Below are 56,243 nucleotides of genomic sequence, written 5' to 3'. Positions count from 1 at the left end.
TCCCCCCGGCGCGGTGAAGCGCATGGCATTGCTGAGCAGGTTGTCCAGGATTTGCCGGAAGCGCGTCCGGTCCACCCGGATCCACCAGACCTCCTCCGGCAGGTCGCAACTCACCTCGACCTCACGCTCGGCGGCGGTGCCGGCCGTGGCGCCGGTCACCTCCTTCAGCAGCTCGTTCAGCGGCAGCCAGCGCCGGCCCAGCGTCGTGCGCCCGCGCGCCAGGCTGGAATAGTCCAGGATCTCGTTGATCAGCGCCAGCAGGTGCTTGGCCGAGTTCAGGATGTGCCGGTTGTACTCGCCCCGCTCATGCGCCGTGGGTTCGTAGCCGGACCCCGTCGCCATCATCTCGGAAAAGCCGATGATCGCGTTCAGCGGCGTGCGCAGCTCGTGCGTCAGCGTCGCCAGGAAGCGCGACCGCGTGGAGCTCGCCTCCTCCGCCTGCGCCTTGGCCAGCCGCAGCTCCGCCTCGGACCGCTTGCGCAGCAGCACGTCGATATAGACCGACAGCGCGCCCTCGATCAGCTCCTGGTCGGCCTCCTCGAAGGGGCGGCTGACATTGCTTTCCGACTGGTTGCCGATGATCAGCGCCATCCCCGTCGCCGCGTCATAGGCCCAGAGCACGTAGGGCAGGCGCAGGATGCCGGTCAGCTCATAGGCCGGCGTTTCCAGCCGGGTGCGGGAGGTGGTGAAGAAGAAGGACGGCGGCGCCGGCACGAAGATTTCCCCCGCCACCAGGGAATGCCCGGCCTGGCCCGCCGGGGAAGCCTCACCGCCCCCCACGGCGGGGTGTCCGGGAGGACCGCCGGGCGGCAGGCCCAGCGAGTGCGTGACGCGGAAGCGCTGGCTGCCGCGCGGGGTTTCCTGCAACAGCGCCGCGCGGTCGCAGATCGTGTTGTCCACCACGATCTCCAGCATCGGCTCGCCGATATCCTCGGGCGCGTTGCCGTGATCGGCCAGGCGATAGGCCTCGCGGATCAGCTTCGCCACGGTGCGGGACCGCCGCGCCTCCCGGAAGGCCTGGCTCTGCTCCTCCTGCAGCCGCAGCAGCCGCGCCCCCAGCGCGTTGCACTCACGCCGGTAATAGGCGAGTTCGCGCTCCAGCTGCCCATCCGCGGCCGCCGTGCTGGCGCTCTGGGGCGGGAAGATCCCGTTCACGCCGCCCGCCGCCGCAGCACGACCAGCACGCCGGTCCAGTCCAGCGGCCGGCTGTATTCGCCGAAGGGCGCCACCTCCACGCCGGAATAGAAGCCTCCAAAGGGCACGCCCGGCGGCAGGCCCCGCAGCACCATCTCCGCTTCCTCGACCGGCGCGCCGGAACGCGCGCTGCCGCGGCCCGCGCAGTCGATGTAGAAGCCGAGCAGCGCCTCCGGTGCCGCCAGCGAAGCCCGCAGCGCCGCCATGCCTTGCTCCACCGAATCGAGCATCAGCATGTTGTCACGGCCCATGATCTGCACCCGGGCGCCGCGCGCGAAATCCGGCTCGAACAGCGTCACCGAGCCGGTTTCCGGATTGGCCCGCAGGATCAGCCGGTTGACGTAGTCGTTCTCGTCATAGGGGCCGAAGGGGTCGCCCTGCTTCTGGCCCAGCGTCGCCATCAGCGACAGCTCCTGCCCCCGCGCCGCGCCGAGCGAGAGGCCCAGCATCCGCTCGATCACCCCCAGCGCCGGCTGCCCGTCCAGCTCATAGACCTCGGCACCGTCGATGCGGGTGATCTCCATGAAGGTGCTGACCGGACGGCAGCCGTGCAGGATCGCCGTTTCCATCGTCACCTCCGGCGGGAAGACCAGCGCCAGCGCGATGTGCTTGCGCACCGCCCCTCCGTCGAAGACCCAGGCATCGGTCAGGTTCATGTCCGTCAGCAGCCCGCCGCCAACCAGCTGGATGCGGTGCCCGCCCAGCCCCTCGTGCAGCCCCCGCACGATCAGGCTGGCCGGATGCAGCCGCAGCGGCGCCCGGCTGGCCACGCTGTCGAAGAGCAGCAGCACGCTCGCATCCTCGGCTGCCACGGCACGGATGCGCTCCCCCAGCACCAGGCCGCCCTGGTGCTCGTCGGGCTGCAACTCCGCCGAAACCACCGCCGGGACCGGCGCTCCCGCGCCGAAGGCGACCACCAGCAGTTCCAGCCCGCTATAGCCGAAGGCATTGCGCGAGATGGCCCCCGCCGCCGCGCCGCCCACCACCGGCACGGCGCCATAGGCCGCCTGCAGCGCCGCCAGCACCACCTCGCCATCCAGCTTGCCGCCGCAGAAGACCAGGAGGAAGGCGGGCAACATCGCGCCGAGGTCGGCGATGCAGCGTTCCGCGGCCACGGCGGCATCGCCATGCCGCCGGTAGGCAACGCGGATCAAGGGCAGGTCTCCGCCAGGGGAAAAAGGCTCATCGGAAACATCCAGATGCGGCATGGGGACATGGCACACGACACCATAGCCTGAATCGGCATCGGCCAGGACCACCTGCCGCCACGCGCGCCCGGCGCATGGCGCCGCAAGGAACACATGGGCTTCCTCTCATGGAGCCGCGGTTGTCACAACCCCAGGTGCTGGAGGAGCGCAACGACCGGTAACACCAGGCCGTGAGTTCCGACTATGCCGTATTGCAATGCAGAAGAAACACTTCCTTAAGGTTGTAATTAACGTTTATGATGCACTCAAAGGGTGATGGCCGGTCGGTGCATGCCCCGGAACCGACAGGAGTGCCAAGATGGATGCCACGCCATCGGTTCTCGACCGTCAATGGTCCCTGCTTCAGCCCTTGCGCCTGGAGAGCGGCGCAAGCCCCGATACCGGCCCCGGCGTGGTGCTGGACATCTCGCGCCTGCTCGCGCGGGGGCGCAAGGTAGCGCCCTCGGGGATCGACCGGGTCGAACTCGCCTATGCCCGCCGCTGGGCCGCCTTGCCGGAGGACCGCTGCGTCTTCGTGGCCGGCGCCCTGTCCGGCGCCTGGTCCGTGCTGCCCCGCCGCGCGGTGGAAGATCTGGTGGCGGCCCTTTCCATCTCCTGGTGCGGCACGCCCGCCGCCCCTCCGTTTCCCTGTCCGCCATCAGCGGAACCATCCCCGGGGCCGGCCGGCGAGGAGCGGCAGGAGAACCCATGGGATACGCAATGGGAAGCCCGGGGCGAGATGCAGCGGGAGGCGCAGCGCGATGCCGAGAGGATCGCCGGCCGCCTCCGCCTTCTCGCCGGCCTGGGCCTCGGCGCCGGGCAGCTGGCGCCGAACGTCGGCCGCCTGGGCGCGCGCCGCGCCTTCCTGCTGGTCTCGCACCGGGCGTTGGAGCGGCCCGGCCCGATCCAGGCGATGCGGGCCCGCGGCTGCGCCTTCGTGCCGTTGATCCATGACTTGATCCCCGCGACCCATCCGGAATATGCCCGCCCGGGGCAGTCGGCACGGCATCTGCGGCGGATCGACACCACCGCCCGCCTCGCCGACGGGGTGATCGTGAATTCCGCCGACACCGCCGAGGCGCTCGCCCCTCATCTGCGCATCCGCCCGGTGCCCCCGCCGGTGATCGTTGCCCCTCTCGGGATCGAGACCCTGGGCACCAGGGCCCTGGAGGACGAGGCCCCAGGTGCCGGGACCCGAGGCACCGGAGCGGGGACCATGCGGCACGCCACCGCCGAACGGCCCGGCGGCCCGGCTCCCTACTTCGTCGCCCTCGGCACCATCGAGCCCCGCAAGAACCACCTGCTGCTGCTGCATCTCTGGCGCGACTTCGTTCGCGCCGGCACCGCCGGCCTCGGCGGCCCGGTGCCACGACTGCTGATCATCGGCCGCCGCGGCTGGGAGAACGAGAACATCGTCGACATCCTGGAGCGCAGCGCCGTCCTGCGCGGCACGGTCGAGGAACTCGGCCAGGTGCCCGATGCCCGGATGGCCGCGCTGCTGCGCGGCGCCCGGGCGTTGCTTTTCCCCTCCTTCGTGGAAGGCTACGGCCTGCCGCTGGCCGAGGCCCTGGCCCTTGGCGTGCCGGCGATCTGCTCCGACCTGCCCGCGCTGCGCGAGGTCGGCGGCCCGGTGCCGCACTACCTCGATCCGCTCGACGGCGCCGGCTGGCGTGCCGCGATCCTGGACTATGCCCGGCCCGGCAGTGCCGCCCGCGCCGCCCAGGCCACCCGGCTGCAGAACTGGCGGCCGCCGGGCTGGGACTCCCACTTCCGCCAGGTGGACGCCATGCTGGACCATGTGACCCGCCCCCGCCCTGGAAGCGAGGCCGTCGCCCCGCCGGCCGTCCCGGCCCTCCGCCGCTGGTCCGGCTGGCGTCGTGCCGCGGCCCTGGAAAACTCTTCCGAAATCGGAATATTTTCCCGGGTTCCTCTCGCAATCTACGGAAATGCAACGTAAGATTGCGGAATGCCGGTGCTAAAAAACCCTCGAAAGAATCGCGCACCGAAAGCGCAACAAAAGGTTGTCCCGGTTGCCATCGTCGGGGCGGCCTGCCGCTTCCCCGGGGCCGCGGACCTGGATGCCTTCTGGCGCCTGATGGCGGAAGGCCGTGACGCCGTCTCCACCCTGCCGGAAGACCGGTTCTCCCAGGCCCGGTTCCATCACCCGCGCAAGGGCGAGCCCGGCCGCGCCTATACCTTCGCCGCCGGGCATCTGGGCGACATCGCCGGCTTCGACGCCCGGGCCTTCGGCCTGTCCCCGCGCGAGGCCGCGGAGGCCGACCCGCAGCAGCGCCTGCTGCTGGAGGTCGCGGCCGAGGCCATCGAGGATTCCGGCCTGCCCGCCAGCACCCTGGCCGGGCGCCCGGTCGGCGTCTGGATCGGCGGCTCCTCCACCGACTATGCCGAGCTGCGGCTTTCCGACCCTTCGGGGGCGGACCGCTATTTCATGACCGGCAACGCCCTGTCGATCCTGGCCAACCGGCTCACCAACGTCTTCGACCTGCGCGGCCCGGCCCAGACGGTGGACACGGCCTGCTCCTCCGCCCTGGTGGCGCTGCACCACGCGCTGCGCGCCCTGGCGCATGGCGATGCCGAGATGGCCCTGGTGGGCGGCGTGCAGCTGCTGCTTTCGCCCTATGCCTTCATGGGCTTCTCCCGGGCCTCGATGCTCTCGCCCACCGGCCGGTGCCGCGCCTTCGACGCCGCCGCCGACGGCTATGTCCGGGCCGAGGGCGCGGGCATGGTGCTGCTGAAGCCGCTGGACCGGGCCCTGGCGGAGGGGGACCGGGTGCGCGCCGTGCTGCTCGCCTCCGGCGTCAACAGCGCTGGCCGGACCATCGGCCTGTCCCTGCCCAATGGCGAGGCCCAGGCCGCGCTGATGGAGCGCGTGATGCGCGAGGCCGGGGTGGAGCCGGAGCAGTTCGGCTATTTCGAGGCCCATGGCACCGGCACCCAGGCCGGCGACCCGATCGAGACCTGGGCGATTGGCGAGGCCATCGCGAAGCGCCGCCGCGCACCGCTGCCGGTGGGTTCGGTGAAGACCAATATCGGCCATACCGAGCCCGCCTCCGGCATGGCCGGGCTGCTCAAGGCGATGCTGGTGCTGGAACGCCGCAGCATCCCGCCCAGCCTGCACTTCTCCACGCCCAACCCGAACATCGCCTTCGACGGCCTGAACCTGCGTGTGCCGGTGGCGGAGGAGCCGCTGCGCCTCGGCAGCCGTCCGGCCCGCCGGCGCGGCGACCCGGCGCCGGTGGTGGGGGTGAACTCCTTCGGCTTCGGCGGCACCAACGCCTCGGTGGTCCTCGCCACCGCACCCGTGACGGCCGCCTTGGAGGAACCCGCCTCCGGGGAGGTTCCCGCCCTCCCGGCCACGCCGCTGCCGCCCCTGCTGCTTTCCGCCCGTTCCCCCGCCGCGCTGCGCCTCCTGGCCGGGCGCTGGCAGGCGCGGCTGGCGGAAACGCCGGACGGGGACCTGCCTGCCCTGCTGCGCGGCGCCGCCCGCCACCGCGACCTGCAGCCGCAGCGACTCGCCCTGCGCGGCCGCACCGCCGTCGAACTCGCCGCCGCGCTGGCCGACTGGTCGGAAGGCCGCGACAACCCCGCCGCCACCGAGGGCCAGGCCCCCGCCGCATCCGATATCCCAGCGGGCGGCCTCGCCTTCGTCTTTTCCGGCAACGGCTCGCAGTTTCCCGGCATGGCGCGCGAGGCCCTGGCCGCCAGTCCCGCCCTGCGCGCCGGGCTGGAGGAAGCCGACGCGGCCCTGGCGCCGCTGCTCGGCTGGTCGCCCGCCGCCCGCCTCGCCGCGGGCGTCTCCGAGGCGGAGGTCGCCGGCACCGACATCGCCCAGCCGCTGCTCTTCGCCATCCAGGCCGCCCTGCTCCGCGCCCTGGCGGGGGAGGGGCTGCGCCCCGCCCTGGTCATCGGCCATTCGGTCGGCGAGGCCGCCGCCGCGCTCGCCGCCGGCATCCTGGACATGGACCAGGCCGCCCGCCTCGTGGTGGCCCGTTCCGCCGCGCAGCACCGCACCCGCGGCCAGGGCCGCATGGCCGCCCTGGCCCTGCCGCCCGAGGAAGCCGCGCCGCTGCTGGCGGAAGCCGGTCCCGGGCTGGAGATCGCCGCCCGCAACGCCCCCCGCGCCGTCACCGTGGCGGGCCCCGCCGGGGCCATCGCCCGCCTGGCCGATCTGGCGAAGGCCCACCGTGCGAGCTGCGTGCCACTCGACCTCGACTACGCCTTCCATTCCGCCGCCATGGAGCCGGTGCGGGAAGCCCTGCTCGGCGCCCTCGGCACCATGGCGCCGCGCCCCGGCCAGATCCCCTTCGTCTCCACCGTCACCGGCGCCCCGTTGCCCGGCGAGGCGGCGGACGCGGAATACTGGTGGCGCAACCTGCGCGCCCCGGTGCGCTTCGCCGAGGCCATGGCGGCGGCGCTGGGGCAGGGGGCCCGGCTCTTCCTGGAGATCGGCCCCAACCCGGTCCTGCAATCCTATCTGCGCGAAGGCGCCCGCGCCGCCGGCCTCACCGCCGGGACGCTCTTCAGCCTGTCCCGCCGCGACCGCCCGGAGGCCTTTCCCGGCGGCGACCCCGTGCCCGCCATCGCCGACCGCGCCACCACGCGCGGCGCCGACCCGCGCGGCGGCGCGCTGTTCCGGGGCCCGGCCCGCCGCGACCTGCCGCTGACCCCCTTCGCGCGGGAGCGCCATTGGCTGGGCGCGACGGCGGAAAGCCACCGCCTGCACGACGCGCCGCGCGACCACCGCCTGCTGGGCGAGCGCCAGGACCCGGAACCCCGCCTCTGGGGCCGCGAGTTCGACACGCTGCTGGAACCCTGGCTGGACGACCACCGCCTGGGCGGTGAGCCGGTGCTGCCCGGCGCCGCCATGCTGGAAATGGCGCTCGCCGCCGCCGCCCTGCGCTTCCCCGAGGCCCCGGCGCTGGAGGTCGCGACCTTCCAGATCCTCCGCCCCCTGCCGCTTTCCGATGGCGAGACGCGGCAGGTGCGTCTGCGCCTCGCCGATGATGGCGTCGTCACCCTGGAAAGCCGCCTGCGCCTGGCCGAGACCGCCTGGACGCTGCATGCCCGCGGCCGCCTGGGCGAGGCCAACGAGGCCGCGCTTCCCGCCACCGCCGCCCTGGCCCTGGCCGCGCCGGACGAGATGACGGGACCGGAGATCACCGCGCTCGCCGCCCGCCTCGGCCTGGATTACGGCCCGGCCTTCCGCCCGCTGGTTTCCGTCGCCACCGAGGGCGGGCAGGCGCTGCTCCGCCTCGCCCTGCCCGGGGCCGCCCCGCCGGACGAGGGCTTCCACCTCCACCCCGTCCGCCTCGACGGCGCGCTGCAGGGGCTGATCGGGTTGCTGGCGCCGCAGTTCCCGGCCCGCGCCGACGCGCTGCCGGAGGGCGAGGCCCTGGTCCCCGTCCGCTTCGAGCGCCTGGTCTTCCGCCGTGGCGCCGCCCCGGCGGACAGCGCGGAGCTCCGCCTCGCCAGCCTGGGGGAGCGTTCCGCCGAGGCCAGCCTCCTGCTGCGCGACGCCGCCGGCCAGGTGGTGGCCTTCGCCCAGGGCGTGACCCTCCAGCGCCTGCGCCTGGCGCGCGGCGAGGAAGCGCCGCTGCGTGCCTTCCGGCTGGAGGACGTGCCGGTCGCCGACCCCTCGCTGCCGGCTCCCGAACCCGCCCTCGACGACGCCCTCGCCGCCGCGATGCGGGCCGACGAGCGGCTGGACCTCAGCGAATCCGCCCTGCTGCTGGAGGGCTGGGCCGGTGTCCTGGCGCAGCGCGCCCTGTCCGCCCTGCCCACCATCCGTTCCGCCCCGGCCACGCCGCCCGCCACCCTGGCCGGCGGGCTGTGGCAGGCCCTGGCGGAGGACGGCCTCGCCCACCATGACGGCACCGCCTGGCGCCTGCTGCCGCAGGAGGAACTGCCGGCGCCCGAGGAGATCTGGCAGTCCGTCCTGGCTGACCAGCCCGCCCTGGCGCACGACCTCGCCTGGCTCGCCCTGGCGGCGGAACGCCTGCCGGACAGCCTCGCCGGCCATGTCCCCGCCCTGCCGCTCGCCCCGCCCGACCTTGCCGGCGGCCAGGACCGTTTGGCCGAGACCGCCGCCGCCGCCGCCGCCGCCCTGGCCGCCGCATGGCCCGCCGACCGGCCGCTGCGCGTGCTCGACCTCGGCGGCGCCGCGCTGACCCGCCACCTGCTCGCCGCCCTGGCCGAGACCGGCCGCGCCGTCACCCTGCTGGTGGCAGGGGAGGGCCGTCCCCTGCCGGAAGCGCGCGGCCATGTGGCGCCGGAAGCCCTGGCCTGGGACCCGCTTTCGGAACAGCCCGCCCCCGTGGCGGCGGATCTGGTGGTGGGCATCGGCGCCGCGCTTCGCGCCCGCTGCGGCACCGCCCTCCTGTCCCGCCTCGCCCCCGCATTGGCCGAAGGCGGCACCCTTCTCCTGGCCGAGCCGCTGCCGGGCCGCCTGCTCGACCTCGCCCTGGGGCAGGAGCCCGGCTGGTGGTCGGGCCGCCCCCTGCCGGACGCTGCGGAATGGCGCGCCGCCCTGGCGCGGGAGGCCGGCTGGCACCACGTGCGGGCCGAACCGCTGCGCGCCGCGCCCTGGCCCGCCCTGCTGCTCCTCGCCACCCGTCCGGCGCCGGTGCGCCACCCCGCGACGGGCAGCGTATCGGCTCGGCCCGCTTCCGCCCGCCTCCTGCTCCTGGCCGATGCCGGCGCCGCCGCGCTGCGCGACGCCCTGGCCGGGGAACTTGCCGCCGCCCTGCCGGATGCCCTCCGCGACGGCGGGTGGCTGGAGGATGCCGCCGCACTGCCGGCCCGCGACCTGCGCGGCGCCGACCTGCTGGTCCTGGCCGCCCCCGGCGAGGCCGACCCGGCCACCAGCCTCGCCGCCACCCTGGCTGCCCTGGCCCGGCTGGCCGAGGCGGCCCAGGGCACCGTCCGGCGCTTCACCCTGGTCATCGCCGGCACTCCCGCCCAGCCTGTCGCCGAGGCCCTGCGCGCCTTCGCCCGCGGCCTGGCCAACGAGATGCCGGACCTCGCCCCGCGCCGAATCCTGCTGGACACCGCCCTGGCGCCCCGGGCCGCGGCGGCCCGCCTGCTGCCGGAACTCCTCGCCCCGGGCGCGGAACCCGAGCTGCTGATCGGGGCCGCCGCCCGCCGCGCCCCGCGCCTGCGCCCGGGCGGCGCCGAACCGCGCCCGCCGGCCGCCCCCGCGCGCCTCGCCGTGCGCCAGCCGGGACAGCTCGGCAGCCTGGGCTGGGAACCCTCGCCGGTCCAGCATGCCCCGCTGGCCCAGGGCGAGATCGCCGTGCGCATCGAGGCCGCCGGGCTGAACTTCCGCGACCTGATGTGGGCCCAGGGCCTGCTGCCGGAGGAAACCCTGCGCGACGGCTTCGCCGGGCCCGGCCTGGGCATGGAATTCGCGGGCGTGGTCGAGGCCGCCGGTCCCGGCACCGCGTTGAGCCCCGGGGCTCGCGTCTTCGGCTTCGCCCCGCGCGCGCTCGCCTCCCATGCCGTGACCCGGGCCGAGGCCGTGGCGCCGATGCCGGAGGGCATGGGCTTCGCCGCCGCCGCCACCGCCCCCGTGGCCTTCCTCACCGCCATCTGGTCGCTGGAAGCCTGCGCCCGCCTCCAGCCGGGCGAGCGCGTGCTGGTCCATGGCGGCGCCGGGGCGGTCGGCCTCGCCGCCCTGCAGGTCGCCCGCGCCGCCGGGGCCGAGGTGGCGATGACCGCCGGCACCGAGGCCAAGCGCGCCTTCCTGCGCGCCGCCGGGGCCGACCTGGTGCTGGACAGCCGCGACGCCGGCTTCGCCGACCATCTCCGCCGCCACTGGCCGGACGGGGTGGACGTGGTGCTCAACAGCCTGGCCGGGGAGGCGATGGAACGCTCCATCGCCCTGCTGCGCCCCTGGGGCCGCTTCGTCGAACTGGGCAAGCGCGACTATGCCGAGGACCGCCGCATCGCGCTTCGCCCCTTCCGCCGCAACATCAGCTATTTCGGCGTGGACGTGGACCAGCTTCCGGCCGCCCGCCCGGGCGAGGCGCAGCGGCTGATCGAGAGCCTGCGCGACCGCCTGTCGCGCGGCGAGCTGATCCCGCTGCCCCGCCTGACCCGCCGGGCGGAGGAGGTGGAGGACGCCTTCCGCCTGCTCCAGGCAAGCGCGCAGATCGGCAAGATCGTGATCCTGCCGCCGCGCCTCCAGGCGGAGGAGAAGCCGGGCTGGACCCCGCCGGAGGGCCTCGTCCTCGTCACCGGCGGCACCGGCGGCTTCGGCCTGGAATGCGCCAAGTGGCTCGCCGCCAGCGGCGCCAGGCGCCTCGCCCTCGTTTCCCGCCGCGGCCCCGCCACGCCGGGCATCGAGGCCGCGCTGGTGGCCCTGGGTGCCCTGGGCGCCCGCGCCTCGGCCCATGCCTGCGACGCCGCCGATCCCCAGGCCCTGGCCACGCTGCTGGACACGCTGCGGCGCGAGGGGCCCGTGGCCGGGGTGGTCCATGCCGCCGCGGTCTTCGACGACGGCGCGCTGGCCTCGCTCGACGCGCCGCGCTTCGCCGCCGTGCTGGGCCCCAAGCTGCGGGCGGCCCTGAACCTCGACCGCCTGACGCGGCGCGACCCGCTGGAGCTGTTCCTGCTCTTCTCCTCGGCCACCACGCCGCTCGGCAATCCGGGGCAGGGCAACTACGTCGCCGCCAATGCCGGGCTGGAGGCCCTGGCCCGCGCCCGCCGGGCGGAGGGCCTGCCCGCCCTGGCGGTCGGCTGGGGACCGATCGCCGATGCGGGCATCCTGGCCCGCGAATCCGGCACCGCCGCCACCCTGGCCCGCCGCCTGGGCGTGGAGCCGATGGCATCGCGCGAGGCGCTGGACAGCCTGCCGGCGCTGCTGTCCGGCGACCGGCCCGTGGTGCATCTCGCCCGGCTCGGCTGGCGTCGCCTGGGCGCCGCCCTGCCGGTGCTGCGCGAACCCGCCTTCACCCTGGTGCGCGAGGCCGGCGGAACGGGCGCCGAGGTCGAGGACATGCGCGCCCATCTCGCCACCCTGCCGCCCGAGGAAGCCCGCGCCCTGCTGGTCCGCATCGGCGCCGAGGAACTCGGCCGCATCCTGCGCCTGCCGCCCGAATCCCTGGCCGCCGACACGCCCGTGGCGCGCCTGGGGCTGGACAGCCTGGGCGGGCTGGAGCTGCGCGGCGCGCTGGAACAGCGCCTGGGCCTCTCCGTCCCGCTCGCCGGCGTGACCGACGACCTCACCCTCGGCTCCCTCGCCGCCCGCGTGGCCGATGGCCTGCGCGGCGGCGGCGAGGAAGCCCAGGTCGCCATGCTGCTGGAGCATTTCGAGCCCTCGCATCCCCCGGAGGATCTGGCGGCGGGCGGTGAGGCGGCCTCCGGCGGCCACGCCGCTCCGCCGGTGCCCTCCCGCGACATTGCCCGTGGAATTCCCTCGCATCCTTCCCCTGGCGGCCCGCAGCCCGGCGCCGCCGGCGGCCAGCCCCTGACCACCGAGGGAGAGACCGCCCGATGACCCATTCCTTCGGCCTCTCCACCACCGCCCGCCTGGCGCTGCTGCAGCGCCTGGCCAAGCGGCGCGCGCACCAGGACGAGGCGCGGATCGGCCAAGGGGAAGACCAGGGGAGGAACCGAGGGAGCGCGGCCCGCGGCACCCGCAGCCGCTTCGCCGACCTGCCCGGCATGCGCGACTTCGCCCTGATGCAGACGGCGGTGGAGGCGCTCTCGCTGGAAAGCCCCTTCTTCCGCCCCCATGCCGGCGTCGCGGGCGCCCGGACCACCATCGGCAACAGCCGCTACCTCAACTTCTCCTCCTACAACTACCTCGGGCTGAACGGCGATCCGCGCGTCACCGGCGCGGCCAAGGCGGCGATCGACCGCTACGGCGTCTCCCCCTCCGCCTCCCGCCTCGTTTCCGGCGAGCGCCCGGTCCATGCCGAGCTGGAATCCCTGCTGGCGGAGAACTACGGCGCCGAGGCCGCGCTCTGCATGGTCTCCGGCCATGCCACCAACGTCACCGTCATCGGCCACCTGATGGGCGCGCGCGACGTCATCGTCCACGACGCCGCCATCCACAATTCCTGCACCGAGGGCGCCCGCCTTTCCGGCGCCCGGCGCATCCCCTTCGCCCACAACGACTGGCGCGCCGCCGAGCGCGCGCTGGAAGGCGCCCGCCGCGCCGCCGGCCGCGCCCTGCTGGTGGTCGAGGGCCACTACTCCATGGACGGCGACGTCCCCGACCTCGCCCGCTTCGTGGAGATCGCCCGCCGCCACGACGCCTGGCTGATGGTGGACGAGGCCCATTCCCTCGGCGTGCTCGGCCCCACCGGCCGCGGTGTCTTCGAGGCGCAGGGCGTCGATCCCGCCGGGGTGGACATCTGGATGGGCACGCTCAGCAAGACCCTGTCCGGCTGCGGCGGCTTCATCGCGGCCCAGCGCGACCTGATCGAATGGCTGCGCCACACCGCGCCGGGCTTCGTCTATTCCGTCGGCCTGCCGCCCAACCTCGCCGCCGCCGCCAGCGAATCCCTGCGCATCATGCGCGCCGAGCCCTGGCGCGTGGAGAAGCTCCAGCGCAACGCCCGCCACTTCCGCGACCGCGCCCGCGCCATGGGCTTCGACACCGGCTCCTCCGAGGGCCATGCCATCGTGCCCGTCATCACCGGCTCCTCGGTGAAGGCCGCCCGGCTGTCCGTCGCGATGTTCGAGCGCGGCGTGAACGTGCAGCCCATCGTTTTCCCCGCCGTGCCGGAACAGGCCGCCCGCCTGCGCTTCTTCCTTTGCGCCGAGCACGAGACGGCCGAGCTGGACCGCGCGCTGGAGGTCCTGGCCGAGGCCATGGCCAGCCTCTCCCCGCTGGAGGTCCCGGGCTGACCACGCTCGCCACATCGCCGGCCGGAACGATGGCCGCGCCCGCCATGGCGCGGGCATCGGCCCCGCTCCGCATCGTCGGGATCGCCTCGGCGCCGGAGGCCGCCACCTGGCTCGACCTGCCCGCGCGCCTGGGCGGGGAGGCGGCGGGCTGGACCGTGCCCCTGCTCTTCGAGAGCCGCCGCGTCTTCGATCCCGGCTTCAACACCGCCCTGGGCGAATGGCACATCGCCCGCTTCCTGGCCCTGCGCGGCGCGGAGCCGGTGGGCCGCATCTGCGCCGCCCTGCCGCGCGACGGCTCCACCGGCGGCATCGGCCATTTCGGCTTCCTGGCCTGCGAGGAGGACCCCGCCATCCTGCGCGCCCTGCTCGGCGCCGCCGCCGCGCAGCTCGCCGCCTGGGGCGCCACCGCCCTGCGCGGCCCCTTCTCCTTCTCGGTGAACCACGAGATCGGCCTGCGCGTCGAAGGCGGGGAGGCGCCGATGCTGCGCATGCCCCGCAACCCCGCCTGGCTGCCGCCCCTGCTGGAGGAAGCCGGCGCCCCGCTCGGCCTGCGGCGGGAGAAGGACGTCCTCGCCTGCACGCTGGACGTCGCCGCCGAGACCCACCGCGCCCGCTTCGCCTCCCTCCTGGCCCTCTGGCCGGGACGCGGCAGCCTCCGCATCCGCCCGCATGACCCCTGGCGGCTGGGCGAGGAGGTCGCGCTGATCCGCGCGCTCTACAACGATGCCTGGGCGCAGAACTGGGCCGCCCAACCCGTCACCGCCGCCGAGTCCGACACGATGCGCCGCCTGCTGCGCCCGCTGCTCGCCTCCGGCCGTGTCCTCTTCGCCGAATGGCAGGGCGAGCCGGTCGGCCTCTGCGCCGTGGTGCCGAACCTGGAGGAAATCTCCCACCGGCTCGGCGGCCGCCTCTGGCCCTCCGGCTGGCTCGGCATGGCCGGCGCGCTGGCCGGCCGCACCACCTCCGCCCGCATTCCCCTGCTCGGCATCCGCCGCGCCTTCCGCCGCAGCCAGGTCTCGCGCATGGCCGTCGGCGCCCTGCTGTCCGAGGCCATCGCCCTGGCGGAACGCCGTGGCTGGCAGCGCCTCGAAGTCTCCTGGATCCTGGAAGACAATGCCTCGATGCTGGCCGCGATGACGCGGCTGCGCGCCCCCGTCACCGGGCGCTGGCGCGTCTGGCACGCACCGCTGGAGGCGACGCCTCCCGCATGAACGCCATCGCCACCACCCGCGCCGGCACCCCGCCGCCCGGGCACAAGTCCTTCCTGTTCCTGCAAGGGCCGATCAGCCCCTTCTTCCGTCTTGTCGGCGCCGAGCTCCGCGCCCTCGGCCACGACGTGCTGCGCGTGAACCTCAATGCCGGCGACTGGCTGATCTGGCACGGCCCCGACGCCGTGAGCTACCGTGGCCGCCCCGGCGACTGGCCCGCCTGGTTCGAGGCGCTCTGCGAGGAGCGCCAGGCCACCGACCTCGTGCTTCTGGGCGAGCAGCGCCCGATGCACCGCGCCGCCATCGCCATCGCCCGACGCCGCGGCATGCGCGTCGTGGCCACGGATTTCGGCTATATCCGCCCGGACTGGATCGTCCTGGAACGCGACGGCATGAATGCCGAGAGCCGGTTCCCGCGCGACCCCGAGACCATCGTCGAGATGGGCCGCAACCTGCCGCCGCCCGACCTCGTGGTGCATCACCGCGACAGCTTCCCGCGCCAGGCCGCCTGGGACATCGCCTACCATCTCACGGCGATGCTGCGCTGGCCCTTTCCGCACCACCGCAGCCACCAGCTCTATCACCCGATCCCCGTCTATGCGGGCACGCTGCTGCGCCTGCTGACCCGGCGCCACGACAACCGCCGCGCCGACGCCATCGTGCGCGCGCTGCAGGGCAAGGGCCTGCTCTTCCTCTTCGCCATGCAGATGGAGACGGACTTCTCCCTGCGGGCCTATTCCCACTACCCCGACCTCGACACGGCGATGGAGGAGGTGATCGAATCCTTCGCCCGCCACGCGCCCGCCGAGGCGAAGCTGCTGGTCAAGGTCCACCCGCTCGACCCCGGCATCAAGCGCTGGAAGCGCCGCGTCCGCCGCATCGCCCAGCGCCACGGCGTGGCCGGCCGCGTGCACTACCTGGGCGGCGGCAATCTCGGCCACATCACCGAAAGCGTGCAGGGCGTCATCACCGTCAACAGCACCGTCGGGTTGCGCGCCCTGATCGACAACCTGCCCACCCACGCGCTGGGCCAGGCGATCTACAGGATTCCCGGCCTCACCCATGCCGGGCCGCTCGACGCCTTCTGGCGCGACCCGCCCCGCCCCGACATGGCGCTGCGCGAGGGCTTCCTGCGCGGCATCGCCCACTGCCTGCACATCCGCGGCGTCTACTACGCGAAGGAAGGCCTCGCCGTCGCCGTGCGGCAGGCCACCCACCGCCTGCACCACGGGCTGCTGAACGCCCCCGTGCTGGACTTCACCGCCGCGCCCGCCCTGCCGCCTCTCGCCGCCCCGGTCCCGCCGCCCATCGGCGCCGCCACCAACCCCCTCGCGGAATCCCCACCACAGCGGATGGAGACGCCGGTCCCGGTTCCGTCGCGATAGGATGGCCTTTCGGGCGTTGCGCCTCATGGCTGGCCGCCGGGGGAGAGGCGCCGCCTCTCCGCCCGGCCCCCCTCTCCGCCGGGGACCGGAGCCGGTCCCCGGACCCCGGGCCTGAGCTGGCTCTGCGTGGTGGCCGTCAGCCTGCGGCCTGATCCCCGGGAGCAGGTGGAAAGGCGGGGCTCCCGAAAAGAAAGACACCGTTTCCGCACGGGCGGCACCGGCAATCCGCCGGAGAGCCATGCTCTCCGGCGCGATCCGGCATCAGCGAGCGCCAACGAACCGGGTCCAGGGCCCGCAGGGTCCTGGCGGATAGGGGGTCCGGGGGAAAGGCAGCGCCTTTCACCCGGGACAGAGCAACGGCAACCGCGAGGCGTGTCCGAACGCCCCTACCGCCGCCCGGCCAGCCGCGCGATCCAGCGCCGGAGCCGCCCTTCCAGCCCGCGATGCAGGGTCAGGGGCGAGAGCTTCCAGGCGTCGGGATCTTCCAAGCGTTCCAGGATCAGCTCGGCCTGGCAGGGCAGCAGCGTCACCGGGTCGATGTAGCGCGGGTAGAGGAGCAGCGTCGCCGCCACCAGCTCCTCCAGCGACCGCGCCACGCCGCGCCGCCCGGGCGGAAAGCCTTCCGGCGCCCGGTCCTCGGTCAGTCCCCAGCCGGCATAGAAAGGGCGCCCGTAGGTCACGACCGGCACGCCGCGCAGCAGCGCCTCGAAGCCGGAAAGCGAGGTCAGCGTGTGCACCTCGTCCACCAGCGGGAACAGGCCGGAGAGCGGCGCGCCCACCACCACCTGGTCCGCCACCGCCGCCAGTTCCGCCGCCGCGATCCGCCCCTTGCGGAACCCCGCCTCCAGGTCCGGATGCGGCTTGTAGAGGATGAACCCTTCCGGCCGCGCCGCCCGCACCGCCCGCAACAGCGCGAGGTTGGACTGGATCGCCCCGCCGCCGCAGCGCACCGAGGCATCGTCCTGCACCTGCCCGGGCACCAGCAGGACCGGCCGCCCCGCCGGTGCCGCGATGGGCGGAACCTCCCCGCCCAGGTGGTACTTGCCGATGCCGCGTTCCACGATCGCCGCGCGCAGCGCCCGCGCCCGTGCCAGCAGCGCCCGGTCCGCCACCCCCCGCTGCAGGATCAGCTCCAGATCCGAGGGCTGCGCCGGGTCGTAATAGGCCCCGCGCCCGTCGAGGCAGTAGGAGGCCCCCGGCAGGAACCGCGCCCCCAGCCCGCGCGAGCGCAGGAAGCCATCCTCCAGCGCCAGCACCGGCAGCCCTTGCGCGCGCAGTCCCGGCTTCTCGCGCGAGGCCCAGACGGCGATCCCGCCGGCCTCGCCCCGCTCCTGCGCCGTGCGGGCCATCCGCAGCGCGCCTTCCGCGCTCTCCGCGAAGCATGGCGCCGCGCCGTTGTCGCGCCCCAGCAGCGCGCCGACCTGCGCCCGCTTCCAGCGCGCGATGCCCAGGCAGACAGAGACGCGCCGGTTCTCCCCCTCCCGCTCCCGCCAGAAGCGCAGCATCTCCATCGCCTCGGGCAAGGGGAGGGGGCTGCGCCGGAACGGGTCCGCCGCCCGCGCCTCCGCCAGGTCGCCCGGTGGCGCATCGGGGCAGGAGAGGCCCGCGATCCGCGCCAGCACCGCCATGGCCCACCCCGCGCCCCGGATGGCGCCCTGCATCTCCGTGGCGAGGTCGATCAGGCTCCAGGGCGAGACGCGCCGCTCCAACCGCGCCGCGCCCGGCACGGGGCCGGGCAGGAACCCCGTCCAGGGGTCGCGCGTCAACGCCGGCCTCCCCCCTTCCGCCAGGACCCGCCGCGCCGCCGCCTCCGTGAAGCAGAGCGCATCCCCGCGGACCTCGCCGCCCAGCGCCTCGCCCCCGGGATCGGGCAGCCCGGGCGGCCCGCCCAGCCGGTGGCGCCGCGCCAGCGCCGCCGCCTCGTCCCGCTCCTCCGGGCCGGCGGTCCCCGCTAGGCCGGGCGCGAAGAGGATCGGCGGCGCCCGGTGCTCGGCGAAGCCCGGCGGATCGAAGGGGGAGGAGGAGACCCGCTGTACCAGCCCCGCCCAGCCCCGCGGCGCCGGATCGCCCTCCCGCAGCAGCAGCGGTCCCACCCCGACCCGTTCCCGGACCAGCACGGCATCCGGCCAGAACCCGGGAAGGTGTGGCCAGGAAGCCAGCATCGCTTCCGTAACCGTAAGAGGAGTGGTCAATTTCATCCGTTAACCATTTTACTCGCAGTTGCGGGATCGGCTACCTTGGGTAGATGAAATGCCGGGCAAACTTCAGGATTTTCGCGGTATGAGAGTGTTTCTGCTCCTTCTTCCGCTCCTGCTGGCTGGATGCGGCGGTCGCGGCATCGGGCTGACATGGGAGCCTGCCCCGGCCGCCGCCTCCGCCGCGAGCCCGAACCTGCCCCTGCCGCCGGCCCGCCAGGCGGATGCGATCGGCGCCTTCGTCGGACAGGCCCAGCCGGGCCAGCAGGCCAGCCTGCCCCTGCCCGATGGCGGCCGCGTCGCCAGCGTGCGGGTGGTGCGCGCCTATGACGCCGCCTCCGGCCGCCCTTGCCGCGAGGTGCAGATCGGCGGCGCCCCCGGCAGCCGCGTCTATTGCCAGGACCCCGCCCTCGGCTGGGTGCCCACCCGTCCGCTGCTCAGTGGCGGCACCTTCGGACAGTTGTGACCTGACGTGAGCATCTCCTACGGGGAAAAGCCGAGCCTGCTGGAATCCTTCCACGTGCAGCGTGCCGTGGTGGGGGCGCTTTTCATGCGCGAGCTGCATACGCGCTTCGGCCGCCACAACATCGGCTTCCTCTGGCTCTTCCTCGAACCGCTGACCCTGGGCACGGCGGTGGGCATGCTCCACTCCCTGTCGGGGCATGACATGCCGGGGGGCATCGATCCCTTCCTGTTCTCGATGTTCGGCTACGTGCCCTTCTTCGTCTTCCGCTCCGTCGTCACCCGCGCCCCCAGCGCGATCCATTCCAACCTCACCCTGCTCTACCACCAGCGCGTGACGCTGCTGGACATCATGCTGGCGCGCAACATCCTCGAATCCTCCGCCATCCTCGGCGTGATCGTGGTGATCGTCGCGGTCTGCTCCTTTGTCGCGGAGAAGCCGCCGGCCAATCCCGGCCTGCTGATCCTCGGCGTGTCCTGCATGATCCTGCTCAGCCACGGCCTGTCGCTCCTGCTGGCCTCGGCCGGGGGGCGCTGGGAAGGTTTCGACCGCCTCGTCCACCCCGTGACCTACCTGCTGATGCCCGTCTCCGGCGCCTTCTTCGCGCTGAACTGGTTCTCCCCGGAATGGCGCGAGATCCTGCTCTGGATGCCGCTGATCAACATCCACGAGATGATCCGCGACGGCCAGTTCGGCGACCAGCTCCCCTCCTACTACGACACGGTCTACATCCTCGAATGGATCGTCGGCAGCAACGTCACCGGCATGCTGGCGCTGCGCGCCGTGCGCAGCAAGCTGAGCATGTACTGACGCCATGCTGGTGCTGGAAAACGTCTGGAAGGCCTACCACACCCGCGCCGGGGTGAAGCAGGTGCTCCAAGGCGTGAACATGGTGGTCCATCCGGGCGACGCGGTCGGCATCCTCGGCCGCAACGGCGCCGGCAAGTCCACGCTGCTGCGGATCTTCGCGGGCGTGGAGATGCCGACCGTCGGACGGGTCTGGAAGGACATGTCGGTAAGCTGGCCGCTCGCCTCCGGCATCGGCGTGCAGAGCAGCCTCACCGGCGCCGACAACGCTCGCTTCATCGCCCGCATCTACGGCATCCCGGTGCGGCAGGTCCTCGACTACGTGCAGGACTTCGCCGAGCTCGGTCCCTATTTCCACGAACCCGTCCGCACCTATTCCGCCGGCATGATGAGCCGCCTCCTGCTCGGCCTCTCCTTCGCGGTGGACTTCGACTGCTACCTGGTGGACGAGGCCGTGGGCGCCGGCGATGCCCGCTTCGTGGACCGCACGCACCAGGCCATGGAGGAGCGCCTGTCCCGCTCCGCCCTGCTGATGGTCTCCCACAGCCCGGAACAGGTCCGCCTCTTCTGCCGGACGGCCGGCGTGCTCCGCCAGGGCCGCCTGGATTTCTACGAGGATGTCGATGAAGCTATCGCCGCCTATCAGTCCCTTTGACGCGACAGGCGGCCTCGAGGGCAGCAACGTCCTGCCGCCGCTGCCGCGCCGCCGCGGCCGGCTGCAGGCGCTGCTGCACCGCTACCGCATGATCCTGCTGGTCATCGGCCTGCCGATGCTCATCGCCTCCACCTATTTCCTGCTGGTCGCCACGCCGCAGTACCAGAGCGAGGCGCGCTTCCTCGTCCGCACCCGCTCCGGCGGGCCCACCGCCTCCAGCGCCCTCGGCTCGCTGCTGACCTCGGCCGGATTCACCTCCTCCAACGAGGACGCGCTGGCGATCGTGGACTTCATCAAGTCGCGCGACGCGCTGGACGGCGTGCAGCGGACGCTGAACCTCGTGGAGATCTGGCGGCGGCCCGAGGCGGATCTCGTGGCGCGGCTCTGGGACAGCGACCCGCCGGCGGAGCGGCTGCTCAAGTACTACAAGCGCATGGTCAACGTCTCGCATGACAGCTCCTCCGGCACGGTCACGCTCAGCGTGCGCGCCTTCCGGACCGAGGACGCCCAGGCCGTCGCCGAGGCGCTGCTCACCCTCTCCGAAGGGCTCGTGAACAAGCTCGGCGACCGCGCGCGCGAGAACACGCTGAACGTCGCCCGCGCCGAGGTCACCCGCGCCGAGCAGCGGGTGATCGCGGCGCGCGAGGCGGTGACCGATTTCCGCGTCCGCGAGCGTCTCGTCGATCCCGCCAGCGAGGCCAAGGCCAGCCTGGAGATCGTGGCCAAGCTGGAGGCGACGCTGACCCAGGCCCGTGCCGAGCTGATCGAGAAGACCGCCTATCTGCGCCCCGGCAACCCGGAGCTGCGCAACGTGCAGAACCGGATCGACGCGCTGGAGCGCCAGATCGCCATCGAGCGCGCCCGCATCACGGCCGACGGCCGGCAGGCGCTGCCGCAGCAGCTCGCGGGCTATGAGCGCCTGCTGCTGGAGCGGGAATTCGCCGACAAGCAGCTCGCCTCCGCCACCGCCTCGCTGGAGACGGCGCGGGTGGACGCGCAGCGCCAGGCACTCTTCCTGGCCCGCGTGGTGGAGCCGAACATGGCCCAGGAGGCCGAGTATCCGAAGGCCGGATTCATCCTGGGCAGCCTCTTCGCGATCCTTTGCGTGCTCTACGCGATGGGCTGGCTCGTCGTCGCCGGCGTTCGGGAACACGCCTCCTGATCCCCGGGGAGGGGGACAGGTTGGCGTCACTGTTGTTTGGGGGATGCATGAGATGCGTGCGCTGATCCTGGCCGCGGCCCTGCTGGTGCCGCTGTTGCCGACTGCCGCCAAGGCACAGACCCTGCCGCAGATGCTGCAGCAGTCGCAGCAGACGGTGGGGCAGGCCGTGCCCGGGCGGCTGTCGGGCCAGACCGCCAATGGCGGCGGCTCCGACAACTCCCTGGCCCCGTCGCAGATCGACCGCCTGCTCGGCAGCGAGACGCAGATCAACCGCGAGGGCGCCGCCACCGAGGCCGAGGGTGGCGCCAACGCCACCGGCCCCCTGGCGGAGCCCGACCGCTTTCCCGGCCCGACGCGCGCCGTCTTCGGCGCCTCGCTCTTCACCCGGAACTCGCCCAGCGCCATCGACGCGCCGACGCCGAACTACCGCATCGCCCCGGGCGACCGCGTCAGCGTCCGCGTCTGGGGCGCGGTGGAGGCCGAGGCGGTCGGCCAGGTCGATCCCGACGGCAACCTCTTCCTGCCCTCGATCGGCCCGATCCGCATCGCCGGCACCCGCTCGGGCGACCTGCAGAAGGTCGTGGAATCCGAGGTCCGCCGCATCTACACGCAGCAGGTCCAGGTCTATGCCGTGCTGCTGAACGCCAACCGCATCGGCGTCTTCGTCACCGGCTTCGTCCGCACCCCCGGCCGCCACACCGGCTCCGGCGCCGAGACGGTGCTGGACTTCCTGGTGCGCGCCGGCGGCGTCGATCCGGTGCGCGGCTCCTTCCGCGACATCTCCGTCCAGCGCGGCGGCCGCACCGTCGCGAAGATCGACCTCTACGCCTTCCTGCTGCGTGGCCAGCTTCCCGCCATCACCATGCAGGACAACGACACCATCATCGTGGCCAGGCAGGGCGCGCTGGTGGGCGTCAACGGCTCGGTCCGCAACAACTACCTCTTCGAGGTGCCGGGCCGCGCCATGTCGGGTGCCGAGCTGATCGACCTCGCGGCACCCCTGCCGGCGGCCACCAACGTGGTCGTGCGCGGCACCCGCAGCGGCCAGCCCTATGCCCGCTACGTCACCACGGCGCAGCTCCGCAGCCTCTCCCTGAGCGACCAGGACGTGGTGAGCTTCATCACCGACGCCCCGCCGCCCACGGTGCGCGTGAACATCGAGGGCAGCCGCATCGGCCCCTCCGTGCTGATCGCCGAACGCGATGTCGGGCTCTGCCAGCTCCTCGACTACGTGTCGGTGGACCCGCGCCTGGCCGACACCGCCTCGGTCTATCTGCTGCGCCCGCGCATCGCCGCGCAGCAGCAGCGCGCGCTGAACGAATCTCTCGACCGGCTGGAACGGCAGCTCTTCATGTCCACTGCCGCCACCACCGGCGTGGCGGAGATCCGCAACACCGAGGCGCAGCTCGTGCTCGGCTACATCCAGCGCGGCCGGCGCATCAAGCCGGAGGGGCGCCTCGTCGTCTCCGACCGCAACGGCCGCTGCGCCGACGTGCGGCTGGAGGACGGCGATACCATCGTGATCCCCGAGCGCAGCCAGACGGTGATGGTGGCGGGCGAGGTCCTTTCCCCCACCACCGTGGTCTGGCGCGCCGGCATGACGGTGCAGCAGTATATCGACCAGGCCGGCGGCTTCGCCGACCGGGGCGACATCCGCAACATCATGATCCGCAAGGCCAGCGGCGAGATCATCCTCGACCCGGCCGTGGGGCCCAGCCCGGGCGACGAGCTGATCGCCATGCCCCGGCTCGATCCGAAATACTTCCAGATCGGCCGCGACCTGCTCAGCCTGATCTACCAGTCCGCCGTGGCGGCCTACTACTTCCGCTGAGGCTCTCGCCCCTCCGGGGGAGAGGTCCCTGGGCCGGGTGGCGGCGCAACCGCCGCCCGGACCGCCGGGTGACATTTTCGTTGCCTCCTCGCCGCCGGGCGCCCGATCGCCTATGCATGGCGGCATGTCCTGTCTCCGGCAGGTCCGCCCGGGCCTCCTGTCCGCCGCCTTTGCCTGCCTCCTGCTCGCCCTTCCGGCGGCGGAGGCCCTGGCCCGGCCTGGCGCGGCGCGTTCCAGCGGCGGCTATTCGCGCCCCAGCTATTCCGGCGCCGCGCCGCGCACCCCTTCCTTCGGCGGCTACGCGGCCCCCTCCCGCACCCCGTCCAGCGGCGGCTATGCCCGCCCCGATTCGGGCTTCGGCCGCATCCCCGGCATGGGCGGCTCGGCCTCCGACCGCTCCTACAACCGGGAGGCCGCCGGCGACGCCCTGCGCCGGATGCGCGAGCGCGAGGCCAGCCGCCGCATCCCCGCGCCGGTCCCGGCCCCCGGTAGGGCCCCCGGTGGGGCCCCCGGTGGGCCCCCCGTTGGGAACCAGGGCGGCGGCCAAGGGGGTGGCTGGGGGGGCTCCTGGGGCGGCAACTGGAACACCGGCCGCGCCACCGCCCCGCGCGGCACCTATGGCGGCCCCGACTGGTACCGCGACCGGGGCTGGAACCCCGGCGGCGCGGTGCTTTCCGGCCCGCGCGGCTTCGGCATGTGGGACGCCGCCTTCCTCTGGTTCCTGCTCAGCACGCTGAACCGCCCCGGCCATACGGATTTCTTCCGCAACCACCAGGACGACCCCGCCCTGCGCGACTGGCGCGCCCAGGCGGAGCAGGCCGCGCGCAACGACCCGCAGATCCGCGCCCAGCTCGACCAGCTCGACCGCTCCCTGGCGCAGCAGCAGGGCCAGCCGCGCGACCCGGACTACCTGCCCCCCGACGTGCCGCCGGAGGTCGCCACCGCCAACCGCGACGCCGTCACGCCAACGGAGCATCATGGCGCGGGCATCGGCATGGTGCTGGGCGTGGTGGTGGTCGGCGGCGGCCTGCTCGGCGCCCTGGCCATGGCGCGGAACCGGCGGTCCGGCCCAGGGAATGGCAGCAGCGGGGGAGAGGGCGGCATGAACCGGACCGGCACCATGGGCAGCATCGCCAGCGCGGGCGACATGCTGCGCCACAAGATGTCGGGCGAGGGCTATACGCCCGACCGCTACCGCCTCGGCATGACCGTGACGATGGACCCGACGCCCTTCCTCCTGGCCGGCGCCTCGCTCAAGGCGGCGGCGCCGCAAGCCGCGCAGCGCCTGAGCGTCGAGGGCCTCGGCCAGATCGCGGCCGCCGGTGCCGGTGAATCCCTGCTGCGCCTCTACCTCCCCGGCCAGGACTCGCCCATGCTGCAGGTCCACCCCGGCCCCGACGGCACGCCGGAGGAATGCCGCTACTTCACCCTGCTGGACGAGGTCACCCCGGCGGACGAGGCCGAATGGCAGGCCTGGCTCGACCCCCGGGAAGGCATGATCGGCTGGCCGGAATTCCAGACCAGGGATGGCCGACGCTACGCCCGCCTCTGGCAGCCCGGCAGCCAGCCCGTCCCCCCGCGCGAACTCCGCGAAAGCCTGCAAACCACCGCCGGCACCCGCGAGCGCCGGTGCCTCGCCATGCTCTACGCCGCCCCGACCGGCGCCCCCGCCCCCGCGCCGCAGACCGAATACATCCTGGTGCAGAGCGTGGAGGACGGCTCCTCCGCCTGGGTCGAGATCCGCGCCGGCATCGACCTCAACCCCGCCTCGCTCGGCCTCGCCGGCTGACACAGCCATCCCGGAAGGAAAGCCACCCGTGGACGCGATCCTGAACACCCTGGCGGCGGGCATCCCCGTGCTGATCGTGCAGTTCGGCGTGACGCTGCTGCTGCTCGCCGCCGGTGCCGCCGCCTATATCGCGATCACACCCTTCCACGAGGTCGCGCTGATGCGGGCGGGCAACACCGCCGCCGGGGTGGTGCTCGGCGGCACACTGGTCTCGCTCGCCATCCCGCTCGCCGCCACCCTGGCCACCAGCCGGCTCACCATCGACATCCTGGTCTGGGGCCTCGTCGCCCTGGTGATCCAGCTCGTGGTCTTCGCGCTGGTCGCCTGGATCTTCCGGGGCCTGCGCGCGGCGATCGAGACGGGCAACACCGCCGCCGCCATCGCCCTGGTGGGCACCCAGATCGCCGTGGCCCTGCTCAATGCCGGCGCCATGGCCGGCTGAAGCGTTGCCGCACCACCCTCCGCCCCGAAGCCCATTGGGAGAACCGCCATGCTCGCCTTCATCCGCAACCTCGTCGGCGTGAAGACCGACCAGGCCGTCAACAGCGCCATCGAGGCCATCGTGCGCTGGGACCCGAAATCGGCCACCGAGGCCGAGCTCCGCACCATGGAGCAGCATCTCGACCGCCTGGGCATGCAGGTCGCCGAGGCCCGCCAGGCCTATGAGAAGGAGGCCCGCGAGGCCCAGGCCATCCAGCAGCTCTCCGACCAGCGCATGGCCGCCGCCGAGGTCCTCCAGCGCCAGTCCGCCGCCGAGACCGATCCGGCGAGGAAGTCCGGCATCGAGCAGTCCCTCGCCACCCTCCTCAACATGCTGGAGGAAATGGCCCCCGAGGTGGACCGCGAGAAGCAGGACGCGGTGGATGCCAAGGAGTTCGTGGACATGCTCCAGGGCGCCTACGACCAGGCCGGCCAGAAGCTCCGCACGGCGCGCGACGCCCTGAACCGTGCCCAGCGCGACATGACCCGCGCCGGACAGCAGCGCGAGATGGCCGAGCAGCGCGCCGAGGCTGCCCGCCAGGCCGCCGGCCTCTCCGGCGCCACCAGCGGCCTCAGCGTGGCGCTCAAGGCGATGCAGGACGCCGCCGCCCGCGACCTCGCCCAGGCCGAGGCCGCCAGCGCCAAGGCCAAGCTGCTGGCCCCGACAAAGCCGGAGAAGGACGACCCCAACATCGCCGCCGCCATGAACCAGGCCGCCGGCGTCCTGCCCGCTCCCACCAGCCTCGCCGACCGCCTCGACGCCCTGCGCCAGCGCCACGGCACCCAGCCCAGGCTCGGCGGGCCGGGCTGAAGCGGCCTGCCCCTGGGGAAAGGCGCCGCCTTTCCCCAAACCCCTATCCGCCAGGACCCTGCGGGCCCTGGACCCGATGAGTTGGTTCTCCCTGTGGCCGGATCGCGCCGGAGAGCCATGCTCTCCGGCGGGCTGCCGGTGCCGCCCACGCGGACAAGGTGTCTTTACTTCTTTCCGGGAGCCCCGCGTCGCCACCTGCTCCCCGGGATCGGGTTGCAGGCTGACGGCAACCGCACAGAGTCAACTCAGGCCCGGGGTCCGGGGACCGGCTTCGGTCCCCGGCGGAGAGGGGGGCCGGGCGGAGAGGCAGCGCCTCTCCCCCGGGGGTTGGGCAGGACAGAACCGCCAACCCTTCTTGTGCACCGTCCCATACCGCCGTCTCCTGTCACCTGGCCTGCGCCTTGCACGGAAACGCCCATGAACGACGCCCTTCTCGACCGCATCCGCCAGCTCCAGCCGGAGCTGACCGCCATCCGCCGCGACATCCATGCCCATCCCGAGATCGGCATGGACGAGCACCGTACCTCCGCCCTGGTGGCGGCGAAGCTGCGCGAATGGGGATTGGAGGTCACGGAAGGCGTCGGCCGCTTCGGCGTGGTCGGCACGCTGAAGGGCAAGGCGCCGGGGCAGCGTGCCATCGGCCTGCGCGCCGACATGGACGCGCTCTATATCGAGGAACAGACCGGCAAGCCTTATGCCTCCACGAACAAGGGGCTGATGCATGCCTGCGGCCATGACGGCCACACCACGATGCTGCTGGGCGCCGCCCGGTACCTCAGCGAGAACCGCGGCTTCGGCGGTACGGTCCAGTTCATCTTCCAGCCCGCCGAGGAAGGCCGCGGCGGCGCCAAGGCCATGCTGGCCGACGGCCTCTTCGACCGCTTCCCCGTCGATGCCGTCTATGGGTTGCACAACGAGCCCGGCCGCCCGCTCGGCACCTTCATGACCCGCGTCGGCCCCGCCCTCGCGGCCGGCGACCGCTGGACCGTCACCTTCCGCGGCACGGGCGGCCATGGCGGCGCCACGCCGCATCTCTCCACCGATGTCCTCGTGCTGCAGGCGCAGTTCATCCTGGCGCTGCAGACCATCGTCAGCCGCAACGTCGCGGCGGTGGATTCCGCGGTGATCAGCGTCGGCGCCGTGCATGGCGGCTCGCCCGGGGCGCTGAACGTCATGCCCGCCGAGGTCACGCTCGGCGGCACCTGCCGCTCCTATACCAAGGACGTGCGCGACACGATGGAGCGCCGGATGCGCGAGCTCGCCACCGGCCTCGCCGCGTCCTTCCACTGCACGGCGGAGGTCGCCTACAACCGCGGCGGCACCGCCCTGGTGAACCACGCGGAACAGACCGCCATCGCCGTTTCCGCCGCCAGCGCCCTGGTGGGCGCGGGCAAGGTGGACGGCAACGCGCCCCCCGTCACCGGCGGCGAGGATTTCGCCGCCATGCTGGAGGCCCGGCCCGGCGCCTTCGTCTTTATGGGCCAGGGCGCCGGCGGCGCCACCTCCGAGGGCCTGCACACCCCGACCTATGACTTCAACGACGACGCGATCCCCTATGGCGTCGGCTACTGGGTCAGCCTCGTCGCCGAGGAGATGGGCATGGCCTCCTGATCCGCCGCCCCGGGGAAGCCCGCCTTCCCCGGCCTTCCTCCGCCCCGGGGAGGGCCGTGGTTGCCGCCGGGGGAGATCAGGCCCCCCGCGGCCCGGCTGGCTCGACCTCGATCGTCACATGCGACAGCTCATGGATCCGCGCCAGCTTTCCGCGGTAATAGGAGGGTGGCCGTGGCGCCGCCGATGCGATCGACAGGATCGCGCCGTGGTGGCCGGGGCCAAGCTGCCAGACATGCAGATCGGTGATCGTGTCGCCCGGCGCCTGGATCGCGGCACGGATCTCGTCGGGCAACTCCTCCCCGGGCGGCAGGTAGTCTAGCAGGACGCGGCCCGCGTCCCGGATGAGGCTCCAGGACCAGCGGGCGATGACGAGGGCGCCGACGACCCCCATCACCGGGTCGAGCCACAGCCAGCCATAGAGGCTGCCCGCCCCGAGTGCGACGATCGCCAGCACGGATGTCAGCGCATCTGCCAGGACATGCACATAGGCGGCGCGCAGATTGTTGTCGTGGCCATGATGATGATGATCGTGGCCATGGCCATGGCCATGGTGGTGATGCCCGTCCCTCAGCAGCCAGGCGCTCGCGAGGTTCACCGCCAGCCCGATGACGGCCACGGCGATGGCCTGCGGGAAGTCGATCGGAACGGGCGCGTGGAGGCGCAGCACACTTTCCCATCCGATCAGCAGGGCGATCATCGCCAGGACGATAGCGCTCGAAAACCCGGCGAGGTCGCCCAGCTTGCCGGTCCCGAAGGTGAAGCGGCGGTTGCGGGCATTCCTGCGCGCGTAGAAATAGGCCAGGGCCGCGATCAGCATGGCGGCCGCATGGGTGGACATGTGCCAGCCATCGGCGACGAGGGCCATGGAGCCGAAGATCCCGCCGGCGACGATCTCCACCACCATCATGGTGGCGGTAAGGGCGATGACGAACCAGGTGCGCCGTTCGTTGCGGGCATGGCCCTCGCCGAGGAACACATGCTCATGCTCGCCCGCCGCCAGGGCGTGGTCCCGGGGCGCGCTCATTTGAGATAGGTCCTCACGACCTCGATGAGCTCGGCGGCACCTTTGGCGCGCTCAGGGTCCTTGTCGGTGTCTGGGTCCGCGACGTGGTTGCGGATGTGATCCTCCATCACCTCGGCGCTCAGGCCGTGGACGGCTCCCCGCAGCGACGCGACCAGCATGAGCACATCCGCGCAGCCCAGTTCCGCCTCCAGGGCACGCTCGACGGCCTCGACCTGACCCTTGATGCGCCGCACGCGGGCGATCAGCTTGTTCTTGTTCCCGATCGTATGGGTCACGTCCCCTCCAGCATGCCGATAGGGTAGGGGGCTATGCTATCCCATCGGGCAAGCCTCCTGCCAGCCATGATCGGACTGCCGGCGAAGCTTCCCGGACGGGCCGGCGGGGCCTCGGCGCGCCATGAGCCATCGGAGAGGCACGGCCCCGCGGCTCAGCCCCGCCGCCGGCCGGCTCCGGGCGTATCACGGCCCTTGGCGGATCAGGGGGCCGGAGACCGCCTCAGCGGCGCAGCGCCGCCACGACCAGGCAGGCCCAGCCCAGCATCAGCAGCACGCCGCCGGTCGGCGCCACCACGCCGAGGGAGCGCCCCAGCACGGCCACCGACCACACCGCCCCGCAGAACAGCACCGTGCCCACCCCGAAGCCCAGCCCGGCGAGGTTGAGGAAGAGCCCGCCCCGCCGTTCCGCCAGCAGCCCCACCGCCAGCAGGGCGAGCGCGTGCCAGCCCTGCATGGTCAGGGCCTGGGAGAGCAGCCGCGCGCGTTCCGGGGCGGCGGCGAAGGGGGCATGGGCGGCCCAGGCCGAAAGCCCCACCGCCAGGAGTCCCGAAAGCGCGCCGAGCGCGATCCAGATGCGTGCCATGGGAACAGGGCTTAAGCAGATCGCGGCCCCGCCGGGAAGCGGCCGGTCCTACAGCGTCTTGGACAGGAAGATCCGGCTCGTCCCGGGCGGCAGGCAGGCGACCTCGCCGAAGCGGCGCCAGCCATGGCGCTCGTAGAAGCCCGGCGCCTGGAAGCTGATCGTGTAGAGCACGGCCGCCACGCAGCCGCGCCGACGCCCCTCCGCCTCGAAGGCCTGCAGGATCGCGCTGCCCAGCCCCGCGCCCCGGCATTCCGGCGGCAGGTAGAAGAGGTCCAGGAAGAGCAGCCCCAGCGACGACCGCCCCGTCGCCCCGCCCAGGATGGCACCGGTCCCGGGGTCGCGCGCCACAACGGCGACCGGCTGCCGGTCCGCCTGGCCGGTGACCGCATCGTTGAAGGCGTTCAGCCCGCCGCCGATCACGGCCTCCATTTCCGGGGTGATCGTGTCGGTGACAAGAAGCCGGGGGAACGTCACATCCGTCGCTTTCTGGCCATGGGCGGCAACGGCGTAGCCGATCGCCTGGAACGCATCAAGAACGCAGGGTCGGCCCTTTACGCCCCGCCCGTCAGGTCCAGCCGCAGCACCAGCGCGTCCGACCCGTCGGCATAGTACCGCCTGCGCCGCCCGACCTCGGTGCAGCCCGCCCCGGCATAGAGCGCCCGCGCCGCCGCGTTCCGCTCCGACACCTCCAGGAACAGCGCCTCCGCCCCGCGCGCCGCGGCCGCCATGGCGGCCGCGCCCAGCAGCGCCGCGCCCACGCCCTCGCGCCGCCGTTCCGGCCGCACGGCAAGGGTCAGGATCTCGGCCTCCCCCACCATGGCCCGCGCCAGAACGAAGCCGGCCTCGCCGCTCTCGTCCCCGGCCAGGATGCCGAAACTGTCGCGCGCCTCCAGCATCGAGCGGATCGCCACCTCGCCCCAGCGCTCGGCGGGCGGAAAGGCCGAGGCATGCAGCACCGCCAGCCGCGCCGCCTCCTCCACCCCCACGTCGCGCAGCCGCATCAGCCCCGCACCGCCGGCGGTTCCAGGTAAAGCGGCTCCGCCTCGCGCGGCGGCAACTCGCCCCGCAGGCATTGCGCCGCCACCACCGCCACGCCTTCCGGCTCCGGCAGGCGCAACGCCGTCAGCCGCACATCCGCTCCCCTCGCCCGCAGGGCTTCCGCCGCCGCTTCCGCCGCATCGCCCGCCAGCAGCACCGGCCCCATGGGGCGCGGCAGGTCCGCGGCGGCGAAGACCGCCGGCACCGCATCCGGCCGCTCCAGCGCGATCCGCCCGCGCTTGGTGTCCACCGCCACCCAGAGCGCCTGTCCGTCCCGTTCGCTCTCCGGCAGGCTGGCGGCGAAGGCCTCGCCCAGCGTCACTCCCAGGCACGGCACTCCCCAGCCCAGCGCGAAGCCCCGCGCCAGCGCGATCGCCGCCCGCAGCCCGGTGAAGCCGCCCGGCCCCACCGTCACCGCCACGGCGTCGCAGGCCCCGCCGCCGGCCTCCGCCAGCACCTCCCGCGCCAGGGCGGGCAGCAGCGAGGCATGGCCGCGCGGCCCGTTCTGCACCCGCCGGGCCAGCACGCGCCCATCCTCCCGGACCAGGGCGGAACACCGCGCCAGCGCGCCATCGAGGGCGAGGACTCTCATCGGAAGATCCGGAGCGGAAGAGGGCAGGGGAGCGGCGGCATCATGGCGCCGCCTTATAGGCGATTTCCCGGCTTCTGCCGCCCGCCTCGCGCCTCACCAGCCATGCCGGGGCCGCCGCTCCAGCATGGCCGCCAGCATCAGCCCGCCGACCAGCGAGACATGCTCCAGCGCCACCGTCAGGTCGCGGAAGGCCTCCTCACCCGACTTCGCCCAGAAGGGATGCGCGACGGGAATGGTCAGCAGGGTGAAGACCGCCAGCGCCCCCGCGGCGAGCCAGACCTGGCGGTTGAGGATGATCAGCGCCGAGGCGCCGATCTGCAGCAGCAGCACCGCCAGGTTCACCGCCCAGCCGGGATGCAGGCCGAACCCTTCCATCAGCGCGGCGCTGGCCCGGAAGTCCAGCAGCTTCGCCAGCCCGCTGCTCCAGAACACCAGGGTCAGCAGCAGACGCGCCACCCATCCGAAGTCCCGCGCATCCAGCAGCCCGGCCACGAACCAGGGCATCGTCCGGCCCGCGCGGGCCGGCGCCGGGCGCGGCGCGGCGGGCAGGCTTCGTTCCACCGGATGCACCGTCCCCTCCCGGACGATCCCCTTCCCTTCGAATCCTGGCATGGCCGGCTCCCTCTGCTTGTGCCGGCATCCCGTCTAGAACCTTAACCATGGTTGAGGTCAATCCCCCTCCCGCTCTCCCTCAGGGGCGTCTTCCCCGTCGCCCAGCAGGAATCGCGGCCCCGCCCCCTGCGCGCCCAGCCGGTCCCCCGGATTGCGGAGCGGGCATTCCGCCAGCGACAGGCATCCGCAGCCGATGCACCGGGTCAACTGGTCGCGCAGCTGCACCAGACCGTCGATCCGCGCCTGCAGCATGGCCCGCCAGGCGGCGCTGAAACGCGCCCAGTCCGCCGCATTGGGCATATGGTCGTGCGGCAGGTCCGCCAGCGCCGCACGGATCGTGGCGAGCGGAATCCCCGCCCGCTGCGCGATGCGGATGATGGCGATCCGCCGCAGCACCGCCCTGGGATAGCGCCGCTGGTTGCCCTCGCTGCGCCAGCCCTCGATCAGCCCCTTGGATTCGTAGAAATGCACGGTGGAGACGGCGATCCCGCTGCGCCGCGCCACCTCGCCGACCCCCAGCACGGCGGGCTGCCCGCCCCGCGTGGCGCCCGGTTCATGCCGCGGTCCACCCCCGGGCCCCTCCGCCGGGCCGTCCCTCCGGGAAGGCGCGGAACCCCGTCGCCGGTCCTCGTCCATGATCCGGCTGATACCCTCTCCGTGCGCCACGGGCGAGGGGAGGGGGGACCGGAGCCGCCCCTCCTCAGCCCCTCAGAGATCCAGCTCCACCAGCACCGGCACATGGTCCGAGCACTGCGCCCAGTTCCGCGCCGGCTTCAGCACGGTGTGTGAGCGCAGCTTTCCCGCCAGGTCCTGGCTGACCCAGACATGGTCCAGCCGGCGTCCGCGATTCGCGGCCTCCCAGTCGCGCGCGCGATAGGACCACCACGTGTAGAGCTTCTCCTCCGGCGGCACGAAATGCCGCAGCGCATCGTGCCACTCGCCCGCCCGCTGCCAGCCGGCCATCGCCTCGACCTCGACCGGCGTGTGCGAGACGACGCCCAGCATCTGCCGGTGCGACCAGACATCGTGCTCCAGCGGCGCGATGTTCAGGTCGCCCACCAGCACCGCCCGCTTCGCCGCGCCGCGCCCGGCGGTCCAGGCGGTGATCTCCCCGATGAAGTCCAGCTTGTGCGCGAATTTCGGGTTGGCCTCGCGGTCCGGCGTGTCGCCGCCGGCGGGCACGTAGAAATTGTGCAGCTCGACCGCCCCGCCCTCGGCTTCCACATCCACGCCCAGATGCCGGCAGTCGTCGCGCGAGCACCAGTCGGGCTCGCCCTCCCGCAACCGCAGGGGGCGGCGCGACAGCACCGCCACACCGTTGTAGCCCTTCATGCCGCGGATCAGCCGGTGGCCGAAGCCCAGCGCCTCCACCGCCTCATGCGGGAAATGCTCGTCCGGCGACTTCGTCTCCTGCAGGCAGAGCACATCCGGCTCCAGCGCATCGACGAGCTGACTCAGCAGCGGCGCCCGCAGGCGCACGCTGTTGATGTTCCAGGTGACGATCCTCAAGGCAGATCCAGTACCGTCCGCTCAGACGATGACCGTGCGCACCGTGCCGACGCCCTCGATCGAGCCCTCCAGCACATCGCCCTTCGCCACGGCGGCAACACCCTCGGGCGTGCCGGTCATGATCAGGTCGCCGGGGGCGAGCTCCACCAGCCGCGACAGGTTGGCGATGACCTCGGGCACCGACCAGATCATCTGGCCGAGATCGGAGACCTGCCGCGTCTGCCCGTTCACCTTCAGCTCGATGCGCCCGCGCCCGGGGTCGATCCCCTGCGCCGGCACCAGCCCGCCCATCGGCGCGGAATGGTCGAAGCCCTTGCCCATGTCCCAGGGCCGGCCGGTCTTCTTGGCGGCGTTCTGCAGGTCGCGCCGGGTCATATCCAGCCCCGCGCAATAGCCCCAGACATGCGTCAGCGCATCGCTCTCGGCGATGTCCCGGCCGCCGGTGCCGATGGCCACCACCAGCTCCATCTCGTGGTGCAGGTCCTTGGTCGCGGGCGGGTAGGGCATGTCCGCGCCGCCCACCAGCACCGCATCGGCAGGCTTGGTGAAGTAGAAGGGCGGCTCGCGGTCGGGGTCGGACCCCATCTCCCTTGCATGCTCCGCATAGTTCCGGCCGACGCAGAAGATCCGGCGCACCGGAAAGGACCCGCCGCCGCGAACCGGGAGGCTGGGCTGGGCGGGCGGAGCAATGACGAAATCGGACATCAACGGGCGGGCTCCTGCGAGAGCGGAGGGTCGGGAAGGCGTCAGCTTAGAGCAGATCGCCGGAAGACGGCATCGTCCGGACGCGAGAATCTGCCCTTCGAACGAAGGGCCTGGAGTATCCACGGAAAGGGATGAAAAGTGCCGGCCCCCGCTCCAGGCCGGGCCGGAAGCCATTCGTGGCCATCGTCCGCACGTGCGAAGACATCCCGCAGGCGCAGGACGTCGTTCTTCTCCCCCGGGGGGAGAGTGGCGCCCGGCCAAGGGGGGGAGGCCGGGCGCCGTTACTCTAGACGACTACCGATCGGAGTCTTGGTCGGGCGAGCCGGTAGGGGGAACCAGCTGCCGCTGGCGCGAGTAGGCGCCAGCAGCCACACTCTAGCGCCTTTCAGGCCATGAATGCAAAAGGAGTTTCTGACTCACGCGTCCCCCGCAGGGCTCGCGTTCCGCCGCGCGCCTTGCCCGGCCGGCCAATCCCGCTGGGCGGTCCCATGGCCTTCCCCAATATTCTTGCCACGGGGGCGCGAGGCCGTCACTCCGCCGCCAGCAGCCGCCCCCGCGACTCGCGCTGCCGCCGATAGGCCACGGCTGCCGCCCCGAAGGACTCGAAGAGCCGCCGGCTCAGCGCATCCTCCCGCCAGTCATATTCCGGATGCCACTGCACGCCATAGGCAAAGCCCGCCGCCTCGCGCACTCGTGCCGCCTCCACCGTGCCGTCCGGCGCCCAGCCCTCCGCCACCAGCTCCGGCGCCAGCTTCGCAACGCCCTGGTTGTGAAGGGAATTCACCGGAACAGCGGCGAGCGGCGCCGCCAGCCCCTCCCAGATCCGCGCCAGCTCCGAACCGGGCGCCACCCGCACCGCATGCGCCTTGCCCGTTCGCACCCCGGGCAGCGCCTGGTCCGCCGGCGTGGAGTGGTCCATGCGCCCCGGCAGGTCCTGGATACGCTGGTCCAGCGTGCCACCCATGGCGACGTTCAGCTCCTGAAAGCCGCGGCAGATCGCCAGCAGCGGCACGCCCCGCGCCAGCGCCCCGCGGATCAGCGGCAGGGTCGTGGAGTCGCGGTGGACGTCCTCCGGCGTCCCCTCGCAATGCGCCGGCCCGCCATAGAGGTCCGGGCAGACGTTGGAGCGCGATCCGGTCAGCAGGATTCCGTCCAGGTGCTGCAGGATCTCCAGCCCCGCCGCCTCGCCCGAGGCCGGGATCAGCACGGGCGCTCCGCCCACCGGCCCCAGCACCACCTCCGGATAATGCGCGGAGGCGGCATGGTTGGGCATGGCGAAGACGCCGAAGGCCTTCACGCAGCAGGAGATGCCGATCAGCGGGCGCATGGGGTCTCCTCGACATGATCTGCCTGGCCGCCCAGGCGATGATGAACCCAGCGGCGACGGCCGGGCCGCCAGCCCCGGCGGCGCAGGGCGGCATCCCGCGATCCTGCCACCGGATGGGCCGGAGAGAACCAAGCAAACGTCATGCCTGCCATCATCGGCGCCGCATCTGCTCCTTTTCCAGGAACTGCGGGTCGTTGAACTCGAACAGCGACGAATCGAACCGGCCGCCGGTCTCGATCTGCGATAGCGTCACCCGGGTCTCGTGCCGCTGCGCGTCCACCACCACCCATTGCCGCAGCTCCATCGGCTGCTCCGCCAGCACCAGCGTCAGCGTCCCCTCGGCCGGGGAACGGCTGGAATAGAGCGTGACCCGCAGGAAGCCGCCGGACCGCTCCACCCGCGTCACCGTCACATCCCCCGACAGCCTCAGGTCGGCGCGCAGCAGGAAGGCGAGCGGCGTGGCCGAGGTCGGCACCACCGTCGGCTGCCCCAGCTCCCGGTCGAACTGCATGAACTGCCCATGGCTCGCCACCAGCAGCAGCGGCTCGGGCGGGTCGTAGTCGAAGCGCATCCGCCCCGGCCGCCAGATCCAGGCCGTGCCCTCCGCACTCGCCCCATTCCACGCGACCTGCAGGAACCGCGCCTTCAGCGTGGTCATGGCGTTGAAATAGGCCTCGACCCGGCGGAGATCCGCCTGGTCCCGCGCGGACAGCGCCGCGCCCTGGGCCAGGGCGGGCCGGATCAGGCCCGGCACCAGCGGCGCGGCAAGGAGGAGAGGGGCGGAGAGCAGCAGGCGACGTCGCGACATCCCCCGCATGTGGCGGAAGAAGCGCGGCGGAAAAAGGGCCCCGCCGTGACACCGATGCGTCACATGCGGCGGACGCAGGGCTCGGTGCGACCACTGGCCGCGTCGCGCCGTCCCCGACGGCCAGCCGCCGGGGGGGGCCTTGGCGCCAGGGAAGGCTCAGTCGGCGAAGAGGCCCACCGGCGTCCCCGCCACGCCGAGCCCCTCGATCTCCAGCAGGCTGCCCTCGACCGGCCCGTCCCCGTCCTTGCGCAGGCTGGTGACGTAGAGCGTCCGCAGGCCGGGGCCGCCGAAGCAGGGCATGGTCGGCGATTTCACCGGCAGCTCGATGCTCCGGTCCAGCGTCCCGTCCGGCAGCCAGCGGTTCAGCACCCCGGCCGAGACGCCCGCGGACCAGTAGCCGCCCTCGGCATCCACCGCCGCGCCATCCGGCCGCCCGGTCTCGTTGGCCACATGCGCGACCTCCCGCGCCGGGCCGACCCGCCCCGTTTCCGGATCGTAGTCGCTGATCCAGATCCGCGCCTGCCGGCTGTCGGAATGCCACAGGGTCCGCCCGTCCGGGCTCCAGGCCAGTCCGTTGGACACGATCAGGCCCTCGCGCAGCCTCTGGTGGCTGCGGTCGGCCGCGACCGAATGCAGCGCCGCCCCCGCCACCTTGTCCGGCGTGTCGTCCATCGAGCCCACGAGGAAACGCCCCTCCGGGCTGGTCTTGCCGTCATTCAGCCGGTTGCGGGGATGGTTGGGCTCGACATCGGCCAGCAGCTCCAGCCCGCCGCTCTCGGGGTCGAGGACATGCACCCCGTTGCGCAGCGAGACGAGCACCCGCCCCGAACGGCACAGCCCCATGGAGCCCACGTCGGAGGGCATGGTCCAGCTCTCGATCTTCTGCCGGCGCGGGTCGGTGCGGTGGATGGCCGGGCGCTGGATGTCCACCCACCAGAGATGCCCCGTCCGCGCATCCCAGACCGGGCTCTCGCCCGTGGTGGTGGCCGGCGGCACATCCAGGATGCGGATCTTCGGTTCGTTCATGGCGGTGGCCTCCCTGTCCCCGGCGCGGCGGCTCGATATCTCGTGATGTTAACACGCGAGCCTCCGGAATCCTGCCAGGATGCGCCGGCGACGTGCCGATGCGAAGGTGCCGCATCCGGGTTCCCGGTTGCGATGGCCACGCGACACCGGATCATCGGCCATCCGCGCGCCATGTTGGTTTCGGGGGAAACACAATCGGCGAGGGGGAAAAGTTGCATTCACGATCTTGTGAGAAAAGGCATGAGTTCCGGCTCCTTCCGGGGCGGCGTATGCCATTCGGGCTAGGGGGATAACGATGCACGCGAACGTAGATTCCACGCCAAACCGTCGATCCGGTAGTGAGGATACTAATCATGTCCGGGGTCTTGCTTTCACTTCGCTCGCCGCATGCCGGACGGGCCAAGTTACGCCACCGGCCATGACGGGCGCGCGGACGGGATCACCGTCCCGGACCGGCCTGCGCTTCCTCCTGCTGGCCGGCTGCGCCGTCTCCCTCCTCGCCGCCGTTCCGGCCCGAGCCCAGTCGATCGAGGACCTGAAGGCGCAGCTCAACCTCCTGCAACGCCGCATCGAGCAACTCGAGCAGGAGCAGCGCCGCTCCGCCCGCCGTGATGCCGAGCAGCGCCAGGCCGCCCGCCGCAGCCAGGCCCAGCCCCCGGTCGCGGCCGCCTCCGGCCCCGCCCCCTCCGGTGCGCCCCCCTCGCAGCAGGCCCAGGGCCTGGGCCGGCCCCCGGTCGCCACCGGTTCGATCCAGTCCCAGCAGTCCCAGGGGCTGGCGCAGACCACGAACCAGGCCCCGCCCCAGGTGGCCTCCGCCCTGCCCGTCCAGGCGGAGCAGAACAACGACCCGCTGGCGCAGTGGCGCGGCTCCTTCCCCGGCTCCTTCCGGGTCCCGGGCACCGACACCTCGGTCCGCCTCTACGGCTTCGCCAAGCTGAACATGTCCGGCGACTTCGGGCCGCGGAACCGCTCCGACACCACGACCGGTTCCTCCATCCCGCTGTCCCACGGCGCCAATGGCGCCCGCTCCGAAGGCGACTTCCAGGCCAGTGCCCGCCGCTCGCGCATCGGCATCGAGACGCGCACGCCCTTCAGCGAGGCCTTTGGCGAGGTCCGCACCCAGGTCGAGGCGGACTTCGCGGGCCAGAACACCGACCTGACCACCCAGGCCACCAGCAACGCCTACACGCCGCGCCTGCGCCAGGCCTTCGCCGAATTCGGCCAGTTCCAGCCCGGCGGCTGGGGCACCGTGCTGGTCGGCCAGTCCAACTCGCTCTTCTCCGAAGGCCCGCTGCTGCCGCTGCAATGGCTGAACGACTGGACGGCGCTCGGCATCGGCAGCGTCCGCCAGGCCCAGCTCCGCTACACCCACCGCTTCGCCAGCGGCTTCAACATCTCGGCCGCCATCGAGAACAGCTACAGCGACGTCACCTCCGCCACGGGCACCAGCTATCCCGACAGCAACGGCGGCGCCGGCTTCGGCATGAGCCACGTGCCCGACTTCACGCTGCAGGCCCTCTACCAGGGCGACTGGGGCTTCGCCGCCCTGCGCGGCGTGGTGCGCGAGGTCCGCATCAGCAACGAGGGCGCCACCAACCGCGCGCAACGCTACAGCGACAGCGATGTGGGCTTCGGCATCGGTGCCACCGGCGCGGTCAACCTGTTCGACAAGCGCCTGATCCTCGCCACCAGCCTCAACTACGGCAAGGGCCTCGGCCGCTACCTCGACGGCACCTCCGCCGGCTACAGCGCCGTGACGAACTATGGCCTTTCCGCCTCCCAGGGCGGCGGCAACGAGATCGACATGGTCGAGATCATGGCCGCGATGGTCGGCGCCCAGTACAAGTGGACCGACTCCCTCCGCTCCAATGTCAGCCTGCACGGCGTGCGCCTGAACTACCCGAGCTACGTCCGCTACTTCTCGGGCTGCGAAGGCACCTCCGCCACCTCCAGCGCGGTCTGCGACGGCGTGAACCGGGACATCTGGGCCACGGCGGTGAACCTGATCTGGAGCCCGGTGAAGCCGATCGACCTCGGCATCGAGTACACCCATGTCGAGCGCACGCTGCAGCAGCAGGACATCTATGGCGCGCGAGGCGGCAAGGCCGACCGCATCCAGGCCTCCGCCATCGTCCGCTTCTGACGCCCGCCCCACACGGCCGCCGGCCCGCGGAAGCCAGGACTTCCGCGGGCCGGCGTCAGTGCAGATCCTGCGTGTAGATGAAGCGCGGCATGTTCCAGTTGAAGCGCAGCGCCAGCAGCCGCAGCGTGAGGCCGAAGCCCATGGCGGCGAAGAGCACCGCGTCGTGCGGCAGCGCCATCGCCTGCCCGCCGATATAGGCCCCGCCGGTCAGCACGGAGACGCTGGCATAGAGCTCGCTGCGGAACAGCAGCGGCACGTCGTTGCAGAGCACGTCGCGCAGCACGCCGCCGACGCAGCCGGTGATCATGCCGGACATGATCGCCACCGGCACGGACAGGCCCATCGCCATCGCGATGTTGCAGCCGATCACCGTGAAGACCACCAGCCCGACCGCGTCCAGCAGCAGGAAGAGCCGCCGCAGCGAGTACATGAAGCGCGCCAGCGGAATGGTCGCCATCGCCGCCACCGCGGTGACGCCGAGCAGCGCCGGATTTTCCACCCAGGACAGCGGGTACCGCCCGAGCAGCACGTCGCGGCACGAGCCGCCGCCCAGCGCCGTCACCGAGCCCAGCAGGCAGACCCCCACCCAGTCCATGCGGCGCCGCCCCGCCGCCAGGGCAGCGGTCATGGCCTCCGCGACGATGGCGACGAGGTAGAGGACGTGCAGCAGCATCTCGGCCTTCCCGGTGGCGTTCCACTCCCCTCATGGCCGATCCTGCCCGGCCCCGCCACCACGCGGCCCGCGAACCATCGCCTTCCCCGGTTGTTCCTGCGTGGTGTCCGGCGGCGACCCGCCGGGGGAAAGGCGCCGCCTTTCCCGCCGGACCCCCTCTCCGCCAGGGACCGGAGCGGTTCCCCCCGGACCCCGGGCTTTCGTGGGTTCCGGTGGCTGCCGTCGGCCTGACATCCGATCCCCGGGAAGCAGGTGGGGACGCCAGGCCTTCAGGCCGGCAGGAATTCCGGCACGGACAGGTAGCGTTCGCCGGTGTCGTAGTTGAAGCCCAGCACGCGCGACCCCGCCGGCAGTTCCTTCAGCTTCGCCGCGATCGCCGCCAGCGTGGCGCCGGAGGAGATTCCCACCAGCAGCCCTTCCACGCTGGCCGAGCGCCGGGCGTAGTCCTTCGCCTCCTCCGCCGAGACCTGGATCACCCCGTCCAGCAGGTCGGTGTGCAGGTTCTTCGGGACGAAGCCCGCGCCGATGCCCTGGATCGGGTGCGGGGCCGGCGCGCCGCCCGAGATGACCGGCGAGGCCGCGGGCTCCACCGCGAAGACCTTCAGCCCCGGCCATTCCTTCTTCAGCACCTCGGCGCAGCCGGTGATGTGCCCGCCCGTGCCCACGCCAGTGACCAGCGCGTCCAGCCCTTCCGGGAAATCCGCCAGGATCTCCCGCGCCGTGGTGCGCACATGCACCTCGATATTCGCCGGGTTCTCGAACTGCTGCGGCATCCAGGCGCCCGGCGTCTGCGCCACCAGCTCCTCCGCCCGCGCGATCGCGCCCTTCATGCCCTTCTCGCGTGGCGTCAGGTCGAAGCTCGCACCATAGGCCTGCATCAGCCGCCGACGCTCCACCGACATGGATTCCGGCATCACCAGGACCAGCTTGTAGCCCTTCACCGCCGCCACCATGGCCAGCCCGATGCCGGTGTTCCCCGAGGTCGGCTCGACGATCACCCCGCCCGGCTTCAGCTGGCCCTCGGCCTCGGCGGCCTCGACCATGGACAGCGCGATGCGGTCCTTGATCGACCCGCCCGGATTGCCGCGCTCCGACTTCACCCAGACCTCGGCCTGCGGAAACAACCGCGCGAGGCGGATATGCGGCGTGTTGCCGATGGTTTGCAGCACATTCTCGGCCTTCATGGGCCCTTCTCCTCGGCTTTCCGCCCACCGGGCCGCGCATCCGGCGCAGCTCCGTCGGGCATCCCGGTGACGGGGGTGGCGGAACCGGCCCGGACTTGTTCCGGCGCCGGTTCCGATACCCTGTTCTGGCGTTGCGTCCGATCATGGCGGCGCCGGGCGGGAATTCAACCGGAACAGCGAGCGACCATCGCGAAATCCGCCTTTCCCTGCATTCCCGCGCGACAATGGCGCCAGCACGGCCACACAGCCGTCGCGCCCCGTGGCCAGGACCACGCGCCGCACCTGCTCGCACGGCTGCGCCGGGTCCACCGCGCCCGCTTCGGCCAGCACCGACCAGAGGGACGGCCCTTCCACCACGGGTGCCGGGGAAGGGGCATCCGGAGCGGAAGCATGGCCCGGCAGTTCCGCCCGCGACTGCGGCAGCCGTACCAGCGCCTCCGGCTCCCGGCCGCGGCGAAAAACACGCGGCCGCGCCATCCGGCCCGGGAGCATGGCACCACGCCCGGCATTCGCCCCCGGCGACCCCGCCGCATCAAGCCTGCCGTATCGGCACGGGCGCATCGAAGGGGCCGGAAACTACAGCAGCGCCATCTGCACCGGCCCGTCCCCGGCCTCCGTCCCCTCCAGCCCCGAGAGCGTCACCCCCAGCAGCCGGATTCCCCGCTCCGGCGGCAGCAGTCCGCGCAGCAGCGCCAGCGCGCTTTCCTCCAGCGCCGCGAGCTCCGGTACCGCCCGCGCGAAGCTCTGGCTGCGCGTCACCTGGCGGAAATCGCTGAACTTCACCTTCAGCGTCACCGTCCGCCCGCGCGTGCCATGGCGCACGCAATGCTCCCACACCTTCGCCGCCAGCGGCCGCAGCGACGCCGCCAGCTCCGCCTCCCCGCGCAGGTCGTGGGCAAAGGTCGTCTCCGACCCCACCGATTTCCGGATGCGGTCCGCCCGCACCGGCCGCTCGTCCTCGGCCCGGCTGATCGCGTGGTAATAGGCCCCGGCCTTGCCGAAATGCGCCTGCAGGAATTCCAGGCCCTGCGCCCGCAGGTCACGCCCGGTATGGATGCCCATCCCCTCCATCCGTGCTGCCGTCTTCGGCCCGACGCCATGGAAGCGCCCCACCGGCAGGTCCTCGACGAAGCCCGGCCCCATGCGCGGCGTGATGACGAAGAGCCCATCCGGCTTGCGCTGGTCGGAGGCGAGCTTGGCCAGGAACTTGTTGTAGGACACCCCTGCCGAGGCGGTGAGCCCGGTCCGTGCCCGGATCTCCGCCCGGATGCGCTCCGCGATCTCCGTCGCCGAGCCGATGCCCCGCAAATTCTCCGTCACGTCCAGATAGGCCTCGTCCAGCGACAGCGGCTCGATCACCGGCGTGTATTCCGCGAAGACCGCGCGGATCTCCTGCGAAACCGCCCGGTACACCTCGAACCGCGGCTTCACGAAGACCAGCTCCGGGCATTTCCGCCGCGCCACCACGGAGGGCATGGCCGAGCGCACGCCGAAGCGCCGCGCCTCGTAGCTCGCCGCCGCGACCACGCCCCGCTCCCGCGCGCCGCCCACCGCCACCGGCAGCCCGCGCAGCGACGGATCGTCCCGCTGCTCCACCGAGGCGAAGAAGGCGTCCATGTCGATATGGATGATCTTGCGCGGCGCCGCCCGGCCCGCCTGCCCGCCGCCACGGCCGCCCTCAGGCCTGTCCCCGGGGCTCTCCCTCCGGACCGCTTCCGGCCCCGCCGCCTCCGGCACCACGCTCCTCCACCCGCCCATCCCCGCCGCGCCGGCAGAAGGGGCGGCGGCACGAACAATCCGGGAACGAGCATAGGCCAGCCAGCGGGACACCGCCAACCGCAACCTTGCCCGTCGCCGGATGTCCTGGAGGCTGTTTTCCGGGCCGGTGCGGCGCCTGCGCCCTCAGTAGCGTTCCGGCACGTAGAGTTCCGGCGGCAGGGTCCGGCGCTCGTAGTTCGGGTCGAAGACGCGCTCGGGCAGGACCACCGGCTCGTGCGGCACTTCCTCATAGGGGATGAGGGAGAGCAGGTGTGCGATGACGTTCAGCCGCGCGCGCTTCTTGTCGTTGCCCTCGACGATGTACCAGGGCGCCTCGGGGATGTTCGTGCGCTCGAACATCTCCTCCTTGGCCTTGGTGTACTGCTCCCACCGCACCCGCGACTGCAGGTCCATGGGCGAGAGCTTCCACTGCTTGATCGGGTCATGGATGCGCATGAGGAAGCGGAGCTGCTGCTCCTCGTCGGTGATGGAGAACCAGTACTTCACCACGATGATGCCGGAACGGACGAGCATGCGCTCGAATTCCGGCACGTCGCGGAAGAAGTCCTCCACCTGCGCCTCGCTGGCGAAGCCCATCACGCGCTCGACACCGGCCCGGTTGTACCAGCTCCGGTCGAACAGCACGATCTCGCCCGCCGCGGGCAGATGCGCGACATAGCGCTGGAAGTACCACTGCGTCCGCTCGCGGTCCGACGGCGCCGGCAGGGCGACGACGCGGCAGGTGCGCGGGTTGACGCGCTGGGTGATGCGCTTGATGGCGCCGCCCTTGCCCGCGCTGTCGCGCCCCTCGAACAGCACGACGACCTTCAGCCCGTTCTGCGTGACCCAGTCCTGCAGCTTGACCAGCTCGCTCTGCAGCCGCAGCAGCTCCCGGAAATAGAGCTGCCGGTCGATCGTGCCCTTCTTCCGGTCACGCCGGATCTGCCGCAGCGCCTCGGGAAGCCGCTCGTCGTCGAGCTCCATCTCGAGCTCTTCGTCCAGGTCGTCCTGCATCTCCAGCCGCAGCCAGGATTGCTGCCGCTCCTCGTCCTCGCCCGCCATTCCGCCGCCCCTCGATGGTTCCCTGGGATGGGCGGCTATAAACAGGCCGTGCGGCGGCGCATGCGACGAATCCATGACGGTTCCATGACCGTCGTGCAGCGGCACCCGGCCCTGGGCGCCAGCCGCCCCGTCCAGACACCGCTTTCCCCCCGGGCCGTCGTGCTTTACGTCCTGGCGTTGTGCCCTCCCGGGGGAAGGCGCTGCCTTTCCCCCGGACCCCCTATCCGCCAGGACCCTGAGGGTCCTGGACCTCCCGGTCGTTGGCGCTCGCTGATACCAGATCGCGCCGGAGAGCACGGCTCTCCGGCAGGTTGCCGATGTCACCAGCGTGGACACGTTGTTTTTCTTCTCTTAGGGAGCCCCGCGTTTCCACCTACACCCGGGGATCAGGCTGCAGGACAACGGTATCCACCAGAACCCACGAAAGCCCGGGGTCTGGGGACCGGCTTCGGTCCCCGGCGGAGAGGGGGTCCGGCGGGAGAGGCAGGGCCTCTCCCGCCCGGCGGCCAGCCACGAAGCGCCACGCACCCAGGAAAAGCCGCCGCGCCAGGTTCAAAGCGAGGCCGAGGCCGCCCGCCCGGAGGACAGGTCGGTCGCCTGCACCTGCGCGCCGCTGAGGCCGGAGAGGTTCACCCTGATCCGGTCCGCGATATGGCCGACCTCGTTCACGGCCACGGTATGCTCGCCCGTCTGGTGCGTGGTGGGGCCGCCCCCGGCAAAGAGGTCATAGGCCACCTTGGCGCTCTGCCGGCCGGTGAAGTTGTCGCCCTGGACCTCGATGAAGCGGCCGCCATCGCTGATGGCGCGCAGCGTGATCCGTGGCGGCGGCGCATAGGCGCCGTTGTGCTGCTGCGCGCCTCCCGCCGGGGTCCAGGTGAAATACCCGCCCTGGAAGCGCTGCAGCCGCCCGACGCCTGGCTCGTCATGCTCCGCCTCCAGCGGATAGCGGCTGCTGCCCCGCTCCCAGCCCAGCCGCGCCCATTTGTCCCGGATCGCGCCATAAACCTCGTGCGCGCCCGACGCCGGCGACCAGTAGATCGACGCCTCCGGCTTGCCTTGCAGCTGCTCCGCCCGGAAGTGGTTGAACCGCCCCACCCCGTCCGGGCAGCCGGACTCGTCGTTGATGGGATAGCCGAAGCGCTCACGCCCGATCTCCCGCCAGCGCGCGCCGATCGAGCCATAGACCAGGTGCGCCCCGGTATCCGGATGCCAGGAGATGGTGCGCCCCGCCTGGAAATCCTGATACCGCCCGACCCCGTCGAAGGTGGGCGTCTCGTTGTTTACCGGTGCACCCAGCGCGCCGCCCAACCCGCCCAGGCTCAGCCATTTCGCCTCGATGGCGCCGAAGACCACCAGATTACCGACTTTCGTTGGCATGACGCTTCTCCCCGGAACACTGTCCGTGGAAAAGACCGTATCCGAAACGATCATCGGGCCGCGTCCACCGAATGGTGGAGGCGGCGGTGACAGTTCCGTCATGCCGGACCGGTCCGCGTGGCTGCCTTCCGGAACCTGTCCCGGCCAGCCATCCGCTGGAAAAGGACCGCAGACCCAGCCTTGGCCCGAAAGCGCATCTGGGCGTCCATGCCGGAGAGAAGGAAGGCGTCCGGGAGATGATGGAGGACACGTCACCCGTCCCTCGAAACACCATTCTCCTCGCGAAACGGTGACCTGCCGGACAGGCCGCCCGTGCTCCTTGCGCGCCCCGGGACGCGCCCCGGGGCCTCACCCCTCCGCCCGCATCTCCACCCCCAGCCGCCCCAGGTCCCGCCAGTAATCCGGATAGGTCTTCGCCACGCAGCCCGGGTCCAGGATCGTCACCCCCGGCACCATCAGCCCGGCCAGCGCCATGCTCATGGCGATCCGGTGGTCGCCATAGGTCTCGATCCGCGCCGCCCGGAACCCTTCCCGCGGCGCCGGGGTCACCACCAGATCGTCCCCGTCCTCCACCGCCAGCCCGGGCGAGAGGCGCGACAACTCCGTCGCCATGGCATGCACCCGATCGCATTCCTTCACCCGCAGATTGCCGATTCCCGTGAAACGCACCGGCGCGGCGCCAAAGGCGGCAACCGCCGCCAGGGTCGGCACCGCATCCTGCATCTGCGACCCGTCGATCACCGGCGGCAGGTGCCGGAAATCCCGTATCAGCGGATAGGCCGCCGCATCCGGCTGGGTGAAGTCCCCCGCTGCCACGCCCAGGTCGATCGCCCCCCCGGTCAGCGCCTCCGCCGCCCAGAGATAGGTCGCCGCCGAGGCATCCGGCTCCACATGCAGTTCCGCCGCCCGGTATCCGCCCGGCTGCACCACCCAGGCGGAGCCCCCCTCCGCCTCCACCACTCCGCCGAAGCGCCGCATCGCCGCCACCGTCAGGTCGATATAGCCCCGCGCCCCGATCGCATCGCCGCGCAGCGCCACCCGCACCGGATGCGCCCCGCAGGCGGCCAGCATCAGCAGCGCCGAGACATACTGGCTCGACAGGCCGGCATCGACGCTCACCTCGCGCCCCTCGAACCCGCCGCGCCCCCGCACCGTGACCGGCGGGCATCCCGTCGGCGCCTCCGCCACCACCCCCAGGCGCCGCAGCGCCTCCACCAGCGGCGCGATCGGGCGCTTTCGCATATGCGCGTCGCCGTCCAGCACCACCTCGCCCCCGGCCAGCGCCGCCGCCGCCGTCAGGAAGCGCACCGCCGTCCCGGCATTGCCCAGGAAGAGCGCCGCCGCCGGGGCCCGCAGCCGCCCGCTGCCCCGCACCACGAAGCCCGTATCCTCCGGCTCCTCCACCGCCACCCCCATGGCACGCAGCGCATTCGCCATGTGCCGCGTGTCGTCGCTCTTCAGCGCGCCCGTCAGCCGGCTTTCCCCCACCGCCAGCCCGGCCAGCAGCAACGCCCGGTTGGTGATGGATTTCGACCCCGGCGGCGAGACCCGGCCCCGCAGGGGCCGGCCGGGCGGCAGGATGGTCAGGGCATCGGTCATGCGGGTCCGCTCCGGTCGGTGGCGCGAAGGACAGGGGAGGGCGCCTATAGCATCTCCGTGCCATCCTGGCGCCGCCACCGCTTCCACCCTGGTGCGACGCGGGCATCCCAGGGCGCCGCGCCTACCCCTTGGCCTTTCCCCGGCACCAGCCTAGCTTGTGGGCCCGGTCCACGTTGCAGCGCCGGCAGGCGACGGCCAGGTTGCAGGGCCGGTTCCCGCCGCCCTGCTTGCGCGGCAGGATGTGCTCGAAGCTCGGACGGTCGTCCGGGTCCGGCGCATCCGCCTCCATCCGCTTGCCACAATGGCAGCAGCGGTGGTTCTGCTCCGCCGAAAGCCGCTCGCGCAACCTGGGCGAGTTCCATTCCACGAAGCCGTAGAGCCGCGCCTCCTCCGACAGCAGCTGCCGGTGATAGGCTTCCCAGTCGTTCACGGCGCTGCTGGTCAGATGGCACTCGCCCCGGTGCCGTGCCCAGGCGGCCTCGCACTCCCGTTCCCGCCGCAGCCGTTCGGCCGAGGAAACGGCGTGGGGATCGGCCGTATCAGGAAGGAGGTCGGAAAGGTTTCGCATCGCTCTGGCGGTGGCAGGGACGGGGTTGGGCCGAGCATGGCACACCCGGCATCCCCTTCACATGGTGTTGTGCAGCCTCTTCCGCCACCCGGTTCCCCGACGCGCCACGGCCTCCGGGCATCCTTCCGTCCCATGGCAGAAGAACATGCCCCGGAAGCCGCCCGCCAGCCCCGTCAGCCGGCCCCGCCCTCCTTCGCCTCCTCCTCGCTCGTCTCCTCGCTGTTCTCGTCGCTCTTCGGCAGCCCCATCACCGGCCGCTCCGTCAGCCCGCGCAGGGCCCGCAGCGTCTGCCGCAGCGCGATGGAGTCCCCATCCTCCGGCTCCAGCGCGAAGAGCAGCGCCGAGCGCCCGGTCACCAGGTACTCCTGCCCGGAATCGAAGCTCTCGATCTCCACGCCCTCCGGCAGGTTCGTGTCCATCAGGCAGTGCCAGGTCGTCCCGCCCACCACCTGGGGCAGGGTGAAGCCCACCACGTCATGATGCGCGTTGGCCACCAGCAGCGCCGTGATGTCCATCGCCGGCCGGTGCAGCCCCGTGGCCCGCGCCCGCCCATCCAGCAGCATCCCCAGGCACCTGGCGCTGGCATCCTCCCACTCGTGGTCCTCCATGGGCTTGCCGGTCGGGGAGATCCAGGCGACGTCCTTGACGTCGAGCTCCTCGTTCACCCGCCCGGTGAGGAACCGGCCGCGACGCAGGATCGGCAGCGACTTGCGCAGGGTGAGCAGCTTGCGGGTGAAGTTGATCAGGGCCTCGCCGTCCTCGCCGATCCCCTCCCAGTTCACCCAGTTCAGCTCGTTGTCCTGGCAGTAGGTGTTGTTGTTCCCCTCCTGCGTCCGGCCCAGCTCGTCGCCCGCCAGGATCATCGGCGTCCCCTGGCTCAGCAGCAGCGTCGCCAGGAAGTTCCGCTTCTGCCGCTCGCGCAGCCTGTTGATCTCCGCGTCGTCGGTCGGCCCCTCGGCGCCGCAGTTCCAGCTCTTGTTGTCGGAATGCCCGTCGCGCCCGTCCTCGCCATTCGCCTCGTTGTGCTTCTCGTTGTAGGAAACGAGGTCGTGCAGGCAGAAGCCGTCATGCGCGGTGACGAAGTTCACCGAGGACCACGGCCGCCGCCCGCGCTTGTTGAAGGCATCGCCCGAGGCCGTCAGCCGCGTGGCCATGTCCGGCAGCTTGCCCTCGTCGCCCTTCCAGTACTCGCGCACCGTGTCGCGGAACTTGTCGTTCCACTCCGCCCAGCCCGGCGGGAAGCCGCCCACCTGGTATCCGCCCGGCCCGATGTCCCAGGGCTCGGCGATCAGCTTGACCGAGGACAGGATCGGGTCCTGCCGGCAGGAATCCAGGAAGCCGCCGCCCTCGTCGAAGCCATAGGGCTCGCGCCCCAGGATCGTGGCGAGGTCGAAGCGGAACCCGTCCACATGCATCTCCTGCACCCAGTAGCGCAGGCTGTCCGTCACCATCTGCAGAACGCGCGGGTGCGACAGGTTCACCGTGTTCCCGGTGCCCGTCTCGTTGACGTAGTAGCGCCGGTCGTTGTCGATCAGCCGGTAGTACGACGCGTTGTCGATCCCCTTGAACGACAGCGTCGGACCCTTCTCGTTGCCCTCGGCCGTGTGGTTGTACACCACGTCGAGAATGACCTCGAGCCCGGCATCGTGCAGCCGCGCCACCATCTCCTTGAACTCGGAAAGCGACCCGCTCGCGGAATAGCGCAGCTCCGGCGCGAAGAAGCCGATGGTGTTGTAGCCCCAGTAGTTCGTCAGCCCCTTGTCGGTCAGGTGCTGGTCCTGCACGAAGGAATGCACCGGCAGCAGCTCCACCGAGGTCACGCCGAGCGACTTGATGTAGTCGACGATCTCCGGCTGCCCCATTCCCGCATAGGTGCCGCGCAGCTCCTCCGGAAGCGCCGGGTGCAGCTTCGTGAAGCCCTTCACATGCGTCTCGTAGAAGATCGTGTCCGCCCAGGGGATGTTGGGCCGGCGGTCATGCCCCCAGGTGAAGGCCGGGTCCACCACCCGGCTCTTGGGCATGAAGGGCGCGCTGTCGCGCTCGTCGAAGCTCAGGTCGTCGCCGCTCTCCATCTGATAGCCGAAATGCGACGGGTCCCACTTCAGCGCACCCACCAGCCCCTTCGCATAGGGGTCGAGCAGCAGCTTGTTGGGGTTGAAGCGGTGCCCGTTCTCGGGCTCGTAAGGCCCGTGCACGCGATACCCGTACACCGTTCCCGGCCGCGCATCCGGCAGGTAGCAGTGGAACACCTCGTCGGTGTATTCCGGCATCACGATCCGCTCCAGCTCCCGCTCGCCCTTGGCGTCGAAGAGGCAGAGCTCGACCTTGGTCGCATGGGCGGAAAACAGCGCGAAATTCACCCCCAGCCCATCCCATGTTGCCCCGAGTGGGAAGGGACGGCCCTCCCGGAGCCGCATTGCGCGTTGAATCGCGGCCGCCGCGAATTTCGCGTGGCCAGAAGCGGGCGGAACGTCGGACATGCTTGGGGCAGACCTGCTCTCGGGGACAAGGAAGCAGCCGGGTTGCCGGCAGCCCATCCAGAACCCCCGTCCGGCCCGGGAAGTTTCAGACTGTCCCCCGCCGCCCGCCCTCTGTGACACCGCAACATCAGCCCCGCCCGTGGCGCCTCACGCCCGGCGCTTCGCTGTCCTCGGAGGTGCGATCCCGCCCCGGTGCGGTGGGATTGACCGCCCGATGTGCCTGACTAAAGTCAGACAACATGACGCTCGACCCGATCAGCCGCTTCCGCCGCTTCAGCCGTGCCGTGACCCGGGAGGTCGGGGCCCTGGACACCTCCTTCCTCGGCCGGGGCCGCCCGCTCGGCGCCGCGCGCGTGCTCAACGCCATCGGCCATGGCCGCACGGACGTGGCCGCGATCCGCGACTATCTGGGCCTCGATTCCGGGCTGATGAGCCGCCTGCTCCGGAGCCTGGAGGAGGAGGGCCTGGTCGTCACCGAGACCCATCCCGCCGACGCCCGCCGCCGCGTCGCCCGGCTGACCGGAACGGGCGAGCGGGAATTCGCGGCCTATGAGGAGATATCGGATGCCAGGGCCGCGGCCCTGCTGTCCCGCGCGCCGCGGGCCGAGGCGCTGCTCCAGGCCATGGACACCGTGGCCCTCGCCCTGGGTCGCGACCACCTCGCCATCGAGGAGGCCGATCCCCGGGGCGAAGCCGCGCGCCATTGCCTGGGCGAGTACTACGCCGAGCTCGCCCGCCGCTTCGAGAAGGGCTTCGACGTCACGCTTTCCCGCGACCCCGAGGCCGCCGACATGATGCGGCCCCGCGGCAGCTTCCTCCTGGCCCTGTCGGACGGCCTTCCCCTCGGCTGCGTCGGGCTCAAGGGCACGGGAAAGCAATGGGCGGAGATCAAGCGCCTCTGGGTCTCGCCCGCCGCGCGCGGCCTGGGCGTCGCGCGACGCCTCATGGACGCCGCCGAGGCCACCGCCCGGGAGCTCTCGATCCCGGTCCTCCGCCTCGACACCAACCGCGCGCTGCCGGAGGCCATGCAGCTCTACCGCGCCTCCGGCTGGACCGAGATCCCCCGCTTCAACGACGATCCCTACCCCGACACCTTCTTCGAGAAGCGTCTCTGATCCCGGCGCCGCCATCCGGGGCCTTCCGCCCGGACTCGGCCCGCCTCGGTGGACCACCCCCGGCGCCCGTGGCAGTTTGCCGGCCCCATGCTCTCCATCCCCGCCAGTCGCCCCAACGCCTATACCGGCAGCCCCCTCGACCGGGTCTCCGGCCGCCGTGACGAGGCGGATTTCGTCGCCGCCCAGCTGGCGCGCGAGGATGCCCTCTTCGTCCCCGTCTGGCGCAGCCAGTCCCTGCTCCGCGACAATGCCGCCGGCGAGCCCGAGGCCGTCCTCCTCACCCCCGCCACCGCCGAGGCCCTCCGCATGACCGCCGGCCCGGCGCCGGCCCCCCCTGGGCTTGCCCCCCACGGGCCCGCCCCCTGGGTGCTGCTCGGCCTCTTCGAGGAGGGGCCGCTGAAGGGCCGCCCCGTCTTCGCCGTGGACTGTTCCGCCGCCGAGGACCCGCTCCCCCTGCTGTCGCCGGAGATGGGCCGCTTCGCCGACCTGCGCCCCGTCGCCGCCCTCATGCCGCCCGGCGAGGCCAGCCTCCTCGCCCATGCCCGCGGCATGCTCCATTGGCGCAGCCGCCACCGCTTCTGCGGCGTCTGCGGCGGCGTCTGCGAGCCGCGTGCCGCCGGCAACACGCTCCGCTGCGCGAATTGCGGCACCATGCATTTCCCCCGCACCGACCCCGCCGTGATCATGCTGATCCTCCGGGGCGACCGCTGCCTCCTCGCCAACTCCCCCCGCTTCCCCGACACGACCATGTATTCGACCCTGGCCGGCTTCGTGGAACCGGGCGAGAGCCTGGAGGAAGCCGTGCGCCGCGAGGTGCTGGAGGAAGCGGGCATCCGCGTCGGCGAGGTCCACTACCATTCCTCCCAGCCCTGGCCCTTTCCGGCCTCCGTCATGATCGGCTTCCATGGGGAGGCCCTGTCCGATGCCATCACCATCGACCCGGACGAGATCCGCGACGCCCGCTGGTTCACCCGGGACGAGCTCCGCAGCATCGACACCCTCGGCCTGCGCCTGCCGCGCGCCGATTCCATCGCGCGCCGTCTGATCGAGGACTGGCTGGAGAACACCTGAATGCCCGCCTTCGCCCCGCGCCCCCGCACCATGTCCCCCGCCCGTGTGCACCCCGCCCATGCGCGCCCCGCCCGTGCGGCCCTGCCGCTTGCCCTCCTGGCCGCCCTGCCGCTCCTGGCCGCCTGCAATCCGGGTGGGGCCATCGTCCAGCCCGTCCCCCGCGCCGAGAACCCGCAGGAGGCCGCCTGCCGCCGCGAGGCCGCCCGCCGGCCGGAGGTCGTCGCGCTGATGCGCCAGCAGCCCCCCATCGACAACATCACCTGGTACCAGCGCTGGCAGGCCGAGGTCGCCGCCGCCCAGCTCAGCGCCACCAACGACTGCCTCCGCGCCGGTGGGCAGCCCATCAGTGGCGGCGTCGAGGCCGTCCGCCAGCCCGGCATGGCCGGCCCGGACGACCAGCCCCTCCGCTGACCCGCCCGCCCGCGCCATCTCCCCGGCGGGGCGGCCGGGAACGGTAGGGTCAGGGCCTGTGCGGCCCGCCGCCGGCCAGGCCCCCTCCGCCGCCGGGCCTCGCGACAGCCCCGCTTGCCCCGCCGCGCCGCTCCTTTACAGAGAGCCCGCATTGGCGGCCGTCCGAATCGTCGCCCGGAAAGGCTGAGGCAGGATTTCCCCGATGGCCGCTTCCGAGAACGACACCGCCGGCGCGCAGGACGCCCCTCCCGGCGGCTACGACGATGCCGAGCGCATCCAGCTCGCCCTCGCCGCCGGCGCCATCACCGGCACCTGGTTCTGGGACCTGCCCACCGACCGCTTCACCATCGACGAGCAGTTCGCCCAGGCCTTCGGCATCGATCCGGCCCTCGGCCGCCAGGGCCTCAGCCTCGAACAGGTCATCGCCACCGTCCATCCGGACGACAAGCCCGGCCTCGCCGCCACGATCGGCGAGGTCATCGCCCGCGGCGGCCCCTATGCCCACCAGTACCGTGTCCGCCGCGCCGATGGCCGCTACTACTGGATCGAGGCCAACGGCCGCGTCGACAAGGCCCCCGATGGCACCCCCCTCCGCTTCCCCGGCGTCCTCCTCGACCTGGAGCAGCGGCGCGCCATCGAGGCCGAGCGCGACCGCGCCAACATCCTCCTCCGCAGCTTCATCGAGGCCGTCCCCGGCGTCGTCTATGCCAAGGACCGCGAAGGGCGCATGCTCCTCGCCAACAAGGGCACCACCGAGCTCATCGGCAAGCCGCCCGACTTCTATCTCGGCCGCACCGACCGCGAGTTCCTCGACGACACCGCCCAGGCCGAGGCCGTCATGGCCAACGACCGCCGCATCATGGAATCCGGCATCCTGGAACAGGTCGAGGAAGAGGTCCGCCGCCCCGACGGCACCCCCGCCACCTGGCTCTCCACCAAGGCCCCCCTCCGCAACGGGAGCGGCGAGGTCATCGGCCTCATCGGCACCTCCATCGACATCACCGCCCGCAAGGAGGCCGAGCGTGAGCGCCAGGCCCTCCACACCCTCCTCGAACAGCGTGTCGCCGCCGCCATCGCCGAACGGGAGCAGGCCGAGGCCGCCCTCCGCCAGTCCCAGAAGATGGAAGCCGTCGGACAGCTCACCGGCGGCCTCGCGCACGACTTCAACAACCTCCTCGCCGGCATCATCGGCGCCCTCGACCTGATGGCCGCCCGCATCGCCCGGGGCCGCCACGACGACCTGCTCCGCTACACCGCCGCCGCCAGCGATGCCGCCCGGCGCGCCGCCGCCCTGACCCACCGCCTCCTCGCCTTCTCCCGCCGCCAGACCCTCGACCCGCGCCCCACCGACGTGAACCGCCTCGTCACCGGCATGGCCGACCTCCTCCGCCGCACCATCGGCCCCGGCATCGCCCTTGACACCACCACCACCCCCGGCCTCTGGTCCGTCCTGGTGGACCCGCCCCAGCTCGAGAACACCCTCCTCAACCTCTGCATCAACGCCCGTGACGCCATGCCCCAGGGCGGCCGCCTCACCATCTGCACGGCCAACACCCGTCTCGGCCCCCAGGCCGCCCGCGAGCGCGACCTGGCGCCCGGCCCCTATGTCTCCCTCCGCGTCACCGACACCGGCACCGGCATGGCCCCCGATACCGCCGCCAGAGCCTTCGACCCCTTCTTCACCACCAAGCCCCTCGGCCACGGTACCGGCCTCGGCCTCTCCATGATCTACGGCTTCGCCCGCCAGTCCGGCGGCCAGACCCGCATCCGCACCGCCCCCGGCCAGGGCACCACCGTCTGTCTCTACCTGCCGCGCCACCAGGGCGAACCCGCCGACACCGAACCCGCCCCGGACCCCGCCCCGGACCTGCGCAGCCCGCATGGCGAGACCGTCCTGGTCGTGGACGACGAGCCCACCATCCGCATGCTCGTCACCGAAGTGCTGGAGGAACTCGGCTACGCCGCCCTGGAGGCCGCCGACAGCGCCGCCGGCCTCGAACTCCTCCGCTCCCCCGCCCGCATCGACCTCCTCGTCACCGATATCGGCCTCCCCGGCGGCATGAACGGCCGCCAGATGGCCGAGGCCGCCCGCCACGCCCGCCCTGGCCTGCGGACCCTCTTCATCACCGGCTATGCCGAACAGGCCGTTATCGGCGAAACGCCTCTGCCCCCCGGCATGCACGTCATGACCAAGCCCTTTGCCCTGGAAACCCTCACCGCCCGCATCCGGGAACTCGTCGCCGGCTGACACGGGCCGCGGGCTGGGCAGAGGAGGGGAGGGGCCGCCCTCAGCCCCCCTTCGGCGGCTGCCCCAGCGCCGCCCAGTCCCGCTCGCCCCCATCCGCCCGGATGATCGCGTCCATCCGCTCCGCCAGCAGCCGCGCCACCGGCACCTCCGCCTCGCCCGCCGCCTCCAGCGCCAGCCCCACATCCTTCCGCCCGAGCTTCATCGGGAACCCCGCCGGCTCGAACCGCCCCGCCGCGATCATCGGCGCATAGACCCCCATCATCCGGCTGCCGAAATCCGTCTCCGTCAGGAATTCCGCGAACCGCGCCGCCGGCACGCCCTGCGACCCGGCGATCCGCATCTGCTCGCTCACCAACTCGATCACCGCCGCGATCCCGAAATTCGCCGCCAGCTTGGTGGCCGCCGCCATCGCCGGCTTCTCCCCCATTCGCAGCACCTTCGCCCCGATCGCCCCGAACAGCGGCGCCAGCCGGTCCAGCGCCTCCGCCGGCCCCGCCGCGATCACCGACAGCTTCCCCGCCGCCGCCACATCCGGCCGTCCCAGCACCTGCGCCGACACGAAGCCCTGCCCCGCCCCGGCATGCGCCGCCGCCAGCCGCTCCGTCAGCGCCACGCTCACCGTGCTGCACGACACATGCAGCACCCCCGGCCCCGCCGACAGCACCCCGCCTGCGCCGGAGGTCACCGCCTCCACCGCCGCGTCATTCGCCAGCATGCTGAACACGATGCCCGCCCGGGCCGCCTCCGCCGGGCTGCCCGCCACACGCGCCCCGCGCGCGGCCAGCGCCTCCGCCTTTCCGGCGCTGCGGTTCCACACTGTCACGCGGTGTCCGGCCTCCAGCAGCCGCCCGGCCATCCCCGACCCCATCTGCCCGAGGCCCAGGAACCCCACATCCATCCGTTCCGTGCTCATGCCGCTCTCCTCGTTGAATCGCGAACGTCGCCTTCCTGGGGAGTTTCAACGCTGGGGTGGGGGAGGGGGCTTCTGTGTCGGAGCTTTGCGGCCGGGCGTCGCAGCGCAGGGGCTCTGCCCCTGCACCCCGGCAGGAACCTGAGGTTCCTGCACCTCCCAGTTATTTATCCCGCTGTATTTAGTCGGTCTTGAACATCTCATAGTTCACTGATTTATCTGAAATGTTTGCTGGATCGGGCGCTCTGAATTTGCAGAGTGCGATTGTTTTCGACGACAAACGCTGCGATTCTGGTGGGCATGAAGCACCGCCCGCGCCCGCCGGAACAGGCTGATCTGCTGCGGCCGCGGCTGGTCGACATGATCGACGGGCGGCACGAACTGGTGCGGCTGGCGGCGCTGATCGACTGGTCCTGGTTCGAGCGGGAATGGGCCGGCTTCTTCCCCGCCGCTGAGGGACGGCCGGCCACCCATCCTCGCCTGGTCGCCGGGCTG

The 56,243-nt window shown here is 72.4% G+C and carries 44 protein-coding genes and 2 pseudogenes; 20 read left to right on the top strand and 26 right to left on the bottom strand.

Translation table 11 applies throughout. The annotated features are described in order from the left end of the window. Window positions 1-228 precede the first annotated feature (228 nt). Together BT98_RS28275 and BT98_RS0120490 are read right to left on the bottom strand one after the other, a co-directional pair. Window positions 229-591 (bottom strand): annotated as a pseudogene (locus BT98_RS28275) (sensor histidine kinase); the annotation flags it as partial. A gap of 560 nt (window positions 592-1,151) precedes the next feature. Continuing rightward, window positions 1,152-2,348, bottom strand: coding sequence for an FIST signal transduction protein (locus tag BT98_RS0120490; protein ID WP_162175666.1), 1,197 nt, complete (start codon window positions 2,346-2,348; stop codon window positions 1,152-1,154). A gap of 352 nt (window positions 2,349-2,700) precedes the next feature. Here BT98_RS0120490 and BT98_RS0120485 point away from each other — a divergent pair, with 352 nt between their 5' ends. The 5 genes from BT98_RS0120485 to BT98_RS0120460 are packed head-to-tail and all read left to right on the top strand — an operon-like array spanning window position 2,701 to window position 15,846. Beyond that, on the top strand, window positions 2,701-4,338 hold the full coding sequence (locus tag BT98_RS0120485; RefSeq protein ID WP_019461979.1) for a glycosyltransferase family 4 protein: 1,638 nt from the start codon (window positions 2,701-2,703) through the stop codon (window positions 4,336-4,338). A gap of 9 nt (window positions 4,339-4,347) precedes the next feature. Then, window positions 4,348-11,895: a type I polyketide synthase gene (locus BT98_RS25480; RefSeq protein WP_081798693.1), complete on the top strand. Its 7,548-nt coding sequence runs from the start codon at window positions 4,348-4,350 to the stop codon at window positions 11,893-11,895. Next, window positions 11,892-13,253, top strand: a complete 1,362-nt coding sequence (locus tag BT98_RS0120475) for an aminotransferase class I/II-fold pyridoxal phosphate-dependent enzyme (protein ID WP_019461977.1) — start codon at window positions 11,892-11,894, stop codon at window positions 13,251-13,253. The genes BT98_RS25480 and BT98_RS0120475 overlap by 4 nt, the downstream gene beginning before the upstream one ends. A gap of 29 nt (window positions 13,254-13,282) precedes the next feature. Next, a complete protein-coding gene (locus tag BT98_RS26340; protein WP_019461976.1) occupies window positions 13,283-14,464 on the top strand; it encodes a GNAT family N-acetyltransferase in 1,182 nt (393 codons plus the stop codon). Continuing rightward, the gene (locus tag BT98_RS0120460; protein ID WP_019461975.1) at window positions 14,461-15,846 is read left to right on the top strand and encodes a capsule biosynthesis protein; all 1,386 of its coding nucleotides are present in this window, start codon (window positions 14,461-14,463) and stop codon (window positions 15,844-15,846) included. The genes BT98_RS26340 and BT98_RS0120460 overlap by 4 nt, the downstream gene beginning before the upstream one ends. Before the next feature lie 386 nt (window positions 15,847-16,232). Here the strand turns inward: BT98_RS0120460 and BT98_RS25470 are convergent, their stop codons facing one another. Further along, the gene (locus tag BT98_RS25470; RefSeq protein ID WP_019461974.1) at window positions 16,233-18,008 is read right to left on the bottom strand and encodes a capsular polysaccharide export protein, LipB/KpsS family; all 1,776 of its coding nucleotides are present in this window, start codon (window positions 18,006-18,008) and stop codon (window positions 16,233-16,235) included. A gap of 118 nt (window positions 18,009-18,126) precedes the next feature. Between BT98_RS25470 and BT98_RS0120450 the strand changes: the two genes are divergently transcribed. From BT98_RS0120450 to BT98_RS0120410, 9 genes are all read left to right on the top strand, one after another. Continuing rightward, window positions 18,127-18,507: a DVU3141 family protein gene (locus BT98_RS0120450; protein WP_157223116.1), complete on the top strand. Its 381-nt coding sequence runs from the start codon at window positions 18,127-18,129 to the stop codon at window positions 18,505-18,507. 6 nt (window positions 18,508-18,513) lie between these two features. Continuing rightward, on the top strand, window positions 18,514-19,314 hold the full coding sequence (locus BT98_RS0120445; RefSeq protein ID WP_019461972.1) for an ABC transporter permease: 801 nt from the start codon (window positions 18,514-18,516) through the stop codon (window positions 19,312-19,314). Window positions 19,315-19,318: 4 nt separating this feature from the next. Beyond that, window positions 19,319-19,966, top strand: coding sequence for an ABC transporter ATP-binding protein (locus BT98_RS0120440; RefSeq protein WP_019461971.1), 648 nt, complete (start codon window positions 19,319-19,321; stop codon window positions 19,964-19,966). Continuing rightward, entirely contained in the window at window positions 19,929-21,128 is a 1,200-nt protein-coding gene (locus BT98_RS0120435; RefSeq protein WP_226945996.1) for a Wzz/FepE/Etk N-terminal domain-containing protein, read from the top strand. Before BT98_RS0120440 ends, BT98_RS0120435 begins: the two co-directional genes overlap by 38 nt. Window positions 21,129-21,180: 52 nt before the next feature. Beyond that, on the top strand, window positions 21,181-22,959 hold the full coding sequence (locus tag BT98_RS0120430) for a polysaccharide biosynthesis/export family protein (protein WP_226945997.1): 1,779 nt from the start codon (window positions 21,181-21,183) through the stop codon (window positions 22,957-22,959). Window positions 22,960-23,083: 124 nt separating this feature from the next. Then, window positions 23,084-24,748 carry a DUF2491 family protein gene (locus BT98_RS25465; protein WP_147292449.1) on the top strand — a complete coding sequence of 555 codons (1,665 nt, stop codon included), beginning with the start codon at window positions 23,084-23,086 and terminating at the stop codon, window positions 24,746-24,748. A 28-nt stretch (window positions 24,749-24,776) separates the two neighbouring features. Further along, window positions 24,777-25,190 (top strand): DUF350 domain-containing protein, encoded by a 414-nt coding sequence (locus tag BT98_RS0120420; RefSeq protein ID WP_019461967.1) that lies wholly within the window; start codon window positions 24,777-24,779, stop codon window positions 25,188-25,190. Between the two features lie 48 nt (window positions 25,191-25,238). Further along, window positions 25,239-26,039 (top strand): hypothetical protein, encoded by an 801-nt coding sequence (locus BT98_RS0120415; RefSeq protein ID WP_019461966.1) that lies wholly within the window; start codon window positions 25,239-25,241, stop codon window positions 26,037-26,039. A gap of 417 nt (window positions 26,040-26,456) precedes the next feature. Then, window positions 26,457-27,650: a M20 aminoacylase family protein gene (locus BT98_RS0120410; RefSeq protein ID WP_019462802.1), complete on the top strand. Its 1,194-nt coding sequence runs from the start codon at window positions 26,457-26,459 to the stop codon at window positions 27,648-27,650. Between the two features lie 76 nt (window positions 27,651-27,726). Here BT98_RS0120410 and dmeF read toward each other — a convergent pair whose 3' ends face one another. The 13 genes from dmeF to BT98_RS25455 all read right to left on the bottom strand — a co-directional run bounded on the left by dmeF (window position 27,727) and on the right by BT98_RS25455 (window position 37,149). Further along, window positions 27,727-28,674, bottom strand: coding sequence for a CDF family Co(II)/Ni(II) efflux transporter DmeF (dmeF, locus tag BT98_RS0120405; RefSeq protein ID WP_019462801.1), 948 nt, complete (start codon window positions 28,672-28,674; stop codon window positions 27,727-27,729). Further along, entirely contained in the window at window positions 28,671-28,949 is a 279-nt protein-coding gene (locus tag BT98_RS0120400) for a metal/formaldehyde-sensitive transcriptional repressor (RefSeq protein WP_019462800.1), read from the bottom strand. Before BT98_RS0120400 ends, dmeF begins: the two co-directional genes overlap by 4 nt. Before the next feature lie 220 nt (window positions 28,950-29,169). Then, window positions 29,170-29,532: a DUF423 domain-containing protein gene (locus BT98_RS0120395; protein WP_019462799.1), complete on the bottom strand. Its 363-nt coding sequence runs from the start codon at window positions 29,530-29,532 to the stop codon at window positions 29,170-29,172. Between the two features lie 48 nt (window positions 29,533-29,580). Beyond that, complete coding sequence (locus BT98_RS0120390) at window positions 29,581-30,006, bottom strand: GNAT family N-acetyltransferase (RefSeq protein ID WP_037251923.1); 426 nt, start codon at window positions 30,004-30,006, stop codon at window positions 29,581-29,583. 77 nt (window positions 30,007-30,083) lie between these two features. Then, the gene (locus BT98_RS0120385; protein ID WP_019462797.1) at window positions 30,084-30,533 is read right to left on the bottom strand and encodes a GNAT family N-acetyltransferase; all 450 of its coding nucleotides are present in this window, start codon (window positions 30,531-30,533) and stop codon (window positions 30,084-30,086) included. Beyond that, window positions 30,533-31,162 carry a tRNA (adenosine(37)-N6)-threonylcarbamoyltransferase complex dimerization subunit type 1 TsaB gene (tsaB, locus tag BT98_RS0120380; protein ID WP_019462796.1) on the bottom strand — a complete coding sequence of 210 codons (630 nt, stop codon included), beginning with the start codon at window positions 31,160-31,162 and terminating at the stop codon, window positions 30,533-30,535. The genes BT98_RS0120385 and tsaB overlap by 1 nt, the downstream gene beginning before the upstream one ends. A gap of 93 nt (window positions 31,163-31,255) precedes the next feature. Continuing rightward, window positions 31,256-31,774, bottom strand: coding sequence for a DoxX family protein (locus tag BT98_RS0120375; protein ID WP_019462795.1), 519 nt, complete (start codon window positions 31,772-31,774; stop codon window positions 31,256-31,258). A 57-nt stretch (window positions 31,775-31,831) separates the two neighbouring features. Beyond that, entirely contained in the window at window positions 31,832-32,296 is a 465-nt protein-coding gene (soxR, locus tag BT98_RS25460) for a redox-sensitive transcriptional activator SoxR (RefSeq protein WP_019462794.1), read from the bottom strand. Window positions 32,297-32,482: 186 nt separating this feature from the next. Further along, window positions 32,483-33,283 carry an exodeoxyribonuclease III gene (locus BT98_RS0120365; protein ID WP_019462793.1) on the bottom strand — a complete coding sequence of 267 codons (801 nt, stop codon included), beginning with the start codon at window positions 33,281-33,283 and terminating at the stop codon, window positions 32,483-32,485. 21 nt (window positions 33,284-33,304) lie between these two features. Next, on the bottom strand, window positions 33,305-33,988 hold the full coding sequence (locus BT98_RS0120360; protein ID WP_019462792.1) for a fumarylacetoacetate hydrolase family protein: 684 nt from the start codon (window positions 33,986-33,988) through the stop codon (window positions 33,305-33,307). Between the two features lie 529 nt (window positions 33,989-34,517). Further along, the gene (locus tag BT98_RS0120355) at window positions 34,518-35,315 is read right to left on the bottom strand and encodes a gamma-glutamyl-gamma-aminobutyrate hydrolase family protein (RefSeq protein WP_027297493.1); all 798 of its coding nucleotides are present in this window, start codon (window positions 35,313-35,315) and stop codon (window positions 34,518-34,520) included. 151 nt (window positions 35,316-35,466) lie between these two features. Then, entirely contained in the window at window positions 35,467-36,123 is a 657-nt protein-coding gene (locus BT98_RS0120350; protein ID WP_019462790.1) for a LolA family protein, read from the bottom strand. A 156-nt stretch (window positions 36,124-36,279) separates the two neighbouring features. After that, window positions 36,280-37,149, bottom strand: coding sequence for an SMP-30/gluconolactonase/LRE family protein (locus BT98_RS25455; protein WP_019462789.1), 870 nt, complete (start codon window positions 37,147-37,149; stop codon window positions 36,280-36,282). Window positions 37,150-37,567: 418 nt separating this feature from the next. Between BT98_RS25455 and BT98_RS0120340 the strand changes: the two genes are divergently transcribed. Further along, a complete protein-coding gene (locus BT98_RS0120340) occupies window positions 37,568-39,292 on the top strand; it encodes a DcaP family trimeric outer membrane transporter (protein WP_027297492.1) in 1,725 nt (574 codons plus the stop codon). Window positions 39,293-39,347: 55 nt separating this feature from the next. On the opposite strand, the gene BT98_RS0120335 is transcribed toward BT98_RS0120340, so the two are convergent. From BT98_RS0120335 to glgX, 9 genes are all read right to left on the bottom strand, one after another. Beyond that, complete coding sequence (locus BT98_RS0120335; RefSeq protein WP_019462787.1) at window positions 39,348-39,965, bottom strand: trimeric intracellular cation channel family protein; 618 nt, start codon at window positions 39,963-39,965, stop codon at window positions 39,348-39,350. Between the two features lie 269 nt (window positions 39,966-40,234). Beyond that, on the bottom strand, window positions 40,235-41,149 hold the full coding sequence (cysK, locus tag BT98_RS0120330; protein WP_019462786.1) for a cysteine synthase A: 915 nt from the start codon (window positions 41,147-41,149) through the stop codon (window positions 40,235-40,237). A gap of 141 nt (window positions 41,150-41,290) precedes the next feature. Then, the gene (locus BT98_RS27500; RefSeq protein ID WP_139341745.1) at window positions 41,291-41,641 is read right to left on the bottom strand and encodes a hypothetical protein; all 351 of its coding nucleotides are present in this window, start codon (window positions 41,639-41,641) and stop codon (window positions 41,291-41,293) included. An 84-nt stretch (window positions 41,642-41,725) separates the two neighbouring features. Continuing rightward, the gene (dinB, locus tag BT98_RS0120325) at window positions 41,726-42,907 is read right to left on the bottom strand and encodes a DNA polymerase IV (RefSeq protein WP_079253465.1); all 1,182 of its coding nucleotides are present in this window, start codon (window positions 42,905-42,907) and stop codon (window positions 41,726-41,728) included. A 144-nt stretch (window positions 42,908-43,051) separates the two neighbouring features. Then, entirely contained in the window at window positions 43,052-43,969 is a 918-nt protein-coding gene (ppk2, locus tag BT98_RS0120320) for a polyphosphate kinase 2 (protein WP_019462784.1), read from the bottom strand. Between the two features lie 552 nt (window positions 43,970-44,521). Continuing rightward, the gene (locus tag BT98_RS26335) at window positions 44,522-45,346 is read right to left on the bottom strand and encodes an LGFP repeat-containing protein (protein ID WP_079253464.1); all 825 of its coding nucleotides are present in this window, start codon (window positions 45,344-45,346) and stop codon (window positions 44,522-44,524) included. A gap of 348 nt (window positions 45,347-45,694) precedes the next feature. Next, window positions 45,695-46,945: a 3-phosphoshikimate 1-carboxyvinyltransferase gene (locus tag BT98_RS0120310; protein WP_019463076.1), complete on the bottom strand. Its 1,251-nt coding sequence runs from the start codon at window positions 46,943-46,945 to the stop codon at window positions 45,695-45,697. A 121-nt stretch (window positions 46,946-47,066) separates the two neighbouring features. Beyond that, window positions 47,067-47,513 carry an HNH endonuclease gene (locus BT98_RS26330; protein ID WP_051544371.1) on the bottom strand — a complete coding sequence of 149 codons (447 nt, stop codon included), beginning with the start codon at window positions 47,511-47,513 and terminating at the stop codon, window positions 47,067-47,069. Window positions 47,514-47,686: 173 nt separating this feature from the next. Then, window positions 47,687-49,930: a glycogen debranching protein GlgX gene (gene glgX / locus BT98_RS25440; protein WP_051005039.1), complete on the bottom strand. Its 2,244-nt coding sequence runs from the start codon at window positions 49,928-49,930 to the stop codon at window positions 47,687-47,689. A 302-nt stretch (window positions 49,931-50,232) separates the two neighbouring features. Here glgX and BT98_RS0120295 point away from each other — a divergent pair, with 302 nt between their 5' ends. The 4 genes from BT98_RS0120295 (at window position 50,233) to BT98_RS0120280 (ending at window position 54,838) form a co-directional block, all read left to right on the top strand. Next, a complete protein-coding gene (locus BT98_RS0120295) occupies window positions 50,233-51,108 on the top strand; it encodes a bifunctional helix-turn-helix transcriptional regulator/GNAT family N-acetyltransferase (RefSeq protein WP_019463141.1) in 876 nt (291 codons plus the stop codon). An 87-nt stretch (window positions 51,109-51,195) separates the two neighbouring features. Continuing rightward, entirely contained in the window at window positions 51,196-52,179 is a 984-nt protein-coding gene (nudC, locus tag BT98_RS0120290) for an NAD(+) diphosphatase (RefSeq protein ID WP_019463142.1), read from the top strand. Continuing rightward, window positions 52,180-52,590, top strand: a complete 411-nt coding sequence (locus BT98_RS25435) for a hypothetical protein (protein WP_019463143.1) — start codon at window positions 52,180-52,182, stop codon at window positions 52,588-52,590. A gap of 202 nt (window positions 52,591-52,792) precedes the next feature. Further along, window positions 52,793-54,838, top strand: a complete 2,046-nt coding sequence (locus BT98_RS0120280) for a hybrid sensor histidine kinase/response regulator (protein WP_019463144.1) — start codon at window positions 52,793-52,795, stop codon at window positions 54,836-54,838. A 40-nt stretch (window positions 54,839-54,878) separates the two neighbouring features. Here BT98_RS0120280 and BT98_RS0120275 read toward each other — a convergent pair whose 3' ends face one another. After that, the gene (locus tag BT98_RS0120275; RefSeq protein WP_019463145.1) at window positions 54,879-55,751 is read right to left on the bottom strand and encodes an NAD(P)-dependent oxidoreductase; all 873 of its coding nucleotides are present in this window, start codon (window positions 55,749-55,751) and stop codon (window positions 54,879-54,881) included. A gap of 297 nt (window positions 55,752-56,048) precedes the next feature. Here BT98_RS0120275 and BT98_RS25430 point away from each other — a divergent pair. Beyond that, window positions 56,049-56,243: pseudogene (locus BT98_RS25430) on the top strand (IS5/IS1182 family transposase); the annotation flags it as partial.

It is taken from the genome of Roseomonas mucosa ATCC BAA-692 (genome assembly GCF_000622225.1).
In the GTDB taxonomy this organism is placed as follows: Bacteria; Pseudomonadota; Alphaproteobacteria; order Acetobacterales; family Acetobacteraceae; genus Roseomonas; species Roseomonas mucosa.
The sequence above is the reverse complement of the archived record's forward strand: the minus strand, read 5'-3'. Positions and strand labels throughout refer to the sequence as shown.

Bases quoted from the DNA above. Each gene is read 5' to 3' on its own strand.
- BT98_RS0120410 (WP_019462802.1), top strand. From the start codon at position 26,457: ATGAACGACGCCCTTCTCGACCGCATCCGCCAGCTCCAGCCGGAGCTG.
- BT98_RS0120385 (WP_019462797.1), bottom strand. From the start codon at position 30,533: ATGCGGCTGCGCGACGTGGGGGTGGAGGAGGCGGCGCGGCTGGCGGTG.
- BT98_RS25480 (WP_081798693.1), top strand. From the start codon at position 4,348: ATGCCGGTGCTAAAAAACCCTCGAAAGAATCGCGCACCGAAAGCGCAA.
- cysK (WP_019462786.1), bottom strand. From the start codon at position 41,149: ATGAAGGCCGAGAATGTGCTGCAAACCATCGGCAACACGCCGCATATC.
- BT98_RS0120360 (WP_019462792.1), bottom strand. From the start codon at position 33,988: ATGTCCGATTTCGTCATTGCTCCGCCCGCCCAGCCCAGCCTCCCGGTT.
- BT98_RS0120485 (WP_019461979.1), top strand. From the start codon at position 2,701: ATGGATGCCACGCCATCGGTTCTCGACCGTCAATGGTCCCTGCTTCAG.
- BT98_RS0120275 (WP_019463145.1), bottom strand. From the start codon at position 55,751: ATGAGCACGGAACGGATGGATGTGGGGTTCCTGGGCCTCGGGCAGATG.
- BT98_RS0120295 (WP_019463141.1), top strand. From the start codon at position 50,233: ATGACGCTCGACCCGATCAGCCGCTTCCGCCGCTTCAGCCGTGCCGTG.
- BT98_RS0120415 (WP_019461966.1), top strand. From the start codon at position 25,239: ATGCTCGCCTTCATCCGCAACCTCGTCGGCGTGAAGACCGACCAGGCC.
- BT98_RS0120355 (WP_027297493.1), bottom strand. From the start codon at position 35,315: ATGCGCCCGCTGATCGGCATCTCCTGCTGCGTGAAGGCCTTCGGCGTC.
- BT98_RS25435 (WP_019463143.1), top strand. From the start codon at position 52,180: ATGCCCGCCTTCGCCCCGCGCCCCCGCACCATGTCCCCCGCCCGTGTG.
- BT98_RS26330 (WP_051544371.1), bottom strand. From the start codon at position 47,513: ATGCGAAACCTTTCCGACCTCCTTCCTGATACGGCCGATCCCCACGCC.
- BT98_RS0120475 (WP_019461977.1), top strand. From the start codon at position 11,892: ATGACCCATTCCTTCGGCCTCTCCACCACCGCCCGCCTGGCGCTGCTG.
- BT98_RS0120340 (WP_027297492.1), top strand. From the start codon at position 37,568: ATGACGGGCGCGCGGACGGGATCACCGTCCCGGACCGGCCTGCGCTTC.
- BT98_RS0120440 (WP_019461971.1), top strand. From the start codon at position 19,319: ATGCTGGTGCTGGAAAACGTCTGGAAGGCCTACCACACCCGCGCCGGG.
- BT98_RS0120280 (WP_019463144.1), top strand. From the start codon at position 52,793: ATGGCCGCTTCCGAGAACGACACCGCCGGCGCGCAGGACGCCCCTCCC.
- glgX (WP_051005039.1), bottom strand. From the start codon at position 49,930: ATGCGGCTCCGGGAGGGCCGTCCCTTCCCACTCGGGGCAACATGGGAT.
- ppk2 (WP_019462784.1), bottom strand. From the start codon at position 43,969: ATGGCGGGCGAGGACGAGGAGCGGCAGCAATCCTGGCTGCGGCTGGAG.
- nudC (WP_019463142.1), top strand. From the start codon at position 51,196: ATGCTCTCCATCCCCGCCAGTCGCCCCAACGCCTATACCGGCAGCCCC.
- BT98_RS25470 (WP_019461974.1), bottom strand. From the start codon at position 18,008: ATGCTGGCTTCCTGGCCACACCTTCCCGGGTTCTGGCCGGATGCCGTG.
- BT98_RS0120430 (WP_226945997.1), top strand. From the start codon at position 21,181: ATGCGTGCGCTGATCCTGGCCGCGGCCCTGCTGGTGCCGCTGTTGCCG.
- dmeF (WP_019462801.1), bottom strand. From the start codon at position 28,674: ATGAGCGCGCCCCGGGACCACGCCCTGGCGGCGGGCGAGCATGAGCAT.
- dinB (WP_079253465.1), bottom strand. From the start codon at position 42,907: ATGGGCGGGTGGAGGAGCGTGGTGCCGGAGGCGGCGGGGCCGGAAGCG.
- BT98_RS25455 (WP_019462789.1), bottom strand. From the start codon at position 37,149: ATGAACGAACCGAAGATCCGCATCCTGGATGTGCCGCCGGCCACCACC.
- BT98_RS0120395 (WP_019462799.1), bottom strand. From the start codon at position 29,532: ATGGCACGCATCTGGATCGCGCTCGGCGCGCTTTCGGGACTCCTGGCG.
- BT98_RS25465 (WP_147292449.1), top strand. From the start codon at position 23,084: ATGTCCTGTCTCCGGCAGGTCCGCCCGGGCCTCCTGTCCGCCGCCTTT.
- BT98_RS0120335 (WP_019462787.1), bottom strand. From the start codon at position 39,965: ATGCTGCTGCACGTCCTCTACCTCGTCGCCATCGTCGCGGAGGCCATG.
- tsaB (WP_019462796.1), bottom strand. From the start codon at position 31,162: ATGAGAGTCCTCGCCCTCGATGGCGCGCTGGCGCGGTGTTCCGCCCTG.
- BT98_RS26335 (WP_079253464.1), bottom strand. From the start codon at position 45,346: ATGCCAACGAAAGTCGGTAATCTGGTGGTCTTCGGCGCCATCGAGGCG.
- BT98_RS0120435 (WP_226945996.1), top strand. From the start codon at position 19,929: ATGTCGATGAAGCTATCGCCGCCTATCAGTCCCTTTGACGCGACAGGC.
- BT98_RS26340 (WP_019461976.1), top strand. From the start codon at position 13,283: ATGGCCGCGCCCGCCATGGCGCGGGCATCGGCCCCGCTCCGCATCGTC.
- BT98_RS0120350 (WP_019462790.1), bottom strand. From the start codon at position 36,123: ATGTCGCGACGTCGCCTGCTGCTCTCCGCCCCTCTCCTCCTTGCCGCG.
- BT98_RS27500 (WP_139341745.1), bottom strand. From the start codon at position 41,641: ATGCTCCCGGGCCGGATGGCGCGGCCGCGTGTTTTTCGCCGCGGCCGG.
- BT98_RS0120310 (WP_019463076.1), bottom strand. From the start codon at position 46,945: ATGACCGATGCCCTGACCATCCTGCCGCCCGGCCGGCCCCTGCGGGGC.
- BT98_RS0120460 (WP_019461975.1), top strand. From the start codon at position 14,461: ATGAACGCCATCGCCACCACCCGCGCCGGCACCCCGCCGCCCGGGCAC.
- BT98_RS0120375 (WP_019462795.1), bottom strand. From the start codon at position 31,774: ATGCCAGGATTCGAAGGGAAGGGGATCGTCCGGGAGGGGACGGTGCAT.
- BT98_RS0120450 (WP_157223116.1), top strand. From the start codon at position 18,127: ATGAGAGTGTTTCTGCTCCTTCTTCCGCTCCTGCTGGCTGGATGCGGC.